Source organism: Paracoccus sp. J55, from assembly GCF_000513975.1.
Taxonomy (GTDB): Bacteria; Pseudomonadota; Alphaproteobacteria; order Rhodobacterales; family Rhodobacteraceae; genus Paracoccus.
The window spans coordinates 112,725-167,209 of record NZ_AZVA01000006.1 but is presented as its reverse complement, the minus strand read 5'-3'; the positions used below and the strand labels follow the sequence as shown (position 1 = coordinate 167,209).

Annotated in this window: 56 protein-coding genes and 2 tRNA genes (2 of these 58 cut by a window edge); 18 read left to right on the top strand and 40 right to left on the bottom strand. The window is 68.1% G+C overall.

The genetic code is table 11. The annotated features are described in order from the left end of the window. Together dprA and PARJ55_RS0108275 are read left to right on the top strand one after the other, a co-directional pair. Positions 1-1,133: the 3' portion of a DNA-processing protein DprA gene (dprA, locus tag PARJ55_RS0108280; RefSeq protein WP_028712610.1), read on the top strand. It extends 148 nt beyond the left edge of the window; only the last 1,133 of its 1,281 coding nucleotides appear in the window; its start codon lies beyond the left edge, outside the window; the stop codon is at positions 1,131-1,133. A gap of 131 nt (positions 1,134-1,264) precedes the next feature. After that, positions 1,265-3,502: an OmpA family protein gene (locus PARJ55_RS0108275; protein WP_028712609.1), complete on the top strand. Its 2,238-nt coding sequence runs from the start codon at positions 1,265-1,267 to the stop codon at positions 3,500-3,502. 711 nt (positions 3,503-4,213) lie between these two features. Here the strand turns inward: PARJ55_RS0108275 and phoB are convergent. From phoB to aroC, 7 genes are all read right to left on the bottom strand, one after another. Next, on the bottom strand, positions 4,214-4,903 hold the full coding sequence (gene phoB, locus PARJ55_RS0108270; RefSeq protein WP_028712608.1) for a phosphate regulon transcriptional regulator PhoB: 690 nt from the start codon (positions 4,901-4,903) through the stop codon (positions 4,214-4,216). Between the two features lie 3 nt (positions 4,904-4,906). Next, positions 4,907-5,617, bottom strand: a complete 711-nt coding sequence (phoU, locus tag PARJ55_RS0108265) for a phosphate signaling complex protein PhoU (protein WP_028712607.1) — start codon at positions 5,615-5,617, stop codon at positions 4,907-4,909. 17 nt (positions 5,618-5,634) lie between these two features. Further along, entirely contained in the window at positions 5,635-6,432 is a 798-nt protein-coding gene (gene pstB, locus PARJ55_RS0108260; RefSeq protein ID WP_028712606.1) for a phosphate ABC transporter ATP-binding protein PstB, read from the bottom strand. 20 nt (positions 6,433-6,452) lie between these two features. Then, a complete protein-coding gene (pstA, locus tag PARJ55_RS0108255) occupies positions 6,453-7,796 on the bottom strand; it encodes a phosphate ABC transporter permease PstA (protein WP_028712605.1) in 1,344 nt (447 codons plus the stop codon). After that, positions 7,793-8,983: a phosphate ABC transporter permease subunit PstC gene (pstC, locus tag PARJ55_RS0108250; RefSeq protein WP_028712604.1), complete on the bottom strand. Its 1,191-nt coding sequence runs from the start codon at positions 8,981-8,983 to the stop codon at positions 7,793-7,795. The genes pstA and pstC overlap by 4 nt, the downstream gene beginning before the upstream one ends. 61 nt (positions 8,984-9,044) lie before the next feature. Continuing rightward, on the bottom strand, positions 9,045-10,073 hold the full coding sequence (locus PARJ55_RS0108245) for a substrate-binding domain-containing protein (protein WP_028712603.1): 1,029 nt from the start codon (positions 10,071-10,073) through the stop codon (positions 9,045-9,047). A 261-nt stretch (positions 10,074-10,334) separates the two neighbouring features. Next, complete coding sequence (aroC, locus tag PARJ55_RS0108240; protein WP_028712602.1) at positions 10,335-11,435, bottom strand: chorismate synthase; 1,101 nt, start codon at positions 11,433-11,435, stop codon at positions 10,335-10,337. A 253-nt stretch (positions 11,436-11,688) separates the two neighbouring features. On the opposite strand from aroC, the gene PARJ55_RS21650 reads away from it, so the two are divergent. Then, the gene (locus tag PARJ55_RS21650; RefSeq protein WP_051416192.1) at positions 11,689-14,232 is read left to right on the top strand and encodes an S-layer family protein; all 2,544 of its coding nucleotides are present in this window, start codon (positions 11,689-11,691) and stop codon (positions 14,230-14,232) included. A 153-nt stretch (positions 14,233-14,385) separates the two neighbouring features. Here the strand turns inward: PARJ55_RS21650 and carB are convergent, their stop codons facing one another. The 8 genes from carB to PARJ55_RS0108195 form a co-directional block, all read right to left on the bottom strand. Next, positions 14,386-17,718, bottom strand: coding sequence for a carbamoyl-phosphate synthase large subunit (gene carB, locus PARJ55_RS0108230; protein ID WP_028712601.1), 3,333 nt, complete (start codon positions 17,716-17,718; stop codon positions 14,386-14,388). Positions 17,719-17,907: 189 nt separating this feature from the next. Further along, a complete protein-coding gene (locus PARJ55_RS0108225) occupies positions 17,908-18,432 on the bottom strand; it encodes a TIGR00645 family protein (protein WP_028712600.1) in 525 nt (174 codons plus the stop codon). 126 nt (positions 18,433-18,558) lie between these two features. Then, positions 18,559-19,278 (bottom strand): sulfate/molybdate ABC transporter ATP-binding protein, encoded by a 720-nt coding sequence (locus PARJ55_RS21645; RefSeq protein WP_084637803.1) that lies wholly within the window; start codon positions 19,276-19,278, stop codon positions 18,559-18,561. Between the two features lie 16 nt (positions 19,279-19,294). Then, positions 19,295-20,182, bottom strand: coding sequence for a sulfate ABC transporter permease subunit CysW (gene cysW / locus PARJ55_RS0108215; RefSeq protein ID WP_028712599.1), 888 nt, complete (start codon positions 20,180-20,182; stop codon positions 19,295-19,297). Beyond that, complete coding sequence (gene cysT, locus PARJ55_RS0108210; RefSeq protein ID WP_028712598.1) at positions 20,175-21,014, bottom strand: sulfate ABC transporter permease subunit CysT; 840 nt, start codon at positions 21,012-21,014, stop codon at positions 20,175-20,177. Before cysT ends, cysW begins: the two co-directional genes overlap by 8 nt. 3 nt (positions 21,015-21,017) lie before the next feature. Continuing rightward, entirely contained in the window at positions 21,018-22,160 is a 1,143-nt protein-coding gene (locus tag PARJ55_RS0108205; protein WP_028712597.1) for a sulfate ABC transporter substrate-binding protein, read from the bottom strand. Positions 22,161-22,492: 332 nt separating this feature from the next. Then, a complete protein-coding gene (locus PARJ55_RS0108200) occupies positions 22,493-22,855 on the bottom strand; it encodes a cell division protein ZapA (protein WP_028712596.1) in 363 nt (120 codons plus the stop codon). Positions 22,856-22,858: 3 nt separating this feature from the next. After that, the gene (locus PARJ55_RS0108195) at positions 22,859-23,482 is read right to left on the bottom strand and encodes a hypothetical protein (RefSeq protein ID WP_028712595.1); all 624 of its coding nucleotides are present in this window, start codon (positions 23,480-23,482) and stop codon (positions 22,859-22,861) included. Between the two features lie 179 nt (positions 23,483-23,661). On the opposite strand from PARJ55_RS0108195, the gene hisB reads away from it, so the two are divergent. Further along, positions 23,662-24,249: an imidazoleglycerol-phosphate dehydratase HisB gene (gene hisB, locus PARJ55_RS0108190; protein WP_028712594.1), complete on the top strand. Its 588-nt coding sequence runs from the start codon at positions 23,662-23,664 to the stop codon at positions 24,247-24,249. Then, positions 24,249-24,878: an imidazole glycerol phosphate synthase subunit HisH gene (gene hisH / locus PARJ55_RS0108185; RefSeq protein WP_028712593.1), complete on the top strand. Its 630-nt coding sequence runs from the start codon at positions 24,249-24,251 to the stop codon at positions 24,876-24,878. The genes hisB and hisH overlap by 1 nt, the downstream gene beginning before the upstream one ends. A 70-nt stretch (positions 24,879-24,948) precedes the next feature. On the opposite strand, the gene PARJ55_RS0108180 is transcribed toward hisH, so the two are convergent. Further along, positions 24,949-25,335 carry a DUF2147 domain-containing protein gene (locus tag PARJ55_RS0108180; protein WP_028712592.1) on the bottom strand — a complete coding sequence of 129 codons (387 nt, stop codon included), beginning with the start codon at positions 25,333-25,335 and terminating at the stop codon, positions 24,949-24,951. A 171-nt stretch (positions 25,336-25,506) separates the two neighbouring features. On the opposite strand from PARJ55_RS0108180, the gene hisA reads away from it, so the two are divergent. Genes hisA through PARJ55_RS0108160 form a run of 4 tightly spaced genes read left to right on the top strand, consistent with a single transcriptional unit; the run spans position 25,507 to position 27,839 of the window. Continuing rightward, on the top strand, positions 25,507-26,223 hold the full coding sequence (hisA, locus tag PARJ55_RS0108175; protein WP_028712591.1) for a 1-(5-phosphoribosyl)-5-[(5-phosphoribosylamino)methylideneamino]imidazole-4-carboxamide isomerase: 717 nt from the start codon (positions 25,507-25,509) through the stop codon (positions 26,221-26,223). Positions 26,224-26,249: 26 nt separating this feature from the next. Next, positions 26,250-27,011 carry an imidazole glycerol phosphate synthase subunit HisF gene (hisF, locus tag PARJ55_RS0108170; RefSeq protein WP_028712590.1) on the top strand — a complete coding sequence of 254 codons (762 nt, stop codon included), beginning with the start codon at positions 26,250-26,252 and terminating at the stop codon, positions 27,009-27,011. Then, complete coding sequence (locus PARJ55_RS0108165) at positions 27,008-27,334, top strand: phosphoribosyl-ATP diphosphatase (protein ID WP_028712589.1); 327 nt, start codon at positions 27,008-27,010, stop codon at positions 27,332-27,334. The genes hisF and PARJ55_RS0108165 overlap by 4 nt, the downstream gene beginning before the upstream one ends. A 4-nt stretch (positions 27,335-27,338) precedes the next feature. Then, positions 27,339-27,839: an MgtC/SapB family protein gene (locus PARJ55_RS0108160; RefSeq protein WP_028712588.1), complete on the top strand. Its 501-nt coding sequence runs from the start codon at positions 27,339-27,341 to the stop codon at positions 27,837-27,839. Positions 27,840-27,894: 55 nt separating this feature from the next. On the opposite strand, the gene PARJ55_RS0108155 is transcribed toward PARJ55_RS0108160, so the two are convergent. The 4 genes from PARJ55_RS0108155 to PARJ55_RS0108140 form a co-directional block, all read right to left on the bottom strand. Continuing rightward, positions 27,895-28,707 (bottom strand): hypothetical protein, encoded by an 813-nt coding sequence (locus tag PARJ55_RS0108155; protein WP_028712587.1) that lies wholly within the window; start codon positions 28,705-28,707, stop codon positions 27,895-27,897. 51 nt (positions 28,708-28,758) lie between these two features. Continuing rightward, complete coding sequence (rnd, locus tag PARJ55_RS0108150; protein ID WP_028712586.1) at positions 28,759-29,931, bottom strand: ribonuclease D; 1,173 nt, start codon at positions 29,929-29,931, stop codon at positions 28,759-28,761. Between the two features lie 128 nt (positions 29,932-30,059). Continuing rightward, positions 30,060-31,190 (bottom strand): tRNA guanosine(34) transglycosylase Tgt, encoded by a 1,131-nt coding sequence (tgt, locus tag PARJ55_RS0108145; protein ID WP_028712585.1) that lies wholly within the window; start codon positions 31,188-31,190, stop codon positions 30,060-30,062. A gap of 43 nt (positions 31,191-31,233) precedes the next feature. Beyond that, complete coding sequence (locus PARJ55_RS0108140; RefSeq protein ID WP_028712584.1) at positions 31,234-31,989, bottom strand: GNAT family N-acetyltransferase; 756 nt, start codon at positions 31,987-31,989, stop codon at positions 31,234-31,236. A gap of 98 nt (positions 31,990-32,087) precedes the next feature. Between PARJ55_RS0108140 and msrB the strand changes: the two genes are divergently transcribed. Further along, complete coding sequence (gene msrB, locus PARJ55_RS0108135) at positions 32,088-32,480, top strand: peptide-methionine (R)-S-oxide reductase MsrB (protein WP_028712583.1); 393 nt, start codon at positions 32,088-32,090, stop codon at positions 32,478-32,480. Between the two features lie 23 nt (positions 32,481-32,503). Here the strand turns inward: msrB and PARJ55_RS0108130 are convergent, their stop codons facing one another. Next, positions 32,504-32,959 (bottom strand): outer membrane protein assembly factor BamE, encoded by a 456-nt coding sequence (locus PARJ55_RS0108130; protein ID WP_051416190.1) that lies wholly within the window; start codon positions 32,957-32,959, stop codon positions 32,504-32,506. 114 nt (positions 32,960-33,073) lie between these two features. Here PARJ55_RS0108130 and PARJ55_RS0108125 point away from each other — a divergent pair, with 114 nt between their 5' ends. Further along, positions 33,074-33,601, top strand: coding sequence for a DUF177 domain-containing protein (locus PARJ55_RS0108125; RefSeq protein ID WP_028712581.1), 528 nt, complete (start codon positions 33,074-33,076; stop codon positions 33,599-33,601). A 1-nt stretch (position 33,602) separates the two neighbouring features. Here PARJ55_RS0108125 and betA read toward each other — a convergent pair whose 3' ends face one another. The 3 genes from betA to betI all read right to left on the bottom strand — a co-directional run bounded on the left by betA (position 33,603) and on the right by betI (position 37,348). Then, a complete protein-coding gene (gene betA, locus PARJ55_RS0108120; RefSeq protein WP_028712580.1) occupies positions 33,603-35,255 on the bottom strand; it encodes a choline dehydrogenase in 1,653 nt (550 codons plus the stop codon). 81 nt (positions 35,256-35,336) lie between these two features. Continuing rightward, positions 35,337-36,782, bottom strand: a complete 1,446-nt coding sequence (gene betB, locus PARJ55_RS0108115; protein ID WP_028712579.1) for a betaine-aldehyde dehydrogenase — start codon at positions 36,780-36,782, stop codon at positions 35,337-35,339. Next, entirely contained in the window at positions 36,779-37,348 is a 570-nt protein-coding gene (betI, locus tag PARJ55_RS0108110; protein WP_028712578.1) for a transcriptional regulator BetI, read from the bottom strand. The genes betB and betI overlap by 4 nt, the downstream gene beginning before the upstream one ends. A 130-nt stretch (positions 37,349-37,478) precedes the next feature. On the opposite strand from betI, the gene choX reads away from it, so the two are divergent. The 4 genes from choX to PARJ55_RS0108090 all read left to right on the top strand — a co-directional run bounded on the left by choX (position 37,479) and on the right by PARJ55_RS0108090 (position 41,051). Continuing rightward, positions 37,479-38,432: a choline ABC transporter substrate-binding protein gene (gene choX / locus PARJ55_RS0108105; protein WP_028712577.1), complete on the top strand. Its 954-nt coding sequence runs from the start codon at positions 37,479-37,481 to the stop codon at positions 38,430-38,432. A 151-nt stretch (positions 38,433-38,583) separates the two neighbouring features. Further along, complete coding sequence (gene choW, locus PARJ55_RS0108100) at positions 38,584-39,435, top strand: choline ABC transporter permease subunit (RefSeq protein ID WP_028712576.1); 852 nt, start codon at positions 38,584-38,586, stop codon at positions 39,433-39,435. Continuing rightward, the gene (gene choV, locus PARJ55_RS0108095; RefSeq protein WP_028712575.1) at positions 39,428-40,486 is read left to right on the top strand and encodes a choline ABC transporter ATP-binding protein; all 1,059 of its coding nucleotides are present in this window, start codon (positions 39,428-39,430) and stop codon (positions 40,484-40,486) included. Before choW ends, choV begins: the two co-directional genes overlap by 8 nt. A gap of 343 nt (positions 40,487-40,829) precedes the next feature. Then, positions 40,830-41,051, top strand: a complete 222-nt coding sequence (locus PARJ55_RS0108090) for a hypothetical protein (protein ID WP_028712574.1) — start codon at positions 40,830-40,832, stop codon at positions 41,049-41,051. On the opposite strand, the gene PARJ55_RS0108085 is transcribed toward PARJ55_RS0108090, so the two are convergent. Both PARJ55_RS0108085 and PARJ55_RS0108080 read right to left on the bottom strand, forming a co-directional pair. After that, on the bottom strand, positions 41,048-41,959 hold the full coding sequence (locus tag PARJ55_RS0108085; protein ID WP_028712573.1) for a DMT family transporter: 912 nt from the start codon (positions 41,957-41,959) through the stop codon (positions 41,048-41,050). The genes PARJ55_RS0108090 and PARJ55_RS0108085 overlap by 4 nt on opposite strands. Positions 41,960-41,997: 38 nt before the next feature. After that, positions 41,998-42,594 (bottom strand): LysE/ArgO family amino acid transporter, encoded by a 597-nt coding sequence (locus tag PARJ55_RS0108080; protein WP_028712572.1) that lies wholly within the window; start codon positions 42,592-42,594, stop codon positions 41,998-42,000. An 82-nt stretch (positions 42,595-42,676) separates the two neighbouring features. On the opposite strand from PARJ55_RS0108080, the gene PARJ55_RS0108075 reads away from it, so the two are divergent. Then, positions 42,677-43,546 (top strand): LysR family transcriptional regulator ArgP, encoded by an 870-nt coding sequence (locus tag PARJ55_RS0108075; RefSeq protein WP_028712571.1) that lies wholly within the window; start codon positions 42,677-42,679, stop codon positions 43,544-43,546. A gap of 39 nt (positions 43,547-43,585) precedes the next feature. Here PARJ55_RS0108075 and PARJ55_RS0108070 read toward each other — a convergent pair whose 3' ends face one another. The 9 genes from PARJ55_RS0108070 to PARJ55_RS0108030 form a co-directional block, all read right to left on the bottom strand. After that, positions 43,586-44,326, bottom strand: a complete 741-nt coding sequence (locus tag PARJ55_RS0108070; RefSeq protein ID WP_028712570.1) for a YebC/PmpR family DNA-binding transcriptional regulator — start codon at positions 44,324-44,326, stop codon at positions 43,586-43,588. Positions 44,327-44,390: 64 nt separating this feature from the next. Next, positions 44,391-44,651 carry a ribbon-helix-helix domain-containing protein gene (locus PARJ55_RS0108065; protein WP_371255954.1) on the bottom strand — a complete coding sequence of 87 codons (261 nt, stop codon included), beginning with the start codon at positions 44,649-44,651 and terminating at the stop codon, positions 44,391-44,393. Then, the gene (locus PARJ55_RS0108060) at positions 44,638-44,841 is read right to left on the bottom strand and encodes a DUF4169 family protein (protein ID WP_028712568.1); all 204 of its coding nucleotides are present in this window, start codon (positions 44,839-44,841) and stop codon (positions 44,638-44,640) included. Before PARJ55_RS0108060 ends, PARJ55_RS0108065 begins: the two co-directional genes overlap by 14 nt. A gap of 1 nt (position 44,842) precedes the next feature. After that, complete coding sequence (gene fumC / locus PARJ55_RS0108055; RefSeq protein ID WP_028712567.1) at positions 44,843-46,240, bottom strand: class II fumarate hydratase; 1,398 nt, start codon at positions 46,238-46,240, stop codon at positions 44,843-44,845. Between the two features lie 92 nt (positions 46,241-46,332). Beyond that, positions 46,333-46,803, bottom strand: a complete 471-nt coding sequence (locus PARJ55_RS0108050) for an SspB family protein (protein WP_028712566.1) — start codon at positions 46,801-46,803, stop codon at positions 46,333-46,335. A 165-nt stretch (positions 46,804-46,968) separates the two neighbouring features. Next, positions 46,969-47,045, bottom strand: a tRNA-Asp gene (locus PARJ55_RS0108045). A gap of 30 nt (positions 47,046-47,075) precedes the next feature. Further along, positions 47,076-47,152, bottom strand: a tRNA-Asp gene (locus tag PARJ55_RS0108040). A 141-nt stretch (positions 47,153-47,293) separates the two neighbouring features. Next, positions 47,294-48,115, bottom strand: coding sequence for a PRC-barrel domain-containing protein (locus PARJ55_RS21640; RefSeq protein ID WP_036697126.1), 822 nt, complete (start codon positions 48,113-48,115; stop codon positions 47,294-47,296). Positions 48,116-48,272: 157 nt separating this feature from the next. After that, entirely contained in the window at positions 48,273-49,376 is a 1,104-nt protein-coding gene (locus PARJ55_RS0108030; RefSeq protein WP_028712565.1) for an anhydro-N-acetylmuramic acid kinase, read from the bottom strand. Positions 49,377-49,434: 58 nt separating this feature from the next. On the opposite strand from PARJ55_RS0108030, the gene tyrS reads away from it, so the two are divergent. Further along, the gene (gene tyrS, locus PARJ55_RS0108025; RefSeq protein WP_028712564.1) at positions 49,435-50,679 is read left to right on the top strand and encodes a tyrosine--tRNA ligase; all 1,245 of its coding nucleotides are present in this window, start codon (positions 49,435-49,437) and stop codon (positions 50,677-50,679) included. Positions 50,680-50,799: 120 nt separating this feature from the next. Here the strand turns inward: tyrS and PARJ55_RS0108020 are convergent, their stop codons facing one another. The 4 genes from PARJ55_RS0108020 to PARJ55_RS0108005 are packed head-to-tail and all read right to left on the bottom strand — an operon-like array spanning position 50,800 to position 53,029. Then, positions 50,800-51,360: a DUF2585 domain-containing protein gene (locus tag PARJ55_RS0108020; protein WP_028712563.1), complete on the bottom strand. Its 561-nt coding sequence runs from the start codon at positions 51,358-51,360 to the stop codon at positions 50,800-50,802. A 48-nt stretch (positions 51,361-51,408) separates the two neighbouring features. Continuing rightward, the gene (locus tag PARJ55_RS0108015; RefSeq protein WP_028712562.1) at positions 51,409-51,864 is read right to left on the bottom strand and encodes a YaiI/YqxD family protein; all 456 of its coding nucleotides are present in this window, start codon (positions 51,862-51,864) and stop codon (positions 51,409-51,411) included. A gap of 60 nt (positions 51,865-51,924) precedes the next feature. Continuing rightward, the gene (locus tag PARJ55_RS0108010; RefSeq protein WP_028712561.1) at positions 51,925-52,530 is read right to left on the bottom strand and encodes a peptidylprolyl isomerase; all 606 of its coding nucleotides are present in this window, start codon (positions 52,528-52,530) and stop codon (positions 51,925-51,927) included. Further along, positions 52,520-53,029, bottom strand: coding sequence for a peptidylprolyl isomerase (locus PARJ55_RS0108005; RefSeq protein ID WP_028712560.1), 510 nt, complete (start codon positions 53,027-53,029; stop codon positions 52,520-52,522). Before PARJ55_RS0108005 ends, PARJ55_RS0108010 begins: the two co-directional genes overlap by 11 nt. Positions 53,030-53,207: 178 nt before the next feature. On the opposite strand from PARJ55_RS0108005, the gene pgk reads away from it, so the two are divergent. After that, on the top strand, positions 53,208-54,404 hold the full coding sequence (pgk, locus tag PARJ55_RS0108000; RefSeq protein WP_028712559.1) for a phosphoglycerate kinase: 1,197 nt from the start codon (positions 53,208-53,210) through the stop codon (positions 54,402-54,404). A gap of 41 nt (positions 54,405-54,445) precedes the next feature. On the opposite strand, the gene PARJ55_RS0107995 is transcribed toward pgk, so the two are convergent. Next, positions 54,446-54,485, bottom strand: the final stretch of a protein-coding gene (locus tag PARJ55_RS0107995; protein WP_156929451.1) for a hypothetical protein. The gene runs 146 nt beyond the window's last position; the window shows 40 of its 186 coding nt (coding positions 147-186); its start codon lies off the right edge, out of view — the gene reads right to left on this strand; it ends in the stop codon at positions 54,446-54,448.

The following is a 54,485-nucleotide window of genomic DNA, read 5'->3' as shown; positions in this document are numbered from 1 at the left end:
CGCTGGCCGCCCTGCCCCGGATCGCGCAAGCCGCGGGCATCGCCGATTACACCCCCTGCCCGGCGGCCGCGGCCGAGGCCGAGATCGCGGCCGGCCATCGCGCTGGCGCCCGGCTGCTGGCCTGGGACGACCCGGATTATCCCGCCCTGCTGCGCGAGGTGGCCGAGGCGCCGCCGGTCCTGTGGCTGCGCGGCGACGCTTCCGTGCTGACGCGCATGCCGGTGGCGGTGATCGGGGCGCGCAATGCCTCGTCGCTGGGCCTGCGCATGGCGCGCGGCCTGGCCTCGGGCCTGTCGCAATCGGGCGCGGTGGTCGTCGCGGGGCTGGCGCGCGGCATCGACACCGTCGCGCATGAGGCGGCGCTGGCAACCGGCACCATCGCGGTCATGGCCGGGGGCATCGACAGGATCTATCCGGCCGAAAACGCCGCGCTGGCCGAGGCGATCTGCGAAACCGGCCTGCTCGTCACCGAGCAGCCGCCGGGGACCGAGCCGGTGGCCCGGCATTTCCCGGCCCGCAACCGCATCATCTCTGGCCTCGCGCGCGCCGTGGTGGTGGTCGAGGCGGCGCATCGCTCGGGCAGCCTGATCACCGCGCGCTGCGCGCTGGACCAGGGCCGCGAGGTGATGGCGGTGCCCGGCCATCCGATGGACGCGCGGGCCGGCGGCTGCAATGCGCTGATCCGCGACGGCGCGGTGCTGGTGCGCAATTCGGCCGATGTGCTGGCCGCCCTGCAATCGAACGGCCAGGCGGCCGGGGAGGCGACTGGGGAAGCGACCGGGGCGACAGCTTCGGCGCCGGGCGCCGCCGCGGCCCCCTCGCCCGTTCCGGCGCCTGTCCCGGCCCGGACCGGGGCGCGGACCCTGCAACCGGCCGCCGTCGCGCGCCGGCTTGCCGAGCTGGGCCATGGCCTGCGCCGCAAACCGGCCGAAACCCTGCCCTGCCAGGGTGGCCCGGTGAATCTCGAAGCGCGGATCCTGTCCCGGCTCGGCCCCAGCCCGACGGACGAGAACCTGCTGATCCGCGACCTGGGCCTGCCGGCCGCCGTTCTGGCCCCCGCTCTGCTGACGCTGGAGCTTTCCGGCCGCGTCCAGCGCCTGGCCGGCGGCAAGCTGGCGCTGACCGGCGCCTGAACCCGGCGCCGGGCCGCTTCCGGAGCGCAGCGCGGAACAGCCGATCACGGGACGGTCACGGCCATGTTTGGGAACCGCGCCCCGCACCGAAGGTTGACTGGCCATCACGCGACCATCGGAAGAGGACCGACATGCGGCGCATCTACAAGACGACGACTGCGATCGTGACCTGCCTGTCCCTGATTGCCCCGCAGCTGGCGGCGGCGCAGGACCAGCAGGCGCAGGAGGAGGGTGGGCAGCTTATCCTGCCAAGGGACCAGGCCGGCCAATCCGACGACGATCAGGCGCAGGAGCCCCGTGCCGAGGAAAGCGGCGAGGCAGGGGCCGGACAAGCGCAGGAAGAACCCGAGGAGCCGCAAGCGGAGGCTGCCGGGAACGCGGCCGAGCCCGATGCGCCGGCCCAGGACGGCCCGGCCGGGCTGCCGCAGGCCGAACAGCAGGCCGAGCAACCGCAAAGCGGGGCTGACGCCGCACCCGAGGATCCGCAGGCACCATCGGCCGCGGACGCTCCGGCGGCCAAGCCCGAGGTGACGCAGGCCGAGGAGCCGCGTCCCAAGCCGCCGGTGGTCGAAGCCGATGAGCCGGCCCCGAGACCCGGGACCGGCGCGGGCGAGCAGCAGCAGGCCGCGCCTCCCGCCGCCAAGCCCGACACGCCCGAAACCGTCACCGGCGCCGATCCCTCGCCCGAGCAGCGGCCGCAGCAGGACGCACCCGCGCCGGAAGGGGCGTCTCCGGCCGGATCCGAGCCGTCCCTGGATGCCGAGGCGCTGCAGGAAGCACGCGAACCCGCGCCGGGCGAGCCGCAGACCGAGCAACCGTCCCCGCAGCAGGCGGAACCCGCCGCCCAGCCCCAGAACGGCGCGGAACAGCAGCAAGAGGCCCGCGAAGGCCAGCCAGACGCCGAGCGTCCGCAAACGCCGGACGCGCAGGAGCTCGAGCAGCGCTTGCAGGAGCAGGTCGAGGGTCAGCCCGAATCCGGCCAGACCCAGTCGGGCGAGTCTGAGCCCGATGCGCAGCGCGCGGTGGACGGCGAGCAGCCGGATGCGCAGGAGTTGGAACGCCGCTTGCAGGAACAGGCCGACCAGACCGAGCCGCAGCCCGGCCAACCCCAGCCGGGCGAAGCCCAGCCCGGCGAGCAGCAGGCCGAGGACGGCCAGCAACCCGATCAGCAGGAGCTCGAGCGCCGCTTGCAAGAGCAGGCCGACCAGACCGAGCCGCAGTCCGGCGAAGCCGCCGAGGTGCAGGCGCCCGAGGCGCAGGTCCAGCCGAATGCCGTGGCGCAGCGCGCCGCCGAGCAGGGCGCGGCCGCCGCGGCCGCCGCTTTGGCCGCCAGCGCCGAAGGGGGCGAGGGCGAAGTGAACGAAATGCAGATCACCGACGAGAACGCGCGCAGCTCGGCCGAGGAATTCGCCACCTCGGTCGCCCAGGCTTTGCAGGAACAGCAGCGCGCCGCCGAGGCCGGGTCCGAGGAAGTCCGCCGCGACGATGACGACAAGGGCAAGGACATCGCCAAGATGCTCCTGGCCGGGGCGGCGGGCTTTGCGGTCGGCCAGATGCTGTCCAACGACCGGCAGGTGGCGCTGAACACTGGCGACCGCGTGGTGGTGACCCTGCCCGACGGCAGCCAGCAGGTGATCAAGGACGACAACGCCCTGCTCTACCAGCCCGGCTCGAACGTGCGGACGGAAACCTTCGGGGACGGCTCGACCCGCACCACGGTGCTGCGCGCGGATGGCAGCCGCGTCGTCACCATCCGCGACGCGAACATGAACATCCTGCGCCGCACGCTTGTCCGCGCCGATGGCAGCGAGACGCGGCTGATCGACGACACCGCGGCGGAGCCGGTGCAGATCTCGGCCCTGCCCGCGCCGCCGCCGGTCCGCATCAACCGCGAGCGCATGGACGAGGCGGCGCTGCGCGAGGCGCTGCGGCGCGAGGCGGCGATCGACCGGCGCTTCAGCCTGGGCCAGATCCGCGACATCCCCGAGGTGCGCGCCCTGGTCGCCCCGGTGAACGTGCCCGAGATCACCTTCGACACCGGCTCCTCGGCCATCACCCCGGATCAGGCGCAGCAACTCGCGACGCTGGGCAAGGTGATCCGCGACAGCATCGACCAGAACCCGCGCGAGATCTACATGATCGAGGGCTATACCGACGCCGTCGGCTCGGATGCCGCCAATCTGGCCCTGTCCGACCGCCGCGCGGAATCGGTGGCGCTGGCGCTGACGGAATATTTCCAGGTGCCGCCGGAAAACATGGTGGTGCAGGGCTATGGCGAGCAGTTCCTGCTGGTCCCGACCGACGGGCCGGAGCGGCAGAACCGCCGTGTCGCCGTGCGCCGGATCACCGATCTGCTGGCGCAGAACTGACGGCCGGGCCTTGCGGTCCCGGGGTCGTCACGCCCGGGGCCGCGGGATGGAAGCGAGGCAAGCCGCGGGGCCCGTCCCCGCGGCTGACGGCTGTTTTCTGCACGACCCCACCAAATCGGAAGGGCACGCTACGAAGCGCCAGCCATCGGAGAGACGATGGTTTGGCGCTTCGAGCAATTCTCCTCGCCCGAGAACCGGCTCTCTCCTGCCTGCATATGCCCGGCCGAGGCAGAAGACCCTCGGCCAGGGCATGGCCGACCTCCACAAGCACCGGGGGGCAATTCGCGGTATCCCGCCAGCCGGGCGAGGCGCGCCGGAGGCTCGCCGTGCCGGCTTCTACGGCCGGAAAACGTGACGGGACGTGATCGGCCGGCAACGAACCGCCCGCGATGCGCTGAAGGTCGTGTCGTCCAAGGTGGAGATTCGCGCTTGCCATGCGGCGGATCAGCAGCCCGCCGCCCCTCTTCTGCCTAGGGAAACCCAAGGCGGTCCGCCGGCGCCCCCTCTGCGGAGGCGGGGCCCACCGCGGGTCTGCCGGTTCAGGAACGGGGCAGATCCTCGGCCCCGGGGTTTCGCGGCTCGGCGCTCCCCGGCGGGAGGGGTGAATCCGGAAGTCCCGTGCTGCGACACGGCCGCACCGGCCCCCACATGCAGGCCGGGACGCGCCGGCAAAGGGCCGGAAACGGCGGCTGTCCGGTTCCGGCCGGGCGCTCAGCCCAGCGAATAGCCGGTGCCGCGCACCGTGCGCACCGGGTTGTCGCCGCCATAGGCCATGAGCGCCTTGCGCAGCCGGCCGACATGGACGTCGATGGTGCGGGTGTCGACATAGATGTCGCGGCCCCAGACCCGGTCCAGCAATTGCTCGCGCGTCCAGACCCGGCCGGGCTTTTCCATCAGGGTCGAGAGCAGCCGGAACTCGGTCGGACCCAGATGCAGCGGCTGGCCGGCGCGGAACACCCGATGCTCGGCCGCATCCAGGATGATGTCGCCGAAGCTCAGCCGCTCGCCCATCGAGGCAGGGCGGGTGCGGCGCAGCTGGGTGCGCAGCCGCGCCATCAGCTCGACCACGGAATAGGGCTTGACCACGTAATCGTCGGCGCCGGTCTCCAGCCCGCGCACCCGGTCCACCTCCTCGGACCGCGCCGAAAGCATGATGATCGGGATCTGCCGGGTCGAGGGATCGGCCTTGACCCGGCGGCAGACCTCGATGCCCGAGACGTTGGGCAGCATCCAGTCCAGCACGATCAGGTCGGGCTGTTCCTCGGCCACCAGCAGCATCGCCTCGTCGCCGTTCTCGGCCAGCACCACGTCGAAGCCCTCGGCCTCGAGGTTGTATTTCAGCACCTCGCGCTGTGCGCCTTCGTCCTCGACGACCAGAACACAGGGTTGGGTCTGTGCCATGGATCAGGCCCCCTCCATGCGCGGCACGCTTTCCCCCTTGGGACGCGGGTCCTCGGGCAGCTCGCCGGTGGCCAGATAGATCACCTGCTCGGCGATGCCGGTGGCGTGGTCGCCCATGCGCTCGATGTTCTTGGCGATGAAATGCAGGTGCATGCAGGCGGTGATGTTGCGCGGATCCTCCATCATATGGGTCAGGAACTCGCGGAACAGCGCGTTATACATCTGGTCCACTTCCAGGTCGCGCTTGCGCACGTCGGCGGCCAGCGCCGCGTCGCGCTGGATATAGCTGTCCAGGGCGTCCTTCATCATCGCCTCGACCGTGGCGGACATGCGCCGCAGCGCCATGCCGGCGCCCTCGATGGCGGGCATCTCGGCCAGCACGTCGCTGCGCTTGGCGATGTTCTTGGCGTAATCGCCCACCCGCTCGAGGATATGCGAGATCTTGATGACCGACAGCACCATGCGCAGGTCGGTGGCCCGCGGCGCGCGCAGCGCGATCAGCCGCGCGGCCTCCTCGTTGATCTGATGCTCCAGCGCGTCGATGGCCTTGTCGCGGCGGCGGATGTCGTCGGCCAGCTCGCCGTCGCGGGTCTCCAGCGCGATGGCGGCGTCGTGGATGGCGCTTTCGACCATGCCGCCCATCTTGACCACCAGCGCCTGCACGGTTTCCAGGTCGCGGTCGAAGGCCGAGAGGATATGCCGTTCGTTGTTCATGTCTTTTCCTTTCCGGCCTAGCCGATGCGGCCCGAGATGTAGCTTTCGGTCCGCGGATCGCGCGGATTGGTGAAGATGTCGTCGGTATTGCCGTATTCCACCAGATTGCCGAGGTGGAAGAAGGCGGTCTTCTGGCTGACGCGCGCCGCCTGCTGCATGGAATGGGTCACGATCACCACCGAGAATTCGGCGCGCAACTGGTCGATCAGCTCCTCGACCTGGCTGGTGGCGATCGGGTCCAGCGCCGAACAGGGCTCGTCCATCAACAGCACCTCGGGCTGGGTCGCCACGGCGCGGGCGATGCAGAGCCGCTGCTGCTGGCCGCCGGACAGGCCGGTGCCGGGCTCCTGCAGCCGGTCCTTGACCTCGTTCCACAGCGCCGCGCCGCGCAGCGACTTCTCGACGATCTCGTCCAGCTCGGCGCGGTTGCGCGCAAGGCCGTGGATGCGCGGGCCATAGGCCACATTGTCATAGATCGATTTCGGGAAGGGGTTCGGCTTCTGGAACACCATGCCGACGCGGGCGCGCAGCTGCACCGGGTCGACCCGCCTGTCGTAGATGTCCTCGCCGTCCAGCGTGATCCGGCCCTCGACCCGGCTGTTCTCGATGGTGTCGTTCATGCGGTTCAGGCAGCGCAGGAAGGTCGATTTCCCGCAGCCCGAGGGACCGATGAAGGCGGTCACGGTCTTGTCCAGCAGGTCGACGTCCACATCCTTGATCGCCTGCTTCTCGCCGTAATAGACCTGCACATCCCGGGCCGAGATCTTGATTTCCGTCTGGTCCACGCTGCGCTCCAGAAGTCTCATGTCGTTCATATCGGGTCTCCTTCCCGGATTTACCACCGGCGCTCGAACTTGCGGCGCAGATAGATGGCGAGGAGGTTCATGCAGAGCAGGAACACCAGCAGCACGATGATCGCCCCCGAGGCGCGCTCGATGAAGGCGGGGTCGGCGCGCTGGGTCCAGTTGTAGACCTGGACCGGCAGGGCCGAGGCCGGCTCGAACAGCCCGTCCGGCGGCGCCGAGGGGACGTTGCGGACAAAGGCCACCATGCCGATCAGCAGCAGCGGCGCGGTTTCGCCAAGCGCCTGCGCCAGGCCGATGATGGTGCCGGTCAGGATGCCCGGCATGGCCAGCGGCAGGACGTGGTGGAACACCGACTGCATCTTCGAGGCCCCCACCCCCAGCGCCGCGTCGCGGATCGAGGGCGGCACCGCCTTCAGTGCCGCGCGGGTGGCGATGATGATGGTGGGCAGCGTCATCAGCGTCAGCACCAGGCCGCCGACGATGGGCGCCGATTGCGGCAGGCCGGCGAAGTTGATGAAGGCGGCCAGGCCCAGGATGCCGAAGACGATCGAGGGCACGGCGGCGAGGTTCGAGATGTTGACCTCGATGATATCGGTCCAGCGGTTCTTCGGCGCGAATTCTTCCAGGTAGATCGAGGCGGCGACGCCGATCGGCACCGCCAGCACCAGCACCACCAGCATCATGTAGAACGAGCCGAGGATGGCGATGCCGACCCCCGCCGCCTCGGGGCGCTGGTCCGAGGCGTCGGGGCTGGTCAGGAAGGACCAGTTCCACTGCGTCGCGAGCATGCCCTGCGCCTTGAGCGCATCGGCCAGCTGCAGCTGCGCCGGCGAGGTATTGGCATCGCGCGCCGCGCTCTCCATGCTGACGCGGCCCTTGTAATAGCCGTCCACCCGGCCGTTCACCAGCACCCGGGTCTCGACGGTCTGGCCGATCAGTTCGGGGTCGGCCAGCACGCGGTTGCGCAGCTGGGCCGACGCCTCCTTGGAGATCAGGCCCGAAACATCCTTGTCGGACAGGTCGGCCGCGGCGATGCCCTTGTCGGCGATGGCCTGTTGCAGCGATTGCTCCAAGATCCTGCCATAGGTCAGGGTCAGGACCTTGCGGATTTCGGCGGGGTCGCGGTTGCCGGTCTTGTCGAGCTGCGCGGCGTCCAGCGTCACCGGGATTTCCAGATAGGTCTGGCGAAAGGCCCCGATCCCGCCGGTCAGGATGGTGAAGAGCAGGATCATCAGCATGACCATCGAGATCACGATGGCGGCCAGGCCATAGGCGCGGAACCGCGCCTCGGCGGCATTGCGCTTGCGGGTCCGCGGATCGGCAGCCAGCAGCGAGGGCCGGGGCTGCGCGCCGTGAAGGGTTGCGTCGCTCATTCGTACTGCTCCCGGTATTTGCGCACGACGTAGAGGGCGACGATGTTCAGCCCCAGCGTGATGACGAAAAGGGTCAGGCCAAGCGCGAAGGCGACCAGCGTCTCGGGCGCGGCGAAGTCGTTGTCGCCGGTCAGCTGGCTGACGATCTTGACGGTGATCGTGGTCATGGCCTCGAACGGGTTCAGGTCCATGCGGGCGGCGGCGCCCGCGCCCAGCACGACGATCATCGTCTCGCCGATGGCGCGCGAGGCGGCCAGCAGCACGGCGCCGACGATGCCCGGCAGCGCCGCGGGCAGCACCACCTTGCGCACGGTTTCCGACTGCGTCGAGCCGAGGCCGAGCGCGCCATCGCGCAGGGATTGCGGCACGGCGTTGATGATGTCGTCCGAAAGCGAGCTGACGAAGGGGATCAGCATGATCCCCATGACCAGGCCCGCGGTCATCACCGACGACCCGGAATTGCCCAGCCCCAGCGGTTGGGCGAACCAGTCGCGCAGCATCGGGCCCACGGTGATCAGCGCGAAAAGGCCGTAGACGATGGTCGGGATGCCGGCGAGCACCTCGATCATCGGCTTGGCGAGGCTGCGCAGCCGGGGCGAGGCGTATTCGGACATGTAGATCGCCGCGAAGAGCCCGATCGGCACCGACACGACCAGCGCGATCAGCGAGATGTAGAGCGTGCCCCAAAGCAGCGGCAGGATGCCCAGCTGCGAGCCGCCGCCGAAGCGCGGCGACCAGGTGGCGCCGAAGAAGAACTCCTGCCAGGGATATTGCCGGAAGAAGTGCCCGGTCTCGAACAGCATCGAGAAGACGATCCCGGCGGTGGTCAGGATGGCGATGCTGGAACACAGGATCAGCAGGCCCTTGACCATGCCTTCGACGGCATTGCGGGCCCGGAAACCGGGCGCGCTGCGGACCAGCGCCAGGCCAAGCCCGGCCGCGGCCAGGATCAGCGCCAGGATCGCCACCGGCGTCGCATCCGCGGCCGGCTGCACGAAGCGCCAGATGGCGATCAGGAACAGCGCCGGCAGCGCCGTCAGCAGCGCGGCGTTCCAGCCGTGATAGCTGGGCCGCGAATGCAGCCGCCGCACGTCGCCCCCGGCCAGCGCGACGACGCGCGCGCGGGTGACAAGATAGCCCGCGCCGGCAAGGGCAAGGACGATCAGCAAGGTCCATGAGACAGGCATGTGAGCCCTCGGAACAGGGAAACGGAAGCGGCGCGGGAACCCTGTCCCCGCGCCCTGCAGGTCATTCGGCGAGGATCGCCTCTTCGGCGACGGCCGCCTGCGTCGCGGCCAGTTCCGGATCCGCGACCAGCCCGTAGGCGGCCAGCGGCCCTTCCGGCCCGGCCAGCTCGTCCGAGACGAAGAATTCCGCGAATTCCTTCAGCCCCTGGATCTCGCCGATATGCTGCTTCTTGACATAGAAGAACAGCGGCCGCGAGACCGGGTATTCGCCCGCGGCGATGGTCTCGGTCGAGGGCGTCACGCCGCCCATGGTCGCGACCTTCAGCTTGTCGGTGTTGTTTTCATAGAAGGACAGGCCGAAGACGCCGATGCCGTGCTTGGCCGACTGGATGCGGGCCAGCGTCTCGGTATAGTCGCCGTCGATATCCACCGACTTGCCGTCGGTGCGCAGGTCGAGGCAGGCCTTGGCCGCGGCATCCTCGCCCAGCTCGGCCTTGAAGACCTCGGCGGCGCCGGATTCCTCGCAGCCGGCGGCGATCACCTTTTCCTCGAAGACTTCGCGGGTGCCGTGCTTGGTGCCGGGCACGAAGGCCAGGATCTCCTGGTCCGGCAGGTCGGCGCGGATCTCGTTCCACTTGGTGGCGGTGTTGTTCACCACCTTGCCGTCCTTGACCACCTTGGCGGCCAGCGCGTTGAACCAGTCGGCGGCGGTGAAGGCGAAGTCGTTGCTGCCGATGTCGCTGGCGAAGACGATGCCGTCATAGCCGATGCGGACCTCCATGATATCGGTCACGCCGGCGGCCTTGCAGGCCTCCTTCTCGCTGTCCTTGATCGGACGGCTGGCATTGGCGATGTCGATGGTGTTCTCGCCCACGCCCTCGCAGAATTTCTTCAGCCCGGCCGACGAGCCGCCCGATTCGACGACCGGCACCGGAAAGTCGGTATTCTCGCCGAAGGCCTCGGCGACGATGGTGGCATAGGGCAGCACCGTGGACGAGCCCGAGATCTGGATCTGGTCGCGGGCGGCGGCGGCAGTGGCCGAGGCAGCGATCACGGCCAGCGCCGACACGGTGAATTTCGCGGATTTCATAGGATCACTCCTGACATTTCCATGAGGCCGTTGCGGCCTGACCGCTCTCTAGAACGGCGATGCGACGGTTATGCGAAAGGAATGTGTCAGTTGCGTAACAATCGCGGCCGCCGCAGGAGTATTTGCAAAACGGTGAAAACCGAACGAGCCATGCGTCCCCGGCTTTCTCTGTTTTCCAAATACCCCAAGGGGTGAATTGGCCCGCGCAGCGGGACAAGAGGGGAACAGCGTTCCCCTCCCCACCCGGGCCGCGCGCCGGGCCTAGCCGATGCGGCCGCGCTGGCCGCCGGTCTGCGCCCGGTCGAGCAGCAGGTGGTCCAGGATCACGCAGGCCGCCATGGCCTCGGCGATGGGCACGGCGCGGATGCCGACGCAAGGATCGTGCCGGCCCTTGGTGATCAGCTCGATCTCCTCGCCCTTCCGGTTGATGGTGCGCCGCGGCGTCAGGATGGAGCTGGTCGGCTTGACGGCGAATCGCACCAGGATGTCCTGCCCTGTCGAAATGCCGCCCAGAATCCCCCCGGCATGGTTCGAAAGGTAGCGCGGCCCGTCATTGCCCATGCGGATCTCGTCGGCGTTCCGGGTGCCGGTCAGGGCGGCGGCGGCCATGCCCTCGCCGATCTCGACGCCCTTCACGGCATTGATCGACATCATCGCGGCGGCCAGGTCGGTGTCCAGCTTGGCATAGACCGGCGCGCCCAGCCCGGCCGGGCAGCCCTGGATCAGCACCTCGACGGCGGCGCCGACGCTGTCCTGCGCCTTGCGGATGGCGTTCAGATAATCCTCCCAGGCCGGCACGGCGCCGGCATCGGGCAGGAAGAACGGGTTCCTGCCGATCTCGGCGGCGTCGAAATTCGTCCGGTCCAGATGCAGATCGCCCATCTGCACCATGTAGCCGGTGATCCGCAGCCCCGGCACCAGATCGCGCAGCACCGCCTGCGCCACGCCCCCGGCTGCGACCCGCGCCGCCGTCTCGCGCGCGCTGGACCGCCCGCCGCCGCGATAGTCGCGGATGCCGTATTTCAGATGATAGGCGATATCGGCATGGCCGGGACGGAAGGCCTCGGCGATCTCGCCGTAATCCTTGCTGCGCTGGTCGGTGTTCTCGATCATCAGCTGGATCGGGGTGCCGGTGGTCCTGCCCTCGAACACGCCCGAGAGGATGCGCACCCGGTCCGGCTCCTGCCGCTGGGTGGTGAATTTCGAACTGCCGGGCCGCCGCCGGTCCAGGAACTGCTGGATCCAGGCCTCGTCCAGCGCCACGCCGGGCGGGCAGCCGTCCACGGTGGCGCCAAGCGCCGGGCCATGGCTCTCGCCCCAGGTGGTGAAGGTGAAGACGCGACCGAAGGTATTGAAGCTCATGGTTGCCGGACCCCCTTTTATGCCTGCGATAGCGGCGCGCGGGGCAAGGGGCAATCCCCAGCCCGGCCGCGCAGCGACTCGGCGGCCCAGGCCGGCGGCCGGAGCCGGCGCCGCACATCGCGGAAAATCCGCGAAATTCCGCTTTCCTGTCAGGGGCTAAGCCGGTTTCACGCCGCCTTCACACCGTCGGGAGCAATGTCGGGATCGCGAGGCATGCCGCCCCGTCCATGACATGAGACGACAGGAGGAAGAGATGCCTACCGGAACGAATGGCAACGACACCATGATCGGCACGTCTGCCAGCGAAATCTTCGACGCCCTGGGAGGGAACGATTATGTCCTGGGCCAGGGCGGCAACGACACCATCTATGGCGGCTCCGGCAACGACTACCTGTCGGGCGGAGACGGCCACGACTACATCCATGCCGGGACGGGCGTCGATACCGTGCATGGCTGGAACGACAATGACACGATCGTTTCCAGCGGCTATGGCCAGTATTACGGCGATGCCGGGAACGATTACATCTATGCCGGGGCCGGCGGCGGCGAGACGCTGGACGGTGGCACCGGGATCGACTGGCTGAACACGGCCAGCTGGAACGGCAATTACTCGGTGAACCTTTCCACCGGGGCAACGAATTTCAGCTTCGAAAGCTTTGTGAACTTCGAGAACATCTATTCGGGCTCGGGGAACGATACGCTTTATGGCACCGATGGCGCCAACAGCATGTATGGCAATGGTGGTAACGATTACATCTACGGGTATGCCGGCAACGACTATATTTCAGGCGGCTCCGGCAACGACTATCTCCACGCCGGGACCGGAACCGATACGCTTCTGGGCGGGGATGGCAATGACACGCTCGTCTCCGGCGGGGCCGGACAGTATTTCGGCGATGCCGGGGACGATTACATCTATGCCGGGCTGGGTGTCAGCGAAACGCTGAACGGCGGCGCCGGCACCGATTGGCTGAACACGACGACCTATAGCGGGGCCTATTCGATCAACCTGGCCACGGGCGGGACGAACTTCACCGGCGAGAGCTTCGTGAATTTCGAGAATGTCTATTCCGGCTCCGGCAATGACACGCTGCTCGGCACCAGCGGCGCCAATACCATGTATGGCAATGCCGGGAACGATTCGATCTCGGGCCTGGGCGGCAATGACTATATTTCCGGCGGCGAGGGCAATGATTACCTGAACGCCGGCACCGGCACGGATACGATCTGGGGCGGGAACGGCAATGACACGCTGGTTTCCAGTGGCGCGGGCCAGTATTACGGCCAGGCGGGGAACGACTATGTCTATGCCGGGCTGGGTGTCAGCGAAACCCTTGACGGCGGCGGCGACACGGACTGGCTGAACACCGCCACCTATGCCGGGGCCTATCTCGTCAATCTGGCGACGGGGGCCACGAACTTCACCGGCGAAAGTTTCGTGAACTTCGAGAATGTCTATTCCGGCTCCGGCAATGACACGCTGCTCGGCACCAGCGGCGCCAACATCATGCATGGCAATGCCGGAAACGATTCGATTTCGGGCCTTGCGGGCAATGATTACCTGTCCGGCGGCGCCGGGAACGATTACCTGAACGCGGGCACCGGCACGGATACGGTCCGGGGCGGCGCGGATAGCGACACCATCGTCTCCAGCGGCTATGGCCAGTATTTCGGCGAGGCCGGCAATGACTATATCTATGCCGGCAATGGCGGGGGCGAGACCCTGGACGGCGGGGCCGGCGTCGACTGGCTGAACACCGCCGCCTGGAGCGGGGCCTATGCCATCAACATGGCGACCGGCGCCACGAATTACAGCGGCGAAAGCTTCGTCAATTTCGAGAACCTCTCTTCGGGTTCCGGCAACGACACGCTCTCGGGCACGGCGGCGGCGAACACGATCCAGGGCAATGGCGGCAATGACGTCATCAGCGGGCTTGGCGGCAATGACGTGCTTTACGGCGGCGCGGGCAACGACCTGCTGACCGGCGGCGCCGGAAACGATCTGATCTACGGCGGCGCCGGCAATGACACGCTGGAGGCGAGTTCGGGCACAGACACGCTTTATGGCGGCGCCGGCAACGACCGGCTGGTCTCGAGCGGCGCAGGCTTCTACGCCGGCGAGGCGGGCAACGACACCATTCTGGCCGGGCTGGGTTCGAACGAGACCCTGAACGGCGGGGCCGGCATCGACATGCTGGATGCCCGCAGCTTCACCGGGGCCTATCTCGTCAACCTGGGCAGCGGCGCGACCAATTTCGCCGGCGAAAGCTTCGTCAACTTCGAGAACGTGATGACCGCGGGCGGCAATGATTCGCTCTATGGGACGGCGGGCGCGAACCTGATGAATGCCGGGGCCGGCAACGACCTGCTCTTCGGCTACGAGGGCAATGACACGCTGCAGGGCGCCGCCGGCAGCGACACACTGATCGGCGGGATGGGCGCGGATTCGCTCAACGGCGGCGGCGGGGCCGACACCTTCCGCTTCGGCGCGCTGAACCATTCGAACGCGGCGGCGGGCATCGACGTCATCAACGGTTTCGACGGCGCGGGCCTTGCGGCCGGCGACCGGATAGACCTTTCGGGCATCGACGCGAATGCGCTGGTGGCCGGTAACCAAGCCTTTGTATTCAATGGAACAACCGCGGGAGGCGCGGGAACGGTATGGCTTACGAACAATGGCACCGAGACCTGGCTCAGGGCCAATGTCGACAATGACGCGGATGCCGAGCTGATCATCCGCATCGCCGACGGCGCGACCACGGCCGGGCAGTATGTCGCAGCTGACTTCCTGCTTTGAAGTCGAGATCCCCTGCGCCCCTCCCCCAGCGCAGGCGGCCGGCGAGGGGTGCGGTCCGCCGGGACCGCACCCCTTTTTCCTGCCGCGCGCCGGCGCAAGGACGATGGCCGCGCCCTTCCCGGCGCGGCCATTCGCATCGACGTCGCAGATGGTTCAGGCCTGCAGGCTTCTGACCCCGACCTCGCCTTCGCCGCGCGACCTGATCGCCGCCACCGCCGCGATGCTGCCTGCCGCCGTGGTGTAATAGGGGATCTTGTCGTTCAGCGCCACGGCGCGGATCTCGCGCGAATCGGCGATGGCCTGGGCGCCTTCGGTGGTGTTCAGCACCATGGCGATCTCGCCGTTCTTCAGCCGGTCGACGATGTTCGGGCGGCCTTCATAGACCTTGTTCACCAGCTCGGTCTCGACGCCGGCGCCGCGCAGGAATTCGGCGGTGCCGCGGGTGGCGACCAGCTTGAAGCCCATGGCGGTCAGCTCTCGCGCCGCCTCGGCCAGCTCGGCGGTCTTGTCGGCGTCGCGGACCGAAACGAAGACCAGGCCCTCGGAGGGCAGCTGCGTCCCCGCCCCCATCTGCGCCTTGAGGAAGGCGCGGGCGAAGGTGCGGTCCCAGCCCATCACCTCGCCGGTCGAGCGCATTTCCGGCCCCAGCAGCGTGTCGACGCCGGGGAAGCGGGCGAAGGGCAGCACCGCCTCCTTGACCGAGAACCAGGGCGTGTTCGGGTCGGCGAGCGTCAGCGGATCGGCGAAGGGCAGCGGGTCGTCTGGGCCGACGCCCGCCGGATAGGCCGGACGGGTCGGGAAGTTCGCCATCGGCTCGCCGGCCATCAGCCGGGCGGCGATCGAGGCGATGGCGCTGTCGGTGGCCTTGGCGACGAAGGGCACGGTGCGGCTGGCGCGCGGGTTCACCTCCAGCACATAGATCGCGCCGTCCTTCAGCGCGAATTGCACGTTCATCAGCCCGACGACGTTCAGCGCCTTGGCCATCGCCTCGGTCTGGGTCTTGAGTTCCGCGATGATCTCGGCATCCAGCGTATGCGGCGGCAGCGAGCAGGCCGAGTCGCCGGAATGCACGCCGGCCTCCTCGATATGCTCCATGATGCCGGCGACATGCACGGTCTTGCCGTCGGAAAGCGCGTCCACGTCGACCTCGATGGCGCCCGAAAGGTAGCTGTCGAGCAGCACCGGGCTGTCGCCCGAGACCTGCACCGCCTCGCGGATGTAGCGGTTGAGCTGATCCATGTCGCGCACGATCTCCATCGCGCGGCCGCCAAGCACGTAGGACGGGCGGATGACCAGCGGGAAGCCGATGCGCTGCGCGATCTCGATGGCCTCGGCGTCGCTATGGGCGATGCCGTTGACGGGCTGCTTCAGGCCCAGGTCGTTGAGCAGCTTCTGGAAGCGCTCGCGGTCCTCGGCCAGGTCGATGGCGTCGGGCGTGGTGCCGAGGATCGGGATGCCCTCCTCCTCCAGCGCGTTCGCCAGTTTCAAGGGCGTCTGGCCGCCGAACTGGACGATGACGCCGTGCAGCGTGCCGTTCTCCTGCTCGATGCGCAGGATCTCCAGCACATGCTCCAGCGTCAGCGGCTCGAAATACAGCCGGTCCGAGGTGTCGTAATCGGTCGAGACCGTCTCGGGGTTGCAGTTGACCATGATCGTCTCGTAGCCGGCCTTGGTCAGCGCGAAACAAGCGTGGCAGCAGCAATAGTCGAACTCGATGCCCTGGCCGATGCGGTTCGGACCGCCGCCCAGGATCACCACCTTCTTGCGGTCGCTGGGGCGGGCCTCGTTTTCCACGTCGCCCATCGCCGGGGCTTCGTAGGTCGAATACATATAGGGGGTCTGCGCCTCGAACTCGGCGGCGCAGGTGTCGATGCGCTTGAAGACCGGGTGCAGGTCATGGGCGCGGCGAGCCTTGCGCACCTCGGCCTCGGGCTGGCCGGACAAAGCCGCCAGCCGGGCATCGGTAAAGCCCATCATCTTCAGCCGGCGCAGCCCGTCCAGGTCGGCCGGCAGGCCGCCCGCGCGCACCGCGTCCTCGGCCTCGACGATCTCGCGCAGGCGGGACAGGAACCAGGGATCGAAGGCGGTGGCGTGCTGGATCTCGTCGTCGGAGAGCCCGTGGCGCATGGCCTGGGCGATCAGGCGCAGCCGGTCGGGGGTCTGGGCGCTGATCGCCTTGACGATGGCGGCCTTGTCGGGCGCGCCGGGGATCTCGATATCGTCAAGGCCGGTCAGGCCGTTCTCCATCGAGGCCAGCGCCTTTTGCAGCGATTCGTGGAAGCTGCGGCCGATGGCCATGACCTCGCCCACGGATTTCATCGCCGTGGTCAGCTCGGGCTTCGAGCCGGGGAACTTCTCGAAGGCGAAGCGCGGGATCTTGGTCACGACATAGTCGATGGACGGCTCGAAGCTCGCCGGCGTGACCTTGGTGATGTCGTTGTCCAACTCGTCCAGCGTATAGCCCACCGCCAGCTTGGCGGCGATCTTGGCGATGGGGAAGCCGGTGGCCTTCGAGGCCAGCGCCGAGGAGCGCGACACGCGCGGGTTCATCTCGATCACCACCATGCGGCCGTCCTTGGGGTTGATCGCCCATTGCACGTTCGAGCCGCCGGTCTCGACCCCGATCTCGCGCAGCACGGCGATCGAGCCGTTGCGCATGCGCTGATATTCGCGGTCGGTCAGCGTCAGCGCCGGGGCGACGGTGATCGAGTCGCCGGTATGCACCCCCATCGGATCGACATTCTCGATCGAGCAGACGATGATGGCGTTGTCGGCGCGGTCGCGCACGACCTCCATCTCGTATTCCTTCCAGCCCAGCAGGCTCTCGTCCACCAGCACCTGCGCCACGGGCGAGGCTTCCAGCCCGGACCGCACGATGCGCTCGTAATCGTCGCGGTTATAGGCGACGCCGCCGCCGGTGCCGCCCAGGGTGAAGGCGGGGCGGATGATGGCGGGCAGGCCGATCTCCTCCAGCGCCTCCATGGCCATCGAAACCCCGGCCGCGATGTCATAGCGGCCGTTCGGATGCTTGGGCGCGGCGACGATGGTGGCGCGCGGGTTCTCCAGGCCGATGCGGTCCATGGCCTCGCGGAACAGCTTGCGGTCCTCGGCCATCTCGATGGCGGCGCGCTGCGCGCCGATCAGCTCGACGCCATAGCGGTTCAGCACGCCCATATCGGCCAGGGCCAGCGCGGTGTTCAGCCCGGTCTGCCCGCCCATGGTCGGCAAAAGCGCGTCGGGCCGTTCCTTGGCGATGATCTTTTCCACCACCTCGGGGGTGATCGGCTCGATATAGGTCGCATCCGCCATCTCGGGATCGGTCATGATCGTGGCGGGGTTCGAGTTCACCAGGATGACCCGATAGCCCTCCTCGCGCAGGGCCTTGCAGGCCTGGGCGCCGGAATAGTCGAATTCGCAGGCCTGCCCGATGACGATGGGACCGGCGCCGATGATCAGGATGGATTTGATATCGGTTCTCTTCGGCATGGCGGTCCCTCGGGCTGGCGGCTGATAAATCGTCCGGGGTTATAGCCATGGCGGGCAAAGTCGCAAGGGTCCGCACCGCCCGCCCGGCCAAAAATCCGCGGCACGCGAAAGGGGCGCCCCGCCGACGCGGCGTCCCTGCCCTTCTCTGTTTCCCAAATACCCCTACGGCCGCGCCACCGGCGCGACGGCTCAGCCCTGCGTCGCCTTCGCCTTCTTCAGCGTCTTGCCGTGGTTCGAGATCCAGTCCATCGCCGCCAGCAGCACGCCCGAGACCACGAAGACCAGGTGGATCACCACCATCCAGCGGATCTGTTCGGGGGCATATTTGCTGACATCCATGAACACCTTCAGCAGATGGATGCCCGAGATCGCCACGATCGAGGCCACCAGCTTCAGCTTCAGCCCCGAGAAATCCACCTCGCCCTGCCAGTTCGGCCGGTCCTCGTGCTCGCTCAGGTCCATGCGGCTGACGAAATTCTCGTAGCCCGAGAAGATCACGATCAGCAGCAGGTTGGCGGCCAGGCTCAGGTCGATCAGCGCCAGCACGCCCAGCACCGCGTCGTTCACGGTCATCACCGGCAGGATCTGCACCAGGTGCCAGAATTCCAGCGCAAAGACCCAAAGCAGGATCAGCAGGGACAGCGCCAATCCGACATAGATCGGCGCCATCATCCAGCGGCTGGCGAAAAGGCTGCGTTCAAGAAGGCGTTCCATCATGTCTCCTGCACGGGTTCCGAAAGCCCTCATCTAGGCACGCCGCAGCGCGGCGAAAAGCCCCCGCCGCAGCCATGCCGCGACGGGGGCTTCTTCGTTCCCCGAACACTCGTGAACCCGGCCGCCTCAGGCGTCGATGAACTCGCGCACGAAGGGCGTCGCCGGCCGGGCGCGGATGTCCTGCGGGCGGCCGACCTGTTCGATCCGGCCCATGGACATCACCACCACCAGGTCGGCAAGCACCATGGCCTCGTCCTGGTCATGGGTGACGAAAACCGTGGTCAGGCCGGTGGTGTCGTGGATCTCGCGCAGCCCCTGGCGCAGCTCCTTGCGCACCCGGGCGTCGAGCGCGCCGAAGGGCTCGTCGAGCAGCAGCATGCGCGGCTCGATGGCCAGCGCACGGGCCAGGGCCACGCGCTGGCGCTGGCCGCCCGACAACTGGCTGGGGAAGCGTTTGGCGATCTGCGGCAGCTGGATCAGCTCAAGCAGCTTTGTCACCCGGCGCTCGATCTCGGCCTGCGGCGGGCGGGTGCGGCGCGGGCGGGCGCGCAGCCCATAGGCGATGTTCTCGAACACGGTCATGTGCCGGAACAGCGCATAGCTCTGGAAGACGAATCCGGCGCGGCGCTCCTGCACCGTCAGCCCGGTCGCGTCCTGCCCGTCGAAGAGCACCCGGCCCGAGGTCGGGAATTCCAGCCCGCCCAGGATGCGCAGAAGCGTGGTCTTGCCCGAGCCGGAGGGCCCCAAGAGCGCCACCAGCGCCCCCGAGGGGATGGCGAGGCTGACCGGGTGCAGCGCCGTCGTCGAACCGAAGCTCTTGGCGATTTCGTCGATTTCGATATGCATGATGGACCTCGATTGTTCAGTGCCGGCGGCCGGCGGCCAGCTGGTCGGCATGGCGCCATTCCAGCAGGGTCTTCAGCGCCAGCGTCAGCAGCCCCAGAGCCGCCAGCACCGCGGCCAGGCTGAAGGCCGCGACCGAGAGATATTCGTTGTAGAGCATCTCGATGGTGATCGGCATGGTGGCGGTCTGGCCGCGGATCTTGCCCGAGACCACGGCCACGGCGCCGAATTCCCCCATGGCGCGGGCATTGCACAGCAGCACGCCGTAAAGCAGCGCCCATTTGATGTTGGGCAGCGTCACGGTCAGGAAGGCGCGCCAGCCCGAGGCGCCCAGCGTCAGCGCCGCCTCCTCCTCGGCCCGGCCCTGTTCGATCATCACCGGGATCAGCTCGCGCGCCACGAAGGGGAAGGTGACGAAGATCGAGGCCAGCACGATCCCCGGCAGGGCGAAGATGATCGGGAAGCCGCTGGCGACCAGCCAGCCGCCGATCAGGCTGTTGGTGCCGAACAAGAGCACCAGCGCCAGACCCGCCACCACCGGCGAGATGGAAAACGGCAGGTCGATCAGCGTGATCAGGAAAGCCTTGCCGCGAAAGTCGAACTTGGTGATCGTCCAGGCGGCGGCAATGCCGAAGACGGCGTTCACCGGCACCGAGATCGCCGCGACGATCAGCGTCAGCCGGATGGCCGAGGTCGCCTCGGGCCGGGCCAGGGAGGCGAGCGCCTGCCCGGCCCCCCGCGCCAGGGCCTCGGCAAAGACGATGGCCAGCGGCGCCACGACCAGGACGGCCAGCCCGCCCAGCGCCAGCGCGATCAGCACGATGCGGGCGGCCCGGCTTTCCTCGGTCACCGGGCGCCACTTCGCGGGTCTTTCGATGGCGGGAACGTGCAGCGCGCCGTCAGACATGACCGATCCTCCTCCGGCTCCAGATCTGGATCAGGTTGATCGCCAGCAGCATGGTGAAGGAAATCAGCAGCATGGCGATGCCGATGGCCGCCGCCCCGTCATAGTCGAACTCCTCGAGCTTGATGACGATCAGCAGCGGCGCGATCTCGGTCTTCATCGGCAGGTTGCCGGCGATGAAGATGACCGAGCCGTATTCGCCGACCGCGCGCGCCAGAGACAGCGCGAAGCCGGTCAGCGCCGCGGGCAGCAGCATGGGCAGGATCACCCGGCGCAGGGTGTAGAACCGCCCCGCCCCCAGCGTGGCCGAGGCTTCCTCGACCTCGTGCTCGATCTCGGCGATCACCGGCTGCACGGTGCGGGTGACGAAGGGCAGGCCGACGAAGATCAGCGCGATCAGGATGCCCCATTGCGTATAGGCGATCTTGCCGCCCAGATCCCGGGCGATGCCGCCGAAGATGCCGTTCGGCGCGTAAAGCGCGGTCAGCGCGATGCCCGCCACCGCGGTCGGCAGGGCGAAGGGCAGATCGACCAGCGCATCGACCAGCCGGCGGCCCGGGAAGTCATAGCGCGCCAGCACCCAGGCCAGCAGCGTGCCGAAGACCAGGTTGAACAGCGCGGCAAAGAAGGCCAGCCGGAAGGACAGATACAGCGCCGCCCAGACCCGCGGCGTGTTGATGGTGGCCCAGACCGCCTCGGGCCCGTAGCTGATCCCGCGCGCCAGCAGCGCGCCGACCGGCAGGATGACGATCAGCGACAGCATGGCCAGGGTAATGCCCATGCCGAGGCCAAAGCCCGGCATGGGGGATTTCTGCAAGCGAAGCGCCAGCGCCATCGGTCATTGCCCCGAATAGATCTGGTCGAACGTGCCGCCGTCGCCGAAATGCTCGGGCTGGGCCTGTTTCCAGCCGCCGAAATCGGCGATGGTCACCAGATCCAGCTCGGGGAAGCGCGCCACGTCCTCGGGATTGGCGGCGCTGTCGTCCCAGGCGCGATAATAGTGCTTGAAGGCCAGCGCCTGCCCCTCGGGCGAATAGAGGAAGTCCAGATAGGCATCGGCCAGCGCCTTCTGCTCGTCATCGGCGATGTTCTTGTCCACGATGGCCACCGGCGGCTCGGCCAGGATCGAGACCGAGGGCACGACGATGTCGAACCGGTCCTCGCCCAGCTCGTTCAGCGCCAGATAGGCCTCGTTTTCCCAGGCCAGCAGCACGTCGCCGATCTCGCGCTGGGTGAAGGTGGTGGTCGAGCCGCGCGCGCCGCTGTCCAGCACCGGGACGTGCTTGAACAGCTCGCCCACGAAGGTCTTGGGGTCCTGGCCGTTCTTCTGCGCCCAGGCCCAGGCGGCCAGATAATTCCAGCGCGCCCCGCCGCTGGTCTTGGGGTTCGGCGTGATCACCTCGACGCCCTCCTTGACCAGATCGCCCCAGTCCTGGATGCCCTTGGGATTGCCCTCGCGCACCAGGAAGACGATGGTCGAGGTATAGGGCGAGCTGTTATGCGGCAGGCGCGACTGCCAATCCTCGGGCAGAAGACCGCGGGACGCGATCTGGTCGATATCCGAGGCCAGCGCCAGCGTCACCACCTGCGCCTTGAGCCCGTCGATCACCGAGCGCGCCTGCGCGCCCGAGCCGCCATGCGACGTCTCGATGGTCGGCGCCGCATGCCCCTCGGCCTGCCATTTCGCCGAGAAGGCGGCGTTCACCTCGCGGTAAAGCTCGCGGGTCGGGTCGTAGCTGACATTCAGCAGCGTATTGTCGGCATGAACCTGCCCGGCCAGACCCAGCCCGGCCACGGTCGCCGCCACCGCCATCACACCCCGCATCGAAAGACCCAGGCAGCGGCCCCAGAAACCGGGATTCAGCGGATAGCCGGTCATGCGCTTGGTGCCGTCCTCGACCGTGATGCGGCCGTCCAGATGGCGGCGGATCACCCGGCCATGGGCCAGTTGGCTGTCGGTCACGCGAATGGTGCGGATCATGGTGCCTTGTCCTCTTTACTCTGCCACGAGGGCTCTCCTCATGACCGTAATTACGACAGGCTTTATCGTTTATTTCAAGAGAAAAGACGCGTTAAACCATCGTTTTTAATATTGATATATTTCAATATGTTGCGATTAAATTTCCGCTCCGTGCCGGGAATTGGTCGCCCGATCCCGTCCAAGGCGGAGGGAATCCCGGCTCCTCGCCGGCGGATTCGCCCCGGGCAGCGAACCCCGGCAAGGGAACATGCGAACAGGCAGCCCGCGCATCATCGGCGCGGCCTGTTCTTCACCGTTTCTTCAAATACTCATGGGACGGCGCGGGCGGGGGATCAGCCCGCCGTCTGGTCCTCGGCCTTCTGGGCCAGGGCCTCGGCCCGCGCCGCCAGTTCGGCCATGGCCTCGGCCAGGCTTTCGGGCACCACCGGCACCTCGACGCGCTGCGGATTGGTCTTCAGCCGCGCCAGCTCGCGTTCCAGCGAGGCGACGCGGTCCTCCAGCGCCGAGGTGCGGTCGGCCAGCATCAGCCCCGACAACAGCAGCAGCCGCGGCTCGGGCATGCGGCCGGCCTGTTCCAGGATCACCCGCGCCTCGGCATCCAGAAGGCCCGCGGCGCGTTTCAGCAGCCGCTCCTCGCCCTCCTGGCAGGCCAGCGTATAGGATTTGTGCCCGATCGTGAAATCGACTTCGGCCATGGCTCAGCCCCTTTCCCCGTCCAGATTGGCGCCTTCCCGGGCCAGGTCGCCGGCCGGTTCCTCGCTCCGCCCCGCCGACTTGGCCGGGCCGTCCTCGACCGGCGCGGCGGTTCCGGTTTCGGACGCACCTGCCGGCCCCGCCTGCGGCGGCAGGTCGATCATCCGGTCCAGCGCGTCGATGATCTCGCCCATCTGCGCGATTTCGGCAGAACGGGCGGCGCGCAGCGATTCGATCTCGGCCTCCAGCGCCCGGCGGGTCTCGTCCGGCGACTCGCCGCCGCCCTGGGCCGCGATCAGGGCGCGGTTGGCCTCGGCCAGGGCCTCGTTCGCGGCCGAGAGCCGGGCGGCTTCCTGCCCGGCATGGACCAGCCGCTGATGCGCCTCGGCCAGCCGCGCCTCGCAGTCGGCCAGCATGGCCGCCTGGCGCTCGTGCAGCGCGGCAAGGTCTTGCGAGAGGCGCTGATTTTCGGCCTGAATCTCGCGCAGCCGCGCCTCGGCGCCTTCGGCATCGCCGGCCGGGGGTCCGGAGGCGGTGCGGCGCGCCAGGTCCGCACGGTCGAGGAATTGGTCGATGCGGTCCAGGGCCGCGATCAGCCGCTTTTCGCTGGCGTTCAGGTCGTCTCTCATCGGCCGGGATCCTTTCGGGTCGCTTGTCCTTGCGGGTCGCCCTTGTGGGTCGCTTGTCACTTTTTGGCATTGCATCGGCCATATGACAAGGATGGGTGCGGTTTCCCGCCGCATCCCGCGCTTTTCAGCCGCCGGATCGGGTCCTATAAGGCGGCGAGCCTGATGAGGAGAGACGCCAGATGCGCCGCGCAAAGATCACCCGCGACACGGCCGAGACGCAGATCGAGGTCGAGCTGGACCTGGACGGCAGCGGCCGCTACGACAACCGCACCGGCGTCGGCTTCTTCGATCACATGCTGGACCAGCTGGCGCGGCATTCGCTGATCGACCTGACGGTGCGGGCCAAAGGCGACCTGCATGTCGACGACCACCACACGGTCGAGGATACCGGCATCGCCATCGGCCAGGCCCTGGTCCGGGCACTGGGGGACAAGAAGGGCATCCGGCGCTATGGCGCCTTCCACCTGGCGATGGACGATGCGCTGGTGCGCGCTGCGCTGGACCTGTCGGCGCGGCCTTATCTGGTCTGGAACGTGGATTTCCCGGCGCAGAAGATCGGCAGCTTCGACACCGAGCTGGTGCGGGAATTCTTCCAGGCGCTTTCGACCCATGGCGGGATCACGCTGCATGTGGACCGCCTCCACGGGCTGAACGCCCATCACATCGCCGAGGCCGCCTTCAAGGCCGTGGCCCGCGCCCTGCGAGAGGCGGTCGAGCCCGACCCGCGCATGGCGGGCGTGCTTCCCTCGACCAAGGGGGCGCTGTGATGCGCGTCGCGCTGGTCGATTACGACAGCGGCAACCTGCATTCGGCCGAGAAGGCCTTTGCGCTGATGGGGCGCGAGGCGGGGGCCGAGGTGGTGGTGACCTCCGACCCCGCGGTGGTGGCCCGCGCCGAGCGCATCGTGCTGCCGGGCGACGGCGCCTTTCCGGCCTGCCGGGCGGCGCTCGACGCCGTGCCGGGCATGGTCGAGGCGCTGCGCGAGGCGGTGCTGGACCGCGCCGTGCCCTTCATGGGCATCTGCGTCGGCATGCAGATGCTGGCCGAGATCGGCCATGAATATCGCGATACCGCCGGGCTGGGCTGGATCGGCGGCGAGATCGAGGCCATCGACGCCCCCGGCCTGAAGGTGCCGCATATGGGCTGGAACGACCTGACGGTTCTGCGCCCGCATCCGCTGCTGGACGGCATCGCCACCGGCGACCATGCCTATTTCGTGCATAGCTGGCAGTTCCGCGTCGCCGATCCGGCGCATCTGCTGGCCACGGCGGATTACGGCGGCCCGGTGACGGCGGTGGTGGGGAAGGGCAATATCGTCGGCACCCAGTTCCATCCCGAGAAGTCGCAGGCCGTCGGGCTGCGCATCATCGGCAACTTCCTGCGCTGGCGCCCGTGAGGGCCGCCGGTGCCGGGGGCTGTCTGCCCCCGGACCCCCGAGGATATTTGGACAAGAAAGAAACCGGAGCCTATTTCACCTGGACCCAGCGCTGCGTCTTGCAGAACACCGCGATGCAACCCGAGACGTTCAGCGTCTTGCCGCTGAGCTGCATCTTCGACTTGTAGGTCTTGTCCGCGCCCGGGTCCCAGATCGTGCCGCCCGAGAACTTGCCGCCGCCCTCGTCGGTCATGCCGGCGACGATGTTCTTGCCGGTATGGGGCGAGCTGATTTCCTTCCCGGCCTTGTCGAAGCTCTTGATCAGCTTGCCGCAATATTTGCCGCCGCAGTCGTAGAACTGCACCATGCCGACATTGCCGTCGTCATTGGCCTGGGTCTGGAAGATGCCGCTGATGCCTTCGGCCTGGGCGGCGGCGCCGGCGAGCGCGAGCGATGCGGCAAGAGCCAGTGTTCTCATGGTGATTCCCCTCCCCTGGGGTCCTGTTGGCGGGTTGTGCTCCCGGGCGCAGGATGCGGGCGCCCGCCCCCGCCGATCAAGCCTGACGTGAGGTCGCGGCTTCGGGTGCCGGGGCCTTTCGGATCGGCGCCGGCTGTGGCAAAGGGGCGCCACGCTATCAGGAGAGATGCGATGATCCTTTATCCCGCGATCGACCTCAAGGACGGCAATTGCGTGCGCCTGCTGCGCGGCGACATGGAGGCGGCGACCGTCTTCGGCTCGGACCCCGCCGCGCAGGCCCGCGCCTTTCAGGATGCCGGGGCGGAATGGCTGCATCTGGTCGATCTGAACGGCGCGTTCGCCGGCAAGCCGGTGAACGCCGCCGCGGTCGAGGCGATCCTGGCCGCCATCGAGGTGCCGGCCCAGCTGGGCGGCGGCATCCGCGACATGGCGACCATCGAGGCCTGGCTGGAGCGCGGGCTTGCGCGGGTGATCCTGGGCACGGTGGCGGTCGAGCAGCCGGCGCTGGTGCACGAGGCGGCGATGGCCTTTCCCGGCAAGATCGCCGTCGGCATCGACGCCCGCGGCGGCCGGGTGGCGACGCGCGGCTGGGCCGAGGAGACCGACGTGATGGCCGTCGACCTGGCGCATCGCTTCGAGGACGCCGGCGTCGCCGCGATCATCTATACCGATATCGACCGCGACGGCGCCATGGCTGGCCCCAACATCGCCGCGACCGAGGCGCTGGCCCGGGCGGTGAACATTCCGGTCATCGCCTCGGGCGGGGTTTCCTCGATGCAGGACCTGATGGCGCTGCGCGCGACCGGGGTCATTGCCGGCGCCATCTCGGGCCGGGCGCTTTACGACGGCGCCATCGACCTGAACGCGGCGCTGAAGGCGCTGGCCTGACGGCGCGGGGCGAGGTAACAAGGCCCATGCTCAAGACCCGTGTGATCCCCTGCCTGGATGTCGCCGATGGCCGCGTGGTCAAGGGCGTGAATTTCGTCGATCTCGTCGATGCCGGCGATCCGGTCGAGGCGGCGCGCGCCTATGACGCCGCCGGCGCGGACGAGATCTGTTTCCTCGACATCCATGCCACGCATGAGAATCGCGGCACCATGTACGACCTGGTGACGCGCACCGCCGAGGCCTGCTTCGTGCCGCTGACCGTGGGCGGCGGCGTGCGCAGCCACCAGGACGTGCGGGCGCTGCTGCTGGCGGGTGCCGACAAGGTCAGCTTCAACTCGGCCGCCGTGGCCAACCCCGACGTGATCGCCGAAGCCGCCGACCGTTTCGGCAGCCAGTGCATCGTCTGCGCCATCGACGCCAAGACCGTGGCGCCGGGGAAGTGGGAGATCTTCACCCATGGCGGCCGCAAGCCCACCGGCATCGACGCGGTGGAATTCGCCCGCACCGTGGCCGCCAAGGGCGCGGGGGAGATCCTGCTGACCAGCATGGATCGCGACGGCACCAAGTCGGGCTTCAACATTCCGCTGACCCGCGCCGTCGCCGATGCGGTGAACGTGCCGGTGATCGCCTCGGGCGGGGTCGGGATGCTGGAGCATCTGGCCGAGGGCGTGCTGGAGGGCCATGCCTCGGCGGTGCTGGCGGCCTCGATCTTCCATTTCGGCACCTTCACCGTGGCCGAGGCCAAGGCACATCTGGCCGCCGCCGGCATTCCGGTGAGGCTGACATGAGCGGCCCCGCGCAGACCGGAATGCAGCGCCTGGCCGAGACCATCGCGGCGCGCAAGGGCGCCGATCCCGAGACCAGCTGGACCGCCAAGCTGCTGGCGAAGGGCCCCGAGAAATGCGCCGAGAAATTCGGCGAGGAAGCCGTCGAGGCGATCATCGAGGCGGTCAAGGGCGACCGCGAGCGGCTGATCTCCGAGGCTGCCGATACGCTTTACCACCTGCTGGTCATGCTGGCGGCGCGCGACGTGACGCTTTCCGAGGTGGAAAATGAACTCGACCGCCGCGAGGGGCGTTCGGGGATCGAGGAAAAAGCGTCTCGAAAGTGACAACATGCTGGACATGCTGGCGGGCGAGTTCTCGCGCCCCATGAGCCTGCCCGCCAGCGTGGTCGCCCTGCGGCTGACCATGGCGGTTCTGCTGGGCGGGGTGATCGGCTGGGAGCGCGAGGTCAAGTCGCGCGCCGCCGGGCTGCGCACGCATATGCTGATCGCGCTGGCGGCGGCCTGCTTCACGCTGGTGGCGATGGAGCTGGTCAATTTCACCCCGGAGAACGAGAGCCAGCAGCGCACCGACCCCTTGCGGCTGATCGAGGCGGTGACGGCGGGCGTGGCCTTTCTGGCCGCGGGCTCGATCGTCATCAACAAGGGCAATGTGCGCGGCATCACCACAGGCGCCTCGATGTGGCTGTGCGGCGCCATCGGGCTGTGCTGCGGAACCGGCGACCTGCGGCTGGCACTGATGGCCACCGGCATGGCCATGGTGGTGCTGTATCTGATCCGGGTGGCGATCAGCCCCGCCGCCCGCGAAGTGGCCGGCGGCGACGAGGATTAGGGACAGGGCACCACCTTGACCGCGCCGCCCTGGGCGGACCTCACCCACAGTCAGGTTAGAACCACCGCCTCAACTTGGATTTGGCCGAGTCGGAAAGCGTCATCTTGATGAAGCGTTCCAAGTTGTCCGGGTCTGGATGGCCTCTAGTGGCGCTCGCTCTTTCATCCCAGGTATCAAAATCATTGATGTCCTTGGCAGCATAGACGCCAACGCCATGACGAAGCGCGATTTCCTCAATACGCACCGCTTCTGGAGAATCCCTGAAGTCCCGTCCCGCTGTGTGGTAGATCACATAGGACTTTGTTGCAGCCTCTCTGTGCGCCAAAGCCTCCAGCACGCCCTTGATCGAAATATCGTATGCCGGCTTAACCTCGAAGCTGAATACATCGAGGATCTTGTCGGGCAAGAATTCATATTTCTTCACCCCGACCACGACAAGATCGGGACGCGACCAACTGCCGCCAGTATCACGCCGCCCCTGCAACGCAGTGATCTCGCAATGGGACTCGTACAGGCCAAGCCTCGCTGCCCAGCTTTTCTGAAGCTGCCGCAAGACAGGTTCATAAAGTTCAAGTTCACGGATATCGGTCTGAACAAGCGCGCTGGCTTCGGAAATCAGTTCACTGACCTTTTCCTGACGCGCCGCCGCCTCTGCCACGACAACCGGATTGTCATTCCCAGCAAGAATGACTGTGCCGCCGTTCCCTCGGCCTTTTTCAATCTTGCCGGCCTCGAAAAGCTGCTGGTGGATTCCCCAGTATTTCTCGTCGGCCCAGCCCAGCAATTCGCGCAGTGCCCGGTTCCCAATCCTGCCATCCGCCGCCCGGACGGCATCGAGGAAAACATCAATATCCTTTTTTCGCGCCACGGGACTTCTCCACGCTGTCCAGACCTATCTATATTTTTAGTACAACGCCCGTCACCGCGGCACCTGAACCACCTTGACCGCGCCGCCCTGGGCGGAAAGCGCGATCTCGCCCGTCGCCAGCCGCAGCGCGTCGCGGCCGAAGACCTCGGCCCGCCAGCCATGCAGCGCCGGCAGGTCGCGCGCGCCCGAGGCGATGGCGTCCAGATCGGCGGCCGAGGCGATCAGCCGCGGCGCCACGCCCGCCGCATCGGCCTTGGCTTTCAGCAATACGCGCAGAAGGTCGGCCAGCGCCGCATTGCCTGGCCGGCCCGGTTCCTCGGGCGCGGGCTTGGGCAGGTCGCGGGCCTCGACCCCCGCCTTGACCGCGGCGAGGATGCCGTTGGCGATCTCGCCCCGGCGCGCGTCGCGCAGAAGCAGCCGCGACTTGGCCAGATCGGCCTCGGTCAGCGGCTTGGTCGAGGCCAGCTCGATCAGCGCATCGTCCTTGAACACCCGGGCGCGGGGAATGTCGCGTTCCTGCGCATAGGTCTCGCGGAAGCGCGCGAGTTCGCGCACCACGGCCAGGAAGCGCGGCGAGCCGGAACGGGTGCGCACCCGCTCCCACGCCTCTTCCGGACGGGTGATGTAGGTTTCGGGATTCAGAAGCACCGCAACCTCTTCGGCCAGCCAGGGCGCCCGGCCGGTCTTGTCGAGCTGGGCCGAGAGGAATTCGTAGATCGCCCGCAGATGCGTCACGTCGGCCAGCGCATAGGCCGCCTGCGCCTCCGAGAGCGGCCGGTGCGACCAGTCGGTGAAGCGCGAGCTCTTGTCCAAGGGCTGGCGGGCGATCTTCTTGACCAGCGTCTCATAGCCGACCTGCTCGCCGAAGCCGCAGACCATGGCGGCGATCTGGGTATCGAAGAGCGGGTCGGGCATGACGCCGGCATCGTGGAAGAAGATCTCCAGATCCTGCCGCGCGGCGTGGAAGACCTTGACCGTCGCCTTGTGGCGGAACAGGTCGTAGAGCGGCTCCAGCGACAGCCCCTCGGCCAGAGGGTCGATCAGCACCGCGGCGCCGCCCGCCGCCTTGGCGGCCGAGGCCGGCGGCAGCGCCGCCTGGATCAGGCAGAGCTTGGAATAATAGGTCCGCTCGCGCAGGAATTCGGTGTCGAGCGTGACATAGGGCTGGGCCTTGGCCAGTTCACAGAATTCGGCCAGTTCGGCCGTGGTGGCGATGGTGCGGATCTCGGTCTTGCGGTCGGTCTGTGCAGTGGCTGGCATAGGGCTCTTTCAAGGGGCGGCGGGTCATCCGCCGGGCGATTCCCTCCGGCAATATCGAAGGTTCGCAGAAATTCAAGGCATTACCCGGCGTTTCACAAAGGTTCTATGTCACCCTGTGCCCGCATTGCCTCGAATTCGGTCACGAATGCGGCCAGGGTGCCGCGGGCGATGGCCTCGCGCAGCCCGGCCATCAGCTCTTGGAAGTAATGCAGGTTGTGCCAGGTCAGCAGCATGCCCGAGATCATCTCGCCGGCGCGGAAGACATGGTGCAGATAGGCGCGGGAATAGCCGGTGCAAGCCGGGCAGCTGCAGTTTTCATCCAGCGGGCGCGGGTCGTCGGCATGGCGCGCGTTCTTGACATTGACCTGGCCGCGCCGGGTCCAGGCCTGCCCGGTGCGGCCAGAGCGCGAGGGCAGCACGCAATCCATCATGTCCACGCCGCGCAGCACCGCGCCGACGATGTCGTCGGGCTTGCCGACGCCCATCAGGTAGCGCGGCTTGTCCTCGGGCAGGAAGCCGGGGGCATAGTCCAGCACGCCGAACATCGCCTCCTGCCCCTCGCCCACGGCAAGGCCGCCGATGGCGTAGCCCTCGAAGCCGATGGATTTCAGAGCCTCGGCCGATTCCTCGCGCAGCTCGCGGGTGACGCCGCCCTGCATGATGCCGAAAAGCGCGTGGCCCGGCCGGTCGCCGAAGGCGTCGCGGCTGCGCTGCGCCCAACGCATCGACATGCGCATGGATTTCGCCACCACCTCCTCGGAGGCGGGCAGGGCCGGGCATTCGTCGAAGGCCATGACGATGTCCGAGCCCAGCAGGCGCTGGATCTCCATGCTGGTCTCGGGCGACAGGAAATGCTTGGAGCCGTCGACATGGCTGGAAAAGGTCACGCCCTCTTCGGTCAGCTTGCACAGGCTGGACAGCGACATGACCTGAAAGCCGCCCGAATCGGTCAGGATCGGGCGCGGCCAGTTCATGAACCGGTGCAACCCGCCCAGCCGGGCGATGCGTTCGGCGCCGGGGCGCAGCATCAGGTGATAGGTGTTGCCCAGCAGGATGTCGGCGCCGGTGGCGCGCACCGATTCGGGCAGCATGGCCTTGACGGTGGCGGCGGTGCCGACCGGCATGAAGGCGGGGGTGCGGATCTCGCCGCGCGGCGTGTGGATCACACCGCTGCGGGCGCGGCCGTCGGTGGCCGAAACGGAGAAATGGAATCTGTCGCTCATGCCCGCGCAGATAGGCGGTTTCGCAGCCGGATGCAAAGCCGGCCTACATCCCCGCCGCGCGCAAGAGTTTCGCGCGTCCGGGGGGAATGGCGCGGATCTCCAGCCCGGTGAAGACATGCAGCGTGTCCAGCTGCCGGTCCACCACCGCATGGTCGCTGACCCAGCCCCCCATGGCGAGGTATGAGCGCAGAAGCGGCGGCATCGCCGCCATGGCGCGGCGCGGGTCGGCCTTGCGCAGCCGCAGCGCCCGGGCAAAGCGAAAGACTTGCGGCGCCTTCACCCGCGGCAGCCAGCGCTTCGGCGCCAGATGCCGCTCGCGCAGCATGGCAAAGGCGTCCTCGTAGCCATGGGTGTCGGTGCCCATGAAGCTGGAACAGCCGAACAGCATCTCGACGTCCTCCTCGTCCACATGCCGCGCCAGCGCCCCCCAGGCGAGGCGCAATATGTCCGGGTCCTGCCATTCGGGATGGATGCAGAATCGGCCGATCTCGACCATGCGGCCGCGGAAATCGCGCAAACGGGACAGGTTGTAATAGCGCGCCGAATAGCTGTCGCCGATCTCGGCCCCGCCGGACAGGGTCAGCATGCGGAAGCAGGCGACCAGCCGGCCCGAGGCACCGTCGCGAATCAGCACATGGGCGCAGCGATCGTCGTAATCGTCGGCATCCAGCGCCTCCGCTGCCTCGGCATCCCGGCCCCGGCCGCGAAAGCACAGCCAGCGCAGCCGCTGCGCCTCGCGGATCTGCCCTGCGCTCTCGGCGAAACCGATCTCGTAGCGGCCCTTGCTGAGTGACATCATGGCGCCCTGCCCGTCCGTGAACTGGCCCCGATCCGACTTGTTACCGCCCATCCTGCGCTTATCTTGTAACAGCAGCATAGCAGGATTGAAGGGCCAAGATGTCGGAACGGATCATCAAGACGGAAGCGGAATGGCGGGCGCAGCTGGACCCGGAAACCTATCGCGTCACCCGGCAGGCGGGAACCGAGCGGCCGTTCTCGCATCCGGGCTTCCCGCAGGGGCCGGGCCATTACGAATGCGTCTGCTGCGGGGCGCGGCTGTTCGACGGCGACGCCAAGTTCGAAAGCCATTGTGGCTGGCCCAGCTTTTCCCGGCCCGGGGGCAGGATCGACGAGCATCGCGACACCAGCCACGGCATGATCCGCACCGAGGTGCGCTGCCACCGCTGCGATGCGCATCTGGGCCATGTCTTTCCCGACGGGCCCCCGCCGACCGGGCTGCGCTATTGCATCAACGGCGTGGCGCTGCGCTTCGTGCCCGAGCCGGGCTGAGCGCCCGCGCCCTCCCGCGCCGGTCAGTCGCGCAACAGGTCGCTGGCCTGGACGCGGCCGACATTGCCCAGCAGCTGGCGGACCAGGCCGAGGCTGGCGACCCCGGTATCGGTCACGCGCCGCGACAGCACCACGACTCGGCCGCGCTCCAGCCCGAAATGCTCGACATTGCTGACCACGCCGTTCTCGGCAAAGCTGACGGCCACCACCTGGCGGTCGATCTCGCGCGGCTGCCGGGGCCCGTAGAACTCCCAGCGCGAGCCGACGTAATACCAGGCCGAGCCGGTCAGCAGCCCCTGGGCCGAGGGCCGGCCGATCAGCCCCTCTAGCTGGGATTGCGAGGTCTGGCCGACCACGACCTGGGCCAGCTGCTCCTGGGGCGGAACATAGCCATGGTTGCGATAGGTGGCCTGGCAGGCGGAAAGGCCAAGAGGCGCGGCCAATGCGAAACCCATGAGCTGCCGCCGGGAAATCTTCATCTTCTCTCTGTCCCCTTACGCGCCTGTTGACGCCGCGCGACCGGCTTAGCAAACTCATGCCCCGCGCTCAAGAATATCCAGACCCAGGGCAAGTCCGCCCGCGAAAGGCCACCGATGACCGATTCCAAAGCCCCGCAGACCCGGTTCCGGGTGGCCCACCTGAACCCGCGCCAGCCGACCGGTTTCGCGCTGGCCCCCGATGCCGCGGCGCGCGCGGCGCTGGCGGCCGAGCTGGGACTGAACGCCCTGCCCCGGCTGCGCTTTTCCGGCAGCATCCGCGCCGTCTCCAGCGACGCCTGGGAGGTGACGGGCACGCTTGCCGCCCGCGTCGTGCAGCCCTGCGTGGTGACGCTGGCCCCGGTCGCCACCAGCCTGCAGGAGGAGGTGCATCGCCTGTTCTCGCCCCATGCCGCCGCCCCCGAGGGCGACGAGGTCGAGATGCCCGATGACGAGCTCGAGCCGCTGGGGCAGTTCATCGATATCGAAGCGATCATGGTCGAGGCCCTGGCGCTGGCGCTGCCGCTCTATCCGCGCGCCGAAGGGGCCGCGCTGGACGCGCCCGAACCCGGGCCCGCGGCCGAGACCCGCAAGCCCTTCGCCGGGCTCGCGGACTTGTTGAAACACCCGAAGAACGAATCGTAACCTAGGCGGAACGCTGGGTTATCTGCCAGTTCGGCGAAATCTCGGGTCCCAGGTTCAGCGGCGCCAGCATCCCCTGGCCCAGGATATGATCGGCGGCCTTCTCGCCGGTCATGATCGAGGGCGCGTTCAGGTTGCCATTGGTGATGCGCGGAAAGATCGAGCTGTCGGCGACGCGCAGCCCCTCGACCCCGATCACCCGCAGCTCGGGATCGACCACCGCCATGTCGTCGTCCCGCCGGCCCATGCGCGCCGTGCCGCAGGGGTGAAAGGCCGACTCGGCATGCTCGCGGATGAAGGCGTCGATCTGATCGTCGCTCACCACATCCTCGCCGGGCTGGATCTCGTAGCCCTTGTATTCCGCAAACGCCGGCTGCTCGAAGATCTCGCGGGTCAGCCGCACGCAGGCGCGGAACTCGGCCCAGTCGTCGGGATGCGACATGTAGTTGAAGCGGATCTCGGGCGCCTGTTTCGGATCGGCCGATTTCAGCCGCACCGTGCCGCGCGACTTGGACCGCATCGGCCCGACATGGACCTGGAAGCCATGCCCCTCGGCCGCCGCCCTGCCGTCATAGCGCACGGCAAGCGGCAGGAAGTGATACTGGATGTCCGGATATTCCACCCCGGCGGCCGAACGGATGAAGCCGCAGCTCTCGAACTGGTTCGAGGCGCCCAGCCCCGTCCCCGTCGCCAGCCATTGCGCCCCGATCGAGCCTTTCCCCCACAGGTTCCAGTGCTTGTAAAGCGTGATGGGCTTGGTCGCGGTATATTGCATGTAGACCTCCAGGTGATCCTGCAGGTTCGCCCCCACCCCGGGCCGGTCCGCCCGAACCTCGATGCCATGTTCGCGCAGGTGGTCCGCCGGCCCGATCCCCGACAGCATCAGCAGCTTCGGCGTGTTGATCGAGCTGGCCGAAAGGATCACCTCATGTTTCGCCCGGAACACGTTGACACCGCGGGTATTCCTGACCTCGACGCCGACCGCGCGGCCATCCTCGAAGACCACGCGCTGCGCCAGCCCGCGCCGCAGCCGCAAGCGGCCGGTGGCCTGCGCCGGGCGCAGATAGGCATTGGCGGCCGACCAGCGCCGGCCTTCCCAGATCGTCGCCTCCATGGCGCCGAAACCCTCCTGCCGGGCGCCGTTGTAATCCTCGGTCGTCGGATAGCCGGCCTCGCGCCCGGCGCGGATGAAGGCGTTGAACAGCGGGTTCTTGCGCGAGCCGCGGGTCACATGCAGCGGCCCCTCGGTGCCGCGATAGTCGCTGACCGCGCCATGCGAGCTTTCCATGCGCTTGAAATAGGGCAGCACATCGGCATAGGCCCAGCCGTCGGCGCCGCTCTCGGCCCAGAAGTCGAAATCCCGGGCATGGCCGCGCACGAAGACCATGCCGTTGATCGAGGACGAGCCCCCGACCACCTTGCCGCGCGGCGTCACCAGCCGGCGCCCGCCCAGATGCGGCTCGGGCTCGGACGAAAACCCCCAGTCATAGCGGCGCATGTTCATCGGATAGGACAGCGCCGCCGGCATCTGGATGAAGGGCCCGACATCGCTGCCGCCATATTCGATGATGTCCACCCGCTTGCCGGCCATCACCAGCCGATAGGCCAGCGCGCAGCCGGCCGAGCCGGCGCCGACGATGACGTAATCCGGGATCATGCCCTGACCTCCTGCACCGCCCTGCGGGCTTTCTCTGTTTTCCAAATACCCATGCCCACCGCGCCACAGGCGCGGCGCCGATCAATAGGGCGCATCGACGCCTCCCATGCCGACATAGACCGATTTCAGCTGCGAATAATGCTCGATGGCCGCGGCCGAGTTCTCGCGGCCGATCCCCGACAGCTTGACGCCGCCGAAGGGCGCCTCGACCGGGGTCAGGTTATAGGCGTTGATCCAGGTGGTTCCGGCCTGCAGCGCCGCCGCCATCCGGTGGCCGCGCGCCAGGTCGCGGGTGAACACCCCCGCCGCCAGCCCATAGGGCGAGGCGTTGGCGCGGGCGACCACCTCCTCCTCGGTCGCGAAGCCCAGCACCGACATGACCGGGCCGAAGATCTCCTCGCGCACGATCCACATCTCGTCCGAAGCATCGGCAAAGACGGTGGGCGGGACAAAGGCGCCCTCGCCCGGGCCGCCGCAGACCAGCCGCGCGCCCTCCTCGCGGCCGCGGGCGATGGCGGCGCGGATCTTCGCCGCCTGGGCCGGGCTGACGATGGGGCCGTGCTGGGTTTCCCCGTCCAGCGGATCGCCGATCCGGACCTTCGCCACCCGCTCGGCCAGCCGGTCCAGGAAGGCGGGCAGGATGCCTTCCTGCACGAAGACCCGGGTGCCGTTCGAGCAGATCTGCCCCGAGGAATAGAAATTCGCCAGCATCGCCGCGCCGACCGCATCCTCGAGGCTGGCGTCGTCGAAGACGATCAGCGGCGACTTGCCGCCCAGTTCCATGGTGACATGGCGCATGCCCTCGGCCGCCGCGGCATAGACCTTCTGCCCGGTCGCGACCGAGCCGGTCAGCGAAACCTTGGCGACGCGCGGGTCCGTGACCAGCGCCGCCCCGACCGCGCCGCGTCCCTGCACGACGTTGAAGATGCCGGCCGGCAGCCCGGCCTCGGTCAGGATCTCGGCCAGTTTCAGGGCGCCCAGCGGCGTTTCCTCGCTGGGCTTGAAGACCATGGCATTGCCCATGGCCAGGGCCGGCGCCGCCTTCCAGCAGGCGATCTGGCTGGGATAGTTCCAGGCGCCGATGCCGGCGCAGACCCCCAGCGCCTCGCGGATCGTATAGACGAAATCCCCGCCCAGCGGGATCGCCTGCCCGGTCACCGTCGGCGCCAGCCCGCCGAAATATTCCAGCGCATCGGCGCCCGATGGCCAGTCGGCCACCCGCGTCTCCTGGATCGGTTTGCCGGTGTCCAGGGTTTCGAGCCGCGCCAGTTCCTCGGCCCGCTCGCGGATGATCTGCGCCGCCCGGATCAGCACCCGGCCGCGCTCGACCGGGCGCAGCGCCGCCCAGGCCGGCTGGGCGGCGGCGGCCGCGGCGGTGGCGCGGGTCACCTGGTCGCGGGCCGCCTCGCGCAGATGCGCGATGACCTCGCCGGTATAGGGGTAATGCACCGGCAAGGCCTCGCCCTCGCCCTCGACGAAGGCGCCGTCGATATAAAGGCTTGCGGCCGGTTGCGCGTCATGGCTCATGGCAACACCTTCTCCAGATAATCCAGCGTCATGCGTTCGGCGGCGGCGGCATCGGCCTCGTTGGACAGTGCCGCGCGCAGGTAAAGCCCGTCGATCAGCGCCCCCAGCGTGCGGGCGATGCGTTCGGCCCCCGCGCCGGCCAGCGGCCGCAGCGCCACCAGCAGGTTCGAGCTGAGCCGCCGGTGATAGACGCGCAGAAGCCGCGCCGCCTCGGGCTCGACCAGCGCCAGCGCATAGAAGTTCAGCCAGGCGGCGATGGTGTCGCGCTCGAAATTGGCGCCGTCGAAACTCGCGGCGACGATGGCGTCCAGCCGCTGGCGCGGGGTCACCGCCCCCTTCAGCGCCGCCCGGGTCGAGGCACCGTATTGCGCGAGGATATGCCGCATCGCCGCCAGGAAGATCCGCTCCTTCGAGCCGAAATAGTGATGCGCCAGCGCCGAGGACATGCCCGCCTCGCGCGCGATCTGCGCCACGGTCACGTCCAGAGAGCCCGCGCGCCCCACGGTGGCGATTGCGGCGTTGATCAGCGCCGCCTTTCGGATAGGTTCAGCACCAAGCTTGGGCATGACAGGACACCGTTTTGCCGTTTCGTTCGAAAATTCGCGCAAGAGACCCGCATCTGGCAGATCTTTGATTGACTCGTCAATCAATAAAAGCCTTAATTGACTCACCAGTCAACAAACCAGGGAGATAAAGATGACATTTCGCCGCACCGCCGCAGCTCTTGCCGCCGGGTTGGTCGCATCGCTCGCCACGACCGGCATTGCTGCGGCAGAAGAGCCGATGGCGTGCCGCAAGGTCGTCTTCTCGGATGTCGGCTGGACCGATATCACCGCCACCACGGCGCTGGCCACGACCGTGCTGCAGGGGCTGGGCTACCAGACCGAAATCAAGATCCTGTCGGTGCCGGTGACCTATACCGCGATGGCCAAGGACGATGTGGACGTGTTCCTGGGCAACTGGATGCCGACGATGGAGGCCGATATCGCCCCCTATCGCGAGGCCGGCACGGTCGAGATCGTGCGCACCAACCTGACCGGCGCGAAATACACTCTGGCGACCAACAAGGCCGGGGCCGAGCTCGGCATCGACGACTTCGGCAAGATCGCCGCGCAGAAGGACGCGCTGGAGGGCAAGATCTACGCCATCGAGCCCGGCAATGACGGCAACCGCCTGCTGCTGGAAATGGTGGCCGAGAACAAGTTCGACCTCGGCACCTTCGAGGTCGTCGAAAGCAGCGAACAGGGCATGCTGGCACAGGTTTCCCGCGCCGACGCCTCGGGCAAGCCGGTGGTCTTCCTCGGCTGGGAACCGCATCCGATGAACGCGCAGTTCGAGATGACCTATCTGGCCGGCGGGGACGATGTCTTCGGCCCGGATTTCGGCGGCGCGCGGGTCGATACCAACACCCGCACCGGCTATGTCGAGGAATGCCCGAATGTCGGCAAGTTCCTGCAGAACCTGGAATTCAGCCTGCCCATGGAGAACGAGGTCATGGGTCTTATCCTGAACGACGGCGAGGCCCCGGCCGACGCGGCGCTGAAATGGCTGAAGGCCAACCCGGACGCGGCGAAGCCCTGGCTGGCCGGCGTGACCGCGGCGGATGGCGGCGATGCCGCCGCGGCCCTGGACAAGCTCCTGTCCCGGTAAGGGGCCGGCCCTTGCCCGCGCCGTCCTGTTCATGGGACGGTTCCATCCACCCTGACCGGGACCAGCCGCCCGGGGTCCCGGCACCGCGTCACCCCGGCGCATGCCGCCCCCCGAGCCCCGATCATCCCGCACGGCAGAAAGAAAGGGACGCATGGACCAACTGACTGCACTTCTGACCGATACGAAGATCCCGGTGGGCAGGACCGCCAAGGCGATCTTCGACTGGCTGAACGCCAATGCCGCATTCATCTTCAACGCCATCTCGAAGCTGCTCGACGGGCTGATCAACGGCATCCTGAGAATGCTGGAATTCCCGCATCCGCTGATCTTCACCCTGCTGGCCGTGGCGCTGACCTGGGCCCTGCAGCGCAACTGGAAGACCTGCCTGCTGGTGGGGCTGGGCTTCCTGTTCATCCTCAACCAGGGCTATTGGGACGAGACCATGCAATCGCTGACGCTGGTGCTGTCGGCCTGCGTGGTCTGCATGGCGATCGGCGTGCCCATCGGCATCGCCGCCGCGCACCGGCCCCGGCTCTATGCCTGGATGCGCCCGGTGCTGGACCTGATGCAGACGCTGCCGACCTTCGTCTACCTGATCCCGGCCATCGTCTTTTTCGGCATCGGCATGGTGCCGGGGCTGATCGCGACGGTGATCTTCGTGCTGCCGGCCCCGATCCGGCTGACGCATCTGGGCATCAGCTCGACCCCCAAGGCGCTGGTCGAGGCCGCCATCGCCTTCGGCGCCACCCCGCGCCAGCTGCTGTGGAAGGTCGAGCTGCCCTCGGCCACCTCGCAGATCATGGCGGGGCTGAACCAGACCATCATGCTGTCGCTGTCGATGGTGGTGATCGCGGCGCTGGTCGGCGCCTCGGGCCTGGGGGTGCCGGTGGTGCGGGCACTGAACAGCGTGAACACGTCGCTGGGATTCGAAAGCGGCTTCATCATCGTGGTGGTCGCGATCATGCTGGACCGGATGCTGCGGGTAAGGGGGCACGATGACTGAGCGCATGGACGCCGCGCGCAACGCGGTCGAATTCGACAACGTGAACATCGTCTTCGGCGACGCGCCCCAGGCCGCGCTGCCGCTGATGGACCAAGGGCTGGAACGCGGCCCGATCAAGGCCGAGACCGGCCAGGTGCTGGGCGTGCACAATTGCTCGCTGGCCGTGCGCGAGGGCGAGATCCTGGTGCTGATGGGGCTCTCCGGCTCGGGCAAGTCCACGCTGCTGCGGGCGGTGAACGGGCTTAACGCGGTCTGCCGCGGCGAGGTGCGGATCTGGGACGGCGACCGCATGGCCTCGGTCACCAAGGCCTCGGGCGCCGAGCTGCGCCGGCTGCGGCGCGAGCGCATCGCCATGGTCTTCCAGCAATTCGGCCTGCTGCCCTGGCGTTCAGTGCGCGAAAACGTGGGCCTCGGGCTGGAACTCGCCGGCATCCCCGCCGCCGAACGGCGCAAGCGCGTCGATGCGCAGCTGGCCACCGTCGGCCTAACCGAATGGGCCGAGCGCAAGGTGGGCGATCTCTCGGGCGGCATGCAGCAGCGCGTGGGCCTGGCCCGCGCCTTCGCCACCGAGGCGCCGATCCTGCTGATGGACGAGCCCTTCTCGGCGCTCGACCCGCTGATCCGCAACCGGCTGCAGGACGAGCTACTGGAGCTGCAGGAGCGGTTCCGCCGCACCATCGTCTTCGTCAGCCACGACCTCGACGAGGCGTTCCGCATCGGCAACCGCATCGCGCTGATGGAGGGCGGCCGCATCGTGCAGGTCGGCACCGCGCGCGAGATCATCGCCAATCCGGTCAATGCCTATGTCGAGGATTTCGTCGCCCACATGAACCCGCTGGCGGTGCTGACCGCCGAGGACATGGCCGAACCCGGCGATCTGGCGGGCGAGCCCATCGACCGCGAGACCCCGGTGCGCGAGGTCATCCAGATGATGACCGAAACCGGCGCCGATGCGCTGGCCCTGCAGGGCGGCGGAAAGGTGACGCGGCAGGGCATCATGTCCCGGCTGGTCTCGCGGCGCGGCCAGGGCGGCGGCGCGGTCGAACACTGAACCATCCCCTGTTGCAGCAAGACCATGGCCCGCCCCGCAATCTCCGCGGGGCGGGTTGCCTCGAATCGCGCGATGTGCCTATCAAGGGCCCTGTTCCGCAACCTCGACAGAAAGGGCACCGGCATGACCACCATTCCCGCCGCTTCGGCCGCCGCCTTTCGCGGGGTGAACCGACGCCAGGACCGGCGTTGACGGAACCCGTTCAGGGCATCCCTCTCCGGGACTGAGCTTCCCCATCTTCGCCGCCGGCCGACGCCCCGCGATGTCGCAGGGGCGCTGTCCGTCGCCTTTTCGACCATCGCAACATGAGGGCCGCACCGTGCAGAACGGGCGGCTGGACAGGATGACCCTTGCAACCATCCGTGCCGCGCGGGAGCTCCGCGCGCCCCTGGACGAACTGATCGAGACCCACGGGCTGCTGCGCGTCAGCCTGGCGCTGCTGCGCGCCGCCCTGCGGCGGGGCGGCAGGCGGCCGCCGCCGGTCCACACGCTTCCCGACCACCTGCTGCGCGACATCGGGATCGAGCCCGAGCGGCGCGGCCGGAACTACTGGGACCTGCGCTAGTCGCGGGTCGCGCCGGGCGGCGGGGTGACCAGGCCCCGCCGCAGCCGCGCCTCGCGCCAGGTGATATAGCTGATCGCGCCGATCATGAGAGCGCCACCGACCAGCACCCACAGGTCGACCGGCTCGGCAAAGACCAGCGCGCCCAGCAGGCTGGCCCAGATCAGCTGCAGCAGCGTCACCGGCTGCGTCACCGTCAGCGGCGCCGAGACGAAGGCGCGGGTCATGGCGTAATGCCCGGCCGTGGCGAACAGCGCGGTGCAGGCCAGCACCGCGCATTGCAGCAGGCTGGGCGGCACCCAATGCAGCGCCGCGATGGGCGCCAGACCGATGCAGACCGTCAGCGACATCATCGCCACCACGACCGAGGCCGGCACATGCTCGGACAGCCGCTTGGCGACCAGGTAGGACAGGCCGAAGGTGACCGAGGCGCCGAGCTGCGCCAGGTGGCCGGGCTCCAGCGCCCGGATGCCGGGCCGCAGCACGATCATCGCCCCCGCCAGCGCCACGGCGATGGCCAGCGCCCGCCGCCAGGACACGCGCTCGCCCATCAGCAGCGCCGCGCCGACCGTCACCACGATGGGGTTGAGAAAGCCGATGGCGGTGACCTCGGCCACGGTGATGCGCGCCATGGCATAGAACCACAGGATCACCGCCAGCACATGCAGCCCGCCGCGCAGCGCGAACAGCGCCCAGATGCGCGGGGTGAAGCCGCGCCGCAGCGCCGGCCCCAGGGCCGGGACCAGCAGCAGCAGGCCGAAGGCGAAACGGATGAAGGCCCCCTCGGCCGCGGGCAACGCCTCGCCCAGCCAGCGCACGGTGCCATTGACGCCCACGAAGCACAGTCCGGCCGCCAGCATCCAGAAGATGCCGCTCAGGTCGCTGCGTGTCTTGGCTGGGCCCTGCGTCATCCTGCCGCCATGCCCTGTCGCCCGGCCGGGCGCAAGGGTCAGCCGTTCAGCACCAGTCCCAGCGCGATCGACCACATCACCAGCCCGACCAGCCCGTCCAGCACCCGCCAGGCCAGCGGCCGCGCGAACAGGGGCGACAGCCAGCGCGCGCCATAGCCCAGCGAAAAGAAGAAGATCACCGAGGCGGACACCGCCCCGGCGACGAAGCCCGATTTGTCCTCCCATCCCGCCGAGATCGAGCCGATCAGCACCACCGTATCCAGCCAGACATGCGGGTTGAGCCAGGTCAGCGCCGCCAGCACCCCCAGCGTGGCGGCCAGGCCGGCGGCCCCCTGCCCGGCCCGCAGGCTCTCGCCGCCCCGCCATGCGGCGCGAAAGGCCCGCGCGCCATAGGCCAGCAGGAACGCCGCCCCGCCCCAGCGCATCGCCTCCAGGAACCACGGCGCGCGGGCGGCCAACGCCCCGGCGCCCAGCACCCCCGCGGTGATCAGCACCGCATCCGACAGCGCGCAAAAAGCGCAGGTCGCCAGCACATGACGGCGCATCAGCCCCTGCTTCAGCACGAAGGCGTTCTGCGCCCCGATGGCGACGATCAGCGACAGGGCGGTGCCCAGACCGGCAAGATAGGCATGCATGCAGCTCTCCTTTCGTCCCGTCTTGCCGACACGACCGCCTTCAGGCAAATTCAAAATCATTACCTAGATTAAGGCTGGCTTCATGCTCGACTATGCCGCGCTCAGCGCCCTGTCCGAGATCATCCGTCGCGGCAGCTTCGAAGCGGCGGCCGCGGCGCTCGGCGTCACGCCCTCGGCGGTCTCGCAGCGCATCAAGGGGCTCGAGGAGCGGCTGGGCCAGGTGCTGATCCATCGCGGCCCGCCCGCCACCGGCACCCAGACAGGGCTGCGGCTGATGCAGCATCTCGACCAGGTGCGGCTTCTGGAAAGCACGCTCGCGGCCGGGCTGCAGCCATCCGCCGGCCCGGCGGTGCTGCGGCTGGCGGTGAATGCCGACAGCCTCGCCACCTGGTTTCCGCCGGTGATGGCGGCGCTGCCGGTGCTCTACGACCTGGTGCTGGACGACCAGGACCATGCCCGCGACTGGCTGCGGCAGGGCCAGGTCTCGGCGGCGATCAGTTCGGACCCCGACCCGGTGCCGGGCTGCGACGCGCTGCCCTTGGGCGCGATGCGCTACCAGGCGCTGGCGACACCGGATTTCCTCGCCCGGCATTTCCCGCACGGCGTGACCGAACCCGCCCTGCGCGCAGCCCCGGCGATCATCTTCAACGCCAAGGACGCGCTGCAATCCCGCTGGGCCGAACAGGCCACCGGCCGGCGCCTGCACCTGCCCGGCCACCGGATCCCGGCCTCGGAACCCTTCGCCCGCGCGGTGGAGCTCGGCCTCGGCTGGGGCATGATCCCGGAAAGCATGGCCGCCCCGGCGCTGCGCCAGGGCCGGCTGCGCCCGCTGGTCCCCGGCCTGCCGCTGGACGTGGCGCTGCATTGGCACGTGCAGCGCGCCATGGCCCCCGCCCTCGCCCCCCTGACCGCCGCCATAAGAAAAAGGGCCGCAGCAGAACTGCGACCCTGACTTCTCTGTTTGCCAAATACCCCCGCCGGAGGCGGAAGCTCAAAGCTGCGCCGCCACATCCTCGGGAATGTCGAAATTCCCGGTGACGTTCTGCACGTCGTCGTCCTCCTCCAGCGCGTCCAGCAGCTTCATCAGCTTCTGCGCCGTCTCCAGGTCGATCTCGGTCGGCGCCTGCGGCTTCCAGATCAGCTTGGCATGCTCGGATTCGCCCAGGCTGGCCTCCAGCGCATTCGAGACTTCGGCCAGGTCGGTGTCCGAGGTATAGATCCAGTGCCCGTCCTCGTCGCTCTCGACATCCTCGGCCCCGGCCTCGATGGCGGCCAGCATCACCGTGTCGGCATCGCCGGCATCAGGCTTGTAGAGGATCTCGCCCTTGCGGTCGAACATGAAGCTGACCGAGCCGGTCTGCCCCAGGTCGCCGCCGTATTTGGTGAAATAGCTGCGCACGTTGGACGCGGTGCGGTTGCGGTTGTCGGTCATCGCCTCGACGATGATGGCGATGCCGTTCGGGCCGTAGCCCTCATAGCGGATCTCGTCGTAATTCTCGGCATCGCCGCCCTGCGACTTCTTGATGGCGCGGTCGATCACGTCCTTCGGCATCGAGTTCGACTTGGCTTCCTTCACCGCTAGGCGAAGGCGCGGGTTCTTGTCGGGGTCGGGGTCGCCCATCTTGGCGGCGACGGTGATTTCTTTGGCCAGTTTCGAAAACAGCTTCGAGCGCAGCTTGTCCTGCTTGCCCTTGCGATGCTGGATATTGGCCCATTTGGAATGGCCTGCCATGGTATTTCCCAGAATTTGGATATGTGCAGCGGCTTTTAGTCAGCCGGGGGCCGGGCCGCAAGCATTACGCCCGATTCCGGACGATCTCGGCCAGCACATAGAGCCGCAGCGCCGTGGCCAGCCCCACCTCGGGCGGGCGGGCTGCGTCGATCTCGGCGATCAGCGTCGCGGTGGTGCGGCCAGCGGCGCGGGCCAGTTCGCGCAGCTCGCGCCAGAAGGCATCCTCGAGGCTGACCGAGGTGCGGTGCCCGCCGATGGTGACCGAGCGTTTGACCGGCGCGGACATCGGCGGCAGCGCCAGGGGCATCAGCTCAATCATCGCCATGCCCGGGATCCTCGCGGCGGTGCTGGTCCAGATGCCGGGCGGCCCGCGCGACCGCGTCCTCCTCGGCCAGCCTCTGGGCCTTGCTGCGGCCGAACCTGGCCGCATTCTCCTCGCCCTGCCGGCGGGCGGCGTCGCGGGCGGCGTTCTTGCGCGCCGCCCTCAGGTTGATGACCTTGCCGGGGCCGGTCACATCAGTCCTCGGGACCGATCATCTGCTCGGGGCGGACGATGCGGTCGAAGGTCTCGCCATCGACGAAGCCCAGCGCGATCGCCTCCTCGCGCAGCGTGGTGCCGTTCTTATGCGCGGTCTTGGCCACCTTGGTCGCGTTGTCATAGCCGATGGTCGGCGCCAGCGCCGTCACCAGCATCAGCGATTCCTGCATCAGCTTCTCGATGCGCGGGATGTTCGCCTCGGTGCCGACCACCATGTTGTCGGTGAAGGACCCCGCCGCATCGCCCAGCAGCTGCATGGATTGCAGCACGTTGTAAGACATCATCGGGTTGTAGACGTTCAGCTCGAAATGGCCCTGCGAGCCGGCAAAGCCGATGGCGGCGTCATTGCCCATGACATGGGCGCAGACCATGGTCAGCGCCTCGGCCTGTGTCGGGTTCACCTTGCCCGGCATGATCGACGAACCCGGCTCGTTTTCCGGCAGGATCAGCTCGCCCAGGCCCGAGCGCGGGCCCGAGCCCAGCAGCCGCATGTCGTTGGCGATCTTGAACAGGCTTGCCGCCACCGTCTTCAGCGCGCCCGAAAAGAACACCATCGCGTCATGCGCCGCCAGCGCCTCGAACTTGTTCGGCGCGGTGACGAAGGGCAGATCGGTGATCTCGGCGATCTTGGCGGCGATGGCCGTGTCCCAGCCCTTCTTGGTGTTCAGCCCGGTGCCGACGGCGGTGCCGCCCTGCGCCAGCTCGTAGATGTCGCCAAGCGCCAGCTTCACCCGCTCGATGCCCTTGGCGACCTGATGCGCATAGCCGCCGAATTCCTGGCCCAGCGTCAGCGGCGTGGCGTCCTGGGTATGGGTGCGGCCGATCTTGATGATATCCTTGAATTCCTCGGACTTCGCCACCAGCGCCTTGTGCAGCTTTTCCAGCCCCGGCAGCAGCACGTCGCGCGCCTGCATGGCGATGGCGACATGCATCGCAGTCGGGAAGGTGTCGTTCGAGGACTGGCCCATGTTCACATGGTCGTTCGGATGCACGGGCTTCTTCGAGCCCATCTCGCCGCCCAGGATCTCGATGGCGCGGTTCGAGATCACCTCGTTCGCGTTCATGTTCGACTGCGTGCCCGATCCGGTCTGCCAGACCACAAGCGGGAAGTTGTCGTCGAACTTGCCGGCGACCACTTCCGAGGCCGCCTGCACCATGGCCTTGCCGATCTCGGGGTCCAGCTTGCCGCTGGCCATGTTCACCTCGGCCGCGGCCTGCTTGATCACCCCCAGGGCGCGGATGATCGCCACCGGCTGCTTCTCCCAGCCGATGGGGAAGTTCTGGATCGAGCGTTGGGTCTGCGCGCCCCAATACTTGTCGGCAGGCACCTCCAGCGGGCCGAAGCTGTCGGTCTCGGTGCGGGTGGTCTTGGTCATGGCATGCTCCCTCACGGTGTTGTGGGGGTTCTAGGCCCGATGGCAGGGATTCGCAATCGGCATGCCGTGGTATGCCATGCGCTAACAGCGTCTTACTTGCGCCATTTGTCCAGGCTGACCACCTCGGCGCCGCCCTTCGGCCCGTCCTCGTCCGGACCGTCGGGCTCGGCCTCCTGCTCTTCCTCGACTTCGTCCTCGTCCTCATCCTCTTCGTGGTTCTCGAATCGCAGGCCGAATTCGACCGAAGGGTCCACGAAGGTGCGCAGCGCGTCGAAGGGAATATAAAGCGGCTCGGGCGAGTTGCCGAAGTTCAGCGTGATGTGGAAGCCATCCGGCGTGACCGAAAGATTCTCGAACCAGTGCTGGATGACGATGGTCATCTCCTCGGGATAACGCTCGCGCAGCCAGTCGGCCATCTCGACATCCGAATCGCGGGTGTCGAAGGTGATGAAGAAATGATGCTCGCCGGGCAGCCCCTCCTTCGCGACCGCCTGCAGCACATCCGCGATCAGCCGCTGCATGGCCCGGTGCATCATTCCGCCGTAATCTATTCCGCGTGCCATGGCGTCCTCCGTCGTGATTGGGGGCCAGCATAGGGAAATGAGGCCGCTTGAAAAGCCCCTTGCGCCGCTCCCAGGCAGGACCGCCAGCCGGTTTCTTCGTTCCCCAAATACCCAAAAAGCCGCGCCGGAAGCGCGGCTGCAAAGCCATGGGATCATGGGGAAAGATGGCGCGGTTGACGGGGCTCGAACCCGCGACCCCCGGCGTGACAGGCCGGTACTCTAACCAACTGAGCTACAACCGCGCATCTTTTCGGCGATAGGCAATGTGGTGGTGGCGCGGTTGACGGGGCTCGAACCCGCGACCCCCGGCGTGACAGGCCGGTACTCTAACCAACTGAGCTACAACCGCGCAGACCACTTCCCCGGATCGCCGTCCGGGGTGCGAGGGGGTTTACGCACGGGGCCGGGCGGCGTCAAGGCCGTTCTTGCGCAAAAATGCAGGGGCGCCCCGAAAGGCGCCCCCATTCCGTCCGGCAAACCGCCGCAAGGCTTATTTCCGCACGGTCTTCTCGTCGAAATCCGGCAGGGCTTCCAGCTCGGCCTTGGTGTAGTTGGTGGCGAAGAAGGTGTCGTTGCCGATGGTCACCAGATGGATGGCATCCACGCCCAGCAGGACCTTCTTGGCGCCGATGCCCAGGAAGCCGCCGATATCGGCGACATAGCCGACGACCTGGCCCGAATCATCCAGCACGACGTCGTTCACCTTGGCGATGTCCTGCCATTCGGCCGGGCGCTCCTCGACCGCGGGATCGACCCATTCGGTGGTCGAGGGCTCGTTGGTGGTCCAGATCCGGCGGCTGGTCAGCCAGCTCGACAGCACGCCCGGCTCGGCTTCCGAGATGGCCGGCGGGTTGACGTCCGGCGGCGTGACCGGCGCCTCGGCGGCCGCGTCCGCGGCGGCATCGGCAGCGTCGCTCGCGGCATCGGCGGCATCCTCGGCGGCGCCGGCGGCATCCTCGGCCGCGCCCTCGGCCGCCTCGGGCACCGCATCGCCGGCGGGTGCATCCGGGGCCATTCCGGTTTCCGCGGCAGCCCCGGTCGCATCATTGGCGGCGTCGCTCGCCGCATCGGCGGCCTCGGCCGCATCATCGGCGGCCTGGGCAGCGGCGTCGCCGGTTTCCTCGGCAGCCTGATCGGCAGCCTGCTCGGCCTGATCGGCGGCCTGCTCGGCCTGATCGGCGGCGCTTTCCGCCGCGGTCGCGGCGTCCTCGACCTGCTCGGCCGGCATCTCGGCAGGGGGGGTGGTCTCGGTCTGGGCAAAGACGGGACTGGCAAGCGCCAAGGTGGCGGCGGCGATGACAAGAGGTTTCATGGACGATGTCCTTTCCGGTTGTCGTTGTTACGGATGGCGCTAGACCGCCATATGTCCGCCCAACGCCCGCATTCGCGGCATCGTTCCCATGAAATGGTGCCGAAACAATCACAAGGCGGAAATCCGCCCGTGATCCCGCCGCGAATCCGGCCCGGCTTCAGCGCCGCGCCGGATGGCTGATCCGGCCGCCGCAGACCGGCCCCGGCGCGCCGGTGGTGCCGGGCCCCGAGGTCGGCAACCCGCGCAGCACCCGCACCGCCAGCCAGCCGAAGGCCTGCGCTTCGAGCATGTCGCCGTCCAGCCCCGCCGCCTCGACCGGCGCGACGCGGGCCGGCAGGCGCGCCGCCAGCGCCGCCATCATCGCCGCGTTGTGCCGGCCGCCGCCGCAGACCAGGACCAGCTCCGGCGCCCGGTCCAGGGCCGCCAGCCCCGCCGCCACCGCCGCCGCCGCCGCATGGGTCAGCGTCGCCGCCGCGTCGGCATCGGAAAGGCCCGCCACCTCGGCCGCCAGCGCCGGGAAGGCGTCGCGGTCCAGCGATTTCGGCACCGGCCGGGCGAAATGCGGATGGCACAGGAAGCGGGCGATGACCGCCTCGTCCGGGCGGCCCTGCAGGGCCAGCCGCCCGCCCTCGTCCCGCGCCAGCCCGCGCCGGGCGCGCATCAGGTCGTTCACGGGCGCATTGGCCGGGCCGGTGTCGAAAGCGATGCAGGCCCCCGGCGCCTCGGGCGCGCCGGCGGCGGGATCGACGAGGGTCAGGTTGCCCACGCCGCCCAGGTTCAGGAAGGCGACCGGGGCGCGGGGCAGAAGCCCCTGCCCCATCGCCCATTCCGCGCAGGCCCAATGGAAGAAGGGCGCAAGCGGCGCGCCCTCGCCGCCCTGCCGCACATCCTCGGAGCGGAAATCCCAGACCACCGGCCGGCCCAGCCGCCGCGCCAGCGCGGCCCCGTCGCCGGCCTGATGCGTGCCCCGTCCCCCGGGATCATGCGCCAGCGTCTGGCCGTGATAGCCGACCAGCTCCGCCTCGGGGAAGCCTTCGGCCAGCGCGGCATGGGCGGCGACGGACAGCGCCGCCGCCTCGGCCACGTCGGGCCCGCCCGGCCATTGCCCCAGCGCCGCGTGCAGCAGACCCGATTCATTGCCGGAATAGGCGCGATAGGCGCTGCGGCCGAAGCCCGCGATACGCCGCCCGTCCGTCTCGATCATCGCCGCGTCCACCCCGTCCAGCGAGGTCCCCGACATCATCCCCAGCGCCCGGATCATCCTGCTTTCCCTTCGGCCTTTCCCCCGGTATATCCGCGCCATTCGAAAGGAACAGCCCATGACCTACCGTGCCAAATCCGATTTCCTGAACGTGATGATCGAACGCGGCTATCTGGCGGACTGCACCGACATGCAGGCGCTGGACGACGCCCTGATCGACGGCCCGGTGACGGCATATATCGGTTATGACGCGACGGCGGCCAGCCTGCATGTCGGGCACCTGCTGAACATCATGATGCTGCGCTGGTTCCAGAAGACCGGCAACCGCCCGATCACGCTGATGGGCGGCGGCACCACCAAGGTCGGCGACCCGTCCTTCCGGTCCGAGGAACGCCCGCTGCTGACCCCGCAGGCGATCCAGGCGAATATCGACGGCATGCAGCAGGTCTTCGCCCGCTACCTCGACTATGGCGAAGGGCGGGCGACGATGCTGAACAATGCCGAATGGCTGGACGGGCTGAACTACCTGGATTTCCTGCGCGACATCGGCCGGCATTTCAGCGTGAACCGGATGCTCAGCTTCGAATCGGTCAAGTCGCGGCTGGACCGCGAGCAGTCGCTGAGCTTCCTCGAATTCAACTACATGATCCTGCAGGCCTATGATTTCCTGGAACTGTATCGCCGCTATGGCTGCCGGCTGCAGATGGGCGGCTCGGACCAGTGGGGCAACATCGTCAACGGCATCGACCTGACCCGCCGCGTGCTGGATGCCGAGATCTGGGGCCTGACCTCGCCCTTGCTGACCACCTCGGACGGCCGCAAGATGGGCAAATCGGCCGGCGGCGCGGTCTGGCTGAACGGCGCCATGCTGTCGCCCTACGAGTTCTGGCAGTTCTGGCGCAACACCACCGACGCCGATGTCGGCCGCTTCCTGAAGCTCTATACCGAGCTTCCGGTCGAGGAATGCGACCGCCTCGGCCGGCTTTCCGGCTCCGAGATCAACGCCGCCAAGATCATCCTCGCCAACGAGGTCACGACGCTGCTGCACGGCGCCGAAGCCGCCGCCTCGGCCGAGGCGACCGCCCGCGAGGTCTTCGAGCAGGGCGGCGCCGGCGGCGATCTGGAGGTGGTGACCATCGGCGCCGATGCCTTGGCCTCGGGCCTGACGGTGGTGCAACTGCTGGCGCAGACCGGCATCACCGCCTCGGGCAAGGAGGCCAAGCGCCTGATCGCCGAGGGCGGGCTGCGGCTGAACAACGAGGCGGTCTCGGACCCGCAGTTGCCGGTCGACGCGGCGCTGATCGGCAAGGGGCTGAAGGTCTCGGTCGGCAAGAAGAAGCACCGCATGGTGCAGGTGGGATAAGCGAAGAGCGGCGCGCGACTTCTTCGCTCCCCCAATACCCCCAGCGACAGGGCCGGGGAAGCCCTGTCGCCCGCCCTCTACCGTTCGAATGCCAAGCGGGGGGTGTCCACTGCCGCTTTCTCACCCGCCCTGCCAGGCCCTCACCGCCTCCAGCGGCCAGAGCAGCATCAGCACGTTCAGCACCAGCCCGTCGCGGATCAGCCAGGTGGTCAGCGCCTCGAAGCCGATCACCATGGCGACCGAGGCCCAGACCGGCAGCCGCGCCGCCAGCACGAAGCCCAGCACCATCGCCAGGATATCCGCCACCGAATTGACCACGCTGTCGCCGTAATAGTCCAGCGAGATGGTCACCGCGCGGTAGCGCCCAATGATCGCGTCGGAATTCTCGACGATCTCCCAGGCGGATTCGACCAGCGTCGCGATCGCCAGCCGCCAGCCGAAAGACAGGCGCCGCGCCACCAGCCACAGCCCTGCATAGAACAGCAGCCCGTGGATGATGTGCGAGGGCGTATACCAGTCGGTCAGATGCTGCGAATTCTCGGAACTCATCGTCTCGCCGTGCCAGAGCTTGACATGGCCGCATGTGCAGATCGGCTCGCGCCCGATCCAGAGCAGCCAGGCCGCAGCCAGGAGGATGATGAGGAAGCTGGCCCAGTAAGGGGCGGATCGGCGCGTGAACATGGGGCGAGGTGAAATCATCTTCGCGGCGCGCTGTCCATGGCCCGCACGCTAGCCGGCCCGCAGCGCCGCCGCCATCACCCGGTCCAGCGCTTGCAGGAACCGCGCCCGCTCGGGTTTGCCGAAACCGCCGCCGCGGCCCTGGTGGAATGGGTCGGCGGCGCGGATGTCCTGCATCAGGTCGCGCGTCGCCAGCCGCGGGCCGATATTGCCCGGCGTCAGCACCTCGCCGTCGGGCTGCACGACCTGCGCGCCGGCCTTGAGGCAGCGGTCGGCCAGCGGCAGGTCGGTGGTGACCACCACGTCGCCCGGGCCGCAATGCGCCGCGATCCACTGGTCGGCCGCATCCGGCCCCTCGGGCACGATCACCAGCGACAGCAGCGGATTGGCCGGCGGCCGCAGCCCGCCGTTGCAGACCAGCACCATCGGCACGCGCAGCCGGGTCGCGACCCGTTCGGCCTCGGGTTTGACCGGGCAGGCGTCGGCGTCGATGTAAAGCGTGGTCATGCGGGGACTCCTTGAAGAAAAGCCCCGCGCGGGGCGGGGCTTTCGGGTCGGGCGGCGGGCTTATTCCTCGACCGTCACCTTGACCATGTAGTCGGGCTCGACCACCGAGCCGTTGGCGGCGGGATCGCCCTTCTTGACCGCGTTCAGCACATCCCAGCCATCGACCAGCTGGCCGACCACGGTATATTGCCCGTCAAGGAAGGTGGCCGGCGCCAAGTCGATGAAGAACTGGCTGTTGGCCGAATTCGGGTCCTGCGCCCGCGCCATGCCCACGGTGCCTGCCTGGAAGCTGACATCGTTGAACTCGGCCTGCAGGTCCGGCATGTTCGAGCCGCCCATGCCGGCCCGCGCGGTGTCGCCACCATGCTTGCCGAACTCGACATCGCCGGTCTGGGCCATGAAGCCGTCGATCACGCGGTGGAACACCACCCCGTCATAGGCGCCGGACTTCGCCAGCGTCACCAGCCGCTCGACATGCTTCGGTGCCTTGTCGTTATAGAGGTCCAGGACGATCCGGCCCTTGGCGTTCCCCTTGGCATCGGCGACCTCGATCACCAGGTTCGGGCCGGGGCCGTCGGTGACGCCCGGCAGACCCTCGGCCAGGACCGGATGGGCGGCCGCGCCGGCGGCCAGCAGCAGGGCGGAAGCCAGCAGCTTACTGCGCATCGGCCGCCACCTTCACCGAGATCATCCGGTCGGGATTCGCCGGCGGCTCGCCGCGGGCGATCTTGTCGACATGCTCCATGCCCTCGATGACCCGGCCATAGACGGTATATTGCCCGTTCAGGAAATGGTTGTCCTTGAAGTTGATGAAGAACTGGCTGTTGGCGCTGTTCGGGTTCATCGAACGCGCCGCGCCCAGCGTGCCGCGGTCATGCGGCAGGCGCGAGAACTCGGCCGGCAGGTCCGGCAGGTCCGAGCCCCCGGTGCCGGCGCGGCCCGGATTGTAGTTGTTTTCCATATTGGCATGTTCCACGTCGCCGGTCTGGGCCATGAAGCCCTCGATCACGCGGTGGAAGGCCACATTGTCGTATTTCCCGGCCCGGGCCAGTTCCTTCATGCGCTCGACATGTTTCGGGGCGACATCGGGCAGCAGCTCGATCACCACCGGGCCGTCCTTCAGCTCGATGATGACCGTGTTCTCGGGATCCTTGATCTCGGCCATGGGGGTCTCCTTCTGATGGCTTGGGCAAAGGCATAAGCATTTCGCTTCGCCCATACAACGCCGCCATTGCCCCCGGCGGTTCGCCGCCGTCCATGATTGCGGGGCCGGTTGACGAAAATGTCATGATGCGGGAAAACCGCGCACGGGCGCCAAAGCCCATCAGGAAAGGGACGAGACCATGGCGGATTTCAACACGATCGACGACCTGGAGCTTGACGGCAAGGTGGTGCTTGTCCGCGTGGACGTGAACGTCCCGGTCGAGAACGGCCAGGTCACCGACGCCACCCGGATCGAAAAGATCGTGCCGACCGTCAAGGACATCCAGGCCCGGGGCGGCATCCCGGTGCTGCTGGCGCATTTCGACCGCCCCAAGGGCCAGCGCGTGGACAGCATGAGCCTGAAGGTGGTGATCCCGGCGCTGGAAAAGGCGCTCGGCCAGCCGGTGAAGTTCGCCGAAGAAGCCATCGGCGGCCCCGCCAAGCGCGCCGTGGCCGATCTTGCCAAGGGCGACGTGCTGCTGCTGGAGAATACCCGCTTCTATCCGGGCGAGGAAACCAATGACGCGACCTTCGCCGCCTCGCTGGCGGCGCTGGGTCAGGCCTATGTGAACGACGCCTTCTCGGCCGCGCATCGGGCGCATGCCTCGACCGAGGGCATCGCGCGGCTGCTGCCCGCCGCCGCCGGCCGGCTGATGGAGGCGGAGCTGAAGGCGCTGGACGCCGCGCTCGGCAATCCGCAGCGCCCGGTGGTGGCGGTGGTCGGCGGCGCCAAGGTCTCGACCAAGCTCGACCTGCTCGGCAACCTGATCGAGAAGGTCGATCACCTGGTCATCGGCGGCGGCATGGCGAACACCTTCCTGGTCGCCCAGGGCATCGAGGTCGGCAAGTCGCTGGCCGAGCGCGACATGGCCGACACCGCGCGCGACATCCTCGAAAAGGCCGGCAAGACCGGCTGCACCATCCACCTGCCGGTGGACGTGGTGGTGGCGCGCGAGTTCAAGGCCGGCGCGGCAAGCGAGACGGTGGCGGCCGACGCCTGCCCCGCCGATGCGATGATCCTCGACGCCGGCCCGGCGACCGTGGCGAAGATCCGCGAGGTCTTCGAGACCTGCCGCACGCTGATCTGGAACGGCCCGCTCGGCGCCTTCGAGATCCCGCCCTTCGACGCCGCGACCAATGCCGCCGCGCAGGAAGCGGCGCGGCTGACGCGCGAGGACAAGCTGATCTCGGTCGCCGGCGGCGGCGACACGGTGGCGGCGCTGAACAAGGCCGGCGTCTCGGGCGATTTCACCTTCATCTCGACCGCCGGCGGCGCCTTCCTGGAATGGATGGAGGGCAAGGAACTGCCGGGCGTGGCGGCGCTGCAGAAACGCTGACGGCAGGCAGGGGGCCGCGCGGCCGCCTGCCCGACGCCGCCTCAGTCCTGCGCAGCAGGCTGGGCGGGCGGGTCGGCGCGC

Bases quoted from the DNA above. Each gene is read 5' to 3' on its own strand.
- pstB (WP_028712606.1), bottom strand. From the start codon at position 6,432: ATGAACGACATGAGACTTCTGGAGCGCAGCGTGGACCAGACGGAAATC.
- PARJ55_RS0108140 (WP_028712584.1), bottom strand. From the start codon at position 31,989: ATGATGTCACTCAGCAAGGGCCGCTACGAGATCGGTTTCGCCGAGAGC.
- PARJ55_RS0108070 (WP_028712570.1), bottom strand. From the start codon at position 44,326: ATGGCAGGCCATTCCAAATGGGCCAATATCCAGCATCGCAAGGGCAAG.
- aroC (WP_028712602.1), bottom strand. From the start codon at position 11,435: ATGAGCTTCAATACCTTCGGTCGCGTCTTCACCTTCACCACCTGGGGC.
- PARJ55_RS0108180 (WP_028712592.1), bottom strand. From the start codon at position 25,335: ATGAGAACACTGGCTCTTGCCGCATCGCTCGCGCTCGCCGGCGCCGCC.
- betA (WP_028712580.1), bottom strand. From the start codon at position 35,255: ATGATCCCGGATTACGTCATCGTCGGCGCCGGCTCGGCCGGCTGCGCG.
- hisA (WP_028712591.1), top strand. From the start codon at position 25,507: ATGATCCTTTATCCCGCGATCGACCTCAAGGACGGCAATTGCGTGCGC.
- PARJ55_RS0108195 (WP_028712595.1), bottom strand. From the start codon at position 23,482: ATGAGAGACGACCTGAACGCCAGCGAAAAGCGGCTGATCGCGGCCCTG.
- PARJ55_RS0108205 (WP_028712597.1), bottom strand. From the start codon at position 22,160: ATGATCCGCACCATTCGCGTGACCGACAGCCAACTGGCCCATGGCCGG.
- pstA (WP_028712605.1), bottom strand. From the start codon at position 7,796: ATGAGCGACGCAACCCTTCACGGCGCGCAGCCCCGGCCCTCGCTGCTG.
- PARJ55_RS0108225 (WP_028712600.1), bottom strand. From the start codon at position 18,432: ATGGAACGCCTTCTTGAACGCAGCCTTTTCGCCAGCCGCTGGATGATG.
- choV (WP_028712575.1), top strand. From the start codon at position 39,428: ATGACTGAGCGCATGGACGCCGCGCGCAACGCGGTCGAATTCGACAAC.
- PARJ55_RS0108200 (WP_028712596.1), bottom strand. From the start codon at position 22,855: ATGGCCGAAGTCGATTTCACGATCGGGCACAAATCCTATACGCTGGCC.
- PARJ55_RS0108005 (WP_028712560.1), bottom strand. From the start codon at position 53,029: ATGGCCGAGATCAAGGATCCCGAGAACACGGTCATCATCGAGCTGAAG.
- PARJ55_RS21650 (WP_051416192.1), top strand. From the start codon at position 11,689: ATGCCTACCGGAACGAATGGCAACGACACCATGATCGGCACGTCTGCC.
- PARJ55_RS0108020 (WP_028712563.1), bottom strand. From the start codon at position 51,360: ATGTTCACGCGCCGATCCGCCCCTTACTGGGCCAGCTTCCTCATCATC.
- betI (WP_028712578.1), bottom strand. From the start codon at position 37,348: ATGCCCAAGCTTGGTGCTGAACCTATCCGAAAGGCGGCGCTGATCAAC.
- PARJ55_RS0108085 (WP_028712573.1), bottom strand. From the start codon at position 41,959: ATGACGCAGGGCCCAGCCAAGACACGCAGCGACCTGAGCGGCATCTTC.
- pstC (WP_028712604.1), bottom strand. From the start codon at position 8,983: ATGCCTGTCTCATGGACCTTGCTGATCGTCCTTGCCCTTGCCGGCGCG.
- PARJ55_RS0108160 (WP_028712588.1), top strand. From the start codon at position 27,339: ATGCTGGACATGCTGGCGGGCGAGTTCTCGCGCCCCATGAGCCTGCCC.
- tgt (WP_028712585.1), bottom strand. From the start codon at position 31,190: ATGAGCGACAGATTCCATTTCTCCGTTTCGGCCACCGACGGCCGCGCC.
- PARJ55_RS0108065 (WP_371255954.1), bottom strand. From the start codon at position 44,651: ATGGCGATGATTGAGCTGATGCCCCTGGCGCTGCCGCCGATGTCCGCG.
- PARJ55_RS0108050 (WP_028712566.1), bottom strand. From the start codon at position 46,803: ATGGCACGCGGAATAGATTACGGCGGAATGATGCACCGGGCCATGCAG.
- cysW (WP_028712599.1), bottom strand. From the start codon at position 20,182: ATGTCTGACGGCGCGCTGCACGTTCCCGCCATCGAAAGACCCGCGAAG.
- msrB (WP_028712583.1), top strand. From the start codon at position 32,088: ATGTCGGAACGGATCATCAAGACGGAAGCGGAATGGCGGGCGCAGCTG.
- PARJ55_RS0108165 (WP_028712589.1), top strand. From the start codon at position 27,008: ATGAGCGGCCCCGCGCAGACCGGAATGCAGCGCCTGGCCGAGACCATC.
- PARJ55_RS0108080 (WP_028712572.1), bottom strand. From the start codon at position 42,594: ATGCATGCCTATCTTGCCGGTCTGGGCACCGCCCTGTCGCTGATCGTC.
- phoU (WP_028712607.1), bottom strand. From the start codon at position 5,617: ATGAACAACGAACGGCATATCCTCTCGGCCTTCGACCGCGACCTGGAA.
- tyrS (WP_028712564.1), top strand. From the start codon at position 49,435: ATGACCTACCGTGCCAAATCCGATTTCCTGAACGTGATGATCGAACGC.
- PARJ55_RS0108125 (WP_028712581.1), top strand. From the start codon at position 33,074: ATGACCGATTCCAAAGCCCCGCAGACCCGGTTCCGGGTGGCCCACCTG.
- phoB (WP_028712608.1), bottom strand. From the start codon at position 4,903: ATGGCACAGACCCAACCCTGTGTTCTGGTCGTCGAGGACGAAGGCGCA.
- PARJ55_RS0108015 (WP_028712562.1), bottom strand. From the start codon at position 51,864: ATGACCACGCTTTACATCGACGCCGACGCCTGCCCGGTCAAACCCGAG.
- PARJ55_RS21640 (WP_036697126.1), bottom strand. From the start codon at position 48,115: ATGAAACCTCTTGTCATCGCCGCCGCCACCTTGGCGCTTGCCAGTCCC.
- PARJ55_RS0108010 (WP_028712561.1), bottom strand. From the start codon at position 52,530: ATGCGCAGTAAGCTGCTGGCTTCCGCCCTGCTGCTGGCCGCCGGCGCG.
- PARJ55_RS0108090 (WP_028712574.1), top strand. From the start codon at position 40,830: ATGACCCTTGCAACCATCCGTGCCGCGCGGGAGCTCCGCGCGCCCCTG.
- fumC (WP_028712567.1), bottom strand. From the start codon at position 46,240: ATGACCAAGACCACCCGCACCGAGACCGACAGCTTCGGCCCGCTGGAG.
- hisH (WP_028712593.1), top strand. From the start codon at position 24,249: ATGCGCGTCGCGCTGGTCGATTACGACAGCGGCAACCTGCATTCGGCC.
- betB (WP_028712579.1), bottom strand. From the start codon at position 36,782: ATGAGCCATGACGCGCAACCGGCCGCAAGCCTTTATATCGACGGCGCC.
- PARJ55_RS0108075 (WP_028712571.1), top strand. From the start codon at position 42,677: ATGCTCGACTATGCCGCGCTCAGCGCCCTGTCCGAGATCATCCGTCGC.
- hisB (WP_028712594.1), top strand. From the start codon at position 23,662: ATGCGCCGCGCAAAGATCACCCGCGACACGGCCGAGACGCAGATCGAG.
- pgk (WP_028712559.1), top strand. From the start codon at position 53,208: ATGGCGGATTTCAACACGATCGACGACCTGGAGCTTGACGGCAAGGTG.
- PARJ55_RS0108275 (WP_028712609.1), top strand. From the start codon at position 1,265: ATGCGGCGCATCTACAAGACGACGACTGCGATCGTGACCTGCCTGTCC.
- PARJ55_RS21645 (WP_084637803.1), bottom strand. From the start codon at position 19,278: ATGCATATCGAAATCGACGAAATCGCCAAGAGCTTCGGTTCGACGACG.
- choW (WP_028712576.1), top strand. From the start codon at position 38,584: ATGGACCAACTGACTGCACTTCTGACCGATACGAAGATCCCGGTGGGC.
- choX (WP_028712577.1), top strand. From the start codon at position 37,479: ATGACATTTCGCCGCACCGCCGCAGCTCTTGCCGCCGGGTTGGTCGCA.
- PARJ55_RS0108130 (WP_051416190.1), bottom strand. From the start codon at position 32,959: ATGAAGATTTCCCGGCGGCAGCTCATGGGTTTCGCATTGGCCGCGCCT.
- cysT (WP_028712598.1), bottom strand. From the start codon at position 21,014: ATGGCGCTGGCGCTTCGCTTGCAGAAATCCCCCATGCCGGGCTTTGGC.
- carB (WP_028712601.1), bottom strand. From the start codon at position 17,718: ATGCCGAAGAGAACCGATATCAAATCCATCCTGATCATCGGCGCCGGT.
- hisF (WP_028712590.1), top strand. From the start codon at position 26,250: ATGCTCAAGACCCGTGTGATCCCCTGCCTGGATGTCGCCGATGGCCGC.
- PARJ55_RS0108245 (WP_028712603.1), bottom strand. From the start codon at position 10,073: ATGAAATCCGCGAAATTCACCGTGTCGGCGCTGGCCGTGATCGCTGCC.
- PARJ55_RS0108030 (WP_028712565.1), bottom strand. From the start codon at position 49,376: ATGATCCGGGCGCTGGGGATGATGTCGGGGACCTCGCTGGACGGGGTG.